This is a genomic window from Ideonella paludis (assembly GCF_018069865.1).
Taxonomy (GTDB): Bacteria; Pseudomonadota; Gammaproteobacteria; order Burkholderiales; family Burkholderiaceae_C; genus Ideonella; species Ideonella paludis.
Window position 1 is genome coordinate 1 of the sequence record NZ_JAGQDG010000007.1, and the last position, 57671, is coordinate 57671.

General features: G+C 64.7%; 41 protein-coding genes, 1 tRNA gene and 1 pseudogene (1 of these 43 running past the window's edge). 32 read left to right on the forward strand and 11 right to left on the reverse strand.

Annotated features, from left to right (window positions below; translation table 11 throughout):
• Positions 1 to 1283 (forward strand): annotated as a pseudogene (locus KAK11_RS17075) (DUF6701 domain-containing protein); the annotation flags it as partial.
• Between the two features lie 7 nt (positions 1284 to 1290).
• On the opposite strand, the gene KAK11_RS17080 reads toward KAK11_RS17075, so the two are convergent.
• A complete protein-coding gene (locus KAK11_RS17080) occupies positions 1291 to 3636 on the reverse strand; it encodes an EAL domain-containing protein (RefSeq protein WP_210810484.1) in 2346 nt (781 codons plus the stop codon).
• A 200-nt stretch (positions 3637 to 3836) separates the two neighbouring features.
• Here KAK11_RS17080 and KAK11_RS17085 point away from each other — a divergent pair, with 200 nt between their 5' ends.
• Positions 3837 to 11561, forward strand: coding sequence for a DUF6701 domain-containing protein (locus KAK11_RS17085; protein WP_210810486.1), 7725 nt, complete (start codon positions 3837 to 3839; stop codon positions 11559 to 11561).
• A 119-nt stretch (positions 11562 to 11680) separates the two neighbouring features.
• The gene (locus tag KAK11_RS17090; RefSeq protein ID WP_210810487.1) at positions 11681 to 19441 is read left to right on the forward strand and encodes a DUF6701 domain-containing protein; all 7761 of its coding nucleotides are present in this window, start codon (positions 11681 to 11683) and stop codon (positions 19439 to 19441) included.
• A gap of 4 nt (positions 19442 to 19445) precedes the next feature.
• On the opposite strand, the gene KAK11_RS17095 is transcribed toward KAK11_RS17090, so the two are convergent.
• Complete coding sequence (locus KAK11_RS17095; RefSeq protein ID WP_210810488.1) at positions 19446 to 20615, reverse strand: pyridoxal-phosphate dependent enzyme; 1170 nt, start codon at positions 20613 to 20615, stop codon at positions 19446 to 19448.
• On the reverse strand, positions 20608 to 21897 hold the full coding sequence (locus KAK11_RS17100; protein WP_210810489.1) for an FAD-dependent oxidoreductase: 1290 nt from the start codon (positions 21895 to 21897) through the stop codon (positions 20608 to 20610). The genes KAK11_RS17095 and KAK11_RS17100 overlap by 8 nt, the downstream gene beginning before the upstream one ends.
• 517 nt (positions 21898 to 22414) lie before the next feature.
• On the opposite strand from KAK11_RS17100, the gene KAK11_RS17105 reads away from it, so the two are divergent.
• The 8 genes from KAK11_RS17105 to KAK11_RS17140 all read left to right on the forward strand — a co-directional run bounded on the left by KAK11_RS17105 (position 22415) and on the right by KAK11_RS17140 (position 27209).
• Positions 22415 to 22936 carry a pilus assembly FimT family protein gene (locus KAK11_RS17105; protein ID WP_259373569.1) on the forward strand — a complete coding sequence of 174 codons (522 nt, stop codon included), beginning with the start codon at positions 22415 to 22417 and terminating at the stop codon, positions 22934 to 22936.
• Positions 22933 to 23397: a type IV pilus modification PilV family protein gene (locus tag KAK11_RS17110; RefSeq protein ID WP_210810492.1), complete on the forward strand. Its 465-nt coding sequence runs from the start codon at positions 22933 to 22935 to the stop codon at positions 23395 to 23397. Before KAK11_RS17105 ends, KAK11_RS17110 begins: the two co-directional genes overlap by 4 nt.
• Positions 23394 to 24275 carry a type II secretion system protein gene (locus KAK11_RS17115; RefSeq protein ID WP_210810494.1) on the forward strand — a complete coding sequence of 294 codons (882 nt, stop codon included), beginning with the start codon at positions 23394 to 23396 and terminating at the stop codon, positions 24273 to 24275. Before KAK11_RS17110 ends, KAK11_RS17115 begins: the two co-directional genes overlap by 4 nt.
• Positions 24272 to 24739, forward strand: a complete 468-nt coding sequence (locus KAK11_RS17120; RefSeq protein WP_210810495.1) for an MSHA biogenesis protein MshP — start codon at positions 24272 to 24274, stop codon at positions 24737 to 24739. Before KAK11_RS17115 ends, KAK11_RS17120 begins: the two co-directional genes overlap by 4 nt.
• A gap of 62 nt (positions 24740 to 24801) precedes the next feature.
• A complete protein-coding gene (dcd, locus tag KAK11_RS17125) occupies positions 24802 to 25371 on the forward strand; it encodes a dCTP deaminase (RefSeq protein WP_210810496.1) in 570 nt (189 codons plus the stop codon).
• 131 nt (positions 25372 to 25502) lie between these two features.
• Positions 25503 to 25811 carry a hypothetical protein gene (locus tag KAK11_RS17130; RefSeq protein ID WP_210810497.1) on the forward strand — a complete coding sequence of 103 codons (309 nt, stop codon included), beginning with the start codon at positions 25503 to 25505 and terminating at the stop codon, positions 25809 to 25811.
• Between the two features lie 104 nt (positions 25812 to 25915).
• Positions 25916 to 26785: a KPN_02809 family neutral zinc metallopeptidase gene (gene ypfJ, locus KAK11_RS17135; RefSeq protein WP_210810499.1), complete on the forward strand. Its 870-nt coding sequence runs from the start codon at positions 25916 to 25918 to the stop codon at positions 26783 to 26785.
• A 19-nt stretch (positions 26786 to 26804) separates the two neighbouring features.
• On the forward strand, positions 26805 to 27209 hold the full coding sequence (locus tag KAK11_RS17140) for a DUF1801 domain-containing protein (RefSeq protein ID WP_210810500.1): 405 nt from the start codon (positions 26805 to 26807) through the stop codon (positions 27207 to 27209).
• Positions 27210 to 27731: 522 nt separating this feature from the next.
• Here KAK11_RS17140 and KAK11_RS17145 read toward each other — a convergent pair.
• From KAK11_RS17145 to KAK11_RS17160, 4 genes are all read right to left on the reverse strand, one after another.
• A complete protein-coding gene (locus KAK11_RS17145; protein ID WP_210810501.1) occupies positions 27732 to 28883 on the reverse strand; it encodes an alpha-hydroxy acid oxidase in 1152 nt (383 codons plus the stop codon).
• Between the two features lie 148 nt (positions 28884 to 29031).
• A complete protein-coding gene (locus tag KAK11_RS22245) occupies positions 29032 to 29550 on the reverse strand; it encodes a type II secretion system protein (RefSeq protein ID WP_310737822.1) in 519 nt (172 codons plus the stop codon).
• A gap of 78 nt (positions 29551 to 29628) precedes the next feature.
• On the reverse strand, positions 29629 to 30567 hold the full coding sequence (locus tag KAK11_RS17155; RefSeq protein ID WP_210810503.1) for a LysR substrate-binding domain-containing protein: 939 nt from the start codon (positions 30565 to 30567) through the stop codon (positions 29629 to 29631).
• Between the two features lie 24 nt (positions 30568 to 30591).
• Positions 30592 to 31101 carry a hemerythrin domain-containing protein gene (locus KAK11_RS17160; RefSeq protein WP_210810504.1) on the reverse strand — a complete coding sequence of 170 codons (510 nt, stop codon included), beginning with the start codon at positions 31099 to 31101 and terminating at the stop codon, positions 30592 to 30594.
• A 113-nt stretch (positions 31102 to 31214) separates the two neighbouring features.
• On the opposite strand from KAK11_RS17160, the gene KAK11_RS17165 reads away from it, so the two are divergent.
• Positions 31215 to 31643 (forward strand): YbaN family protein, encoded by a 429-nt coding sequence (locus KAK11_RS17165; RefSeq protein WP_210810505.1) that lies wholly within the window; start codon positions 31215 to 31217, stop codon positions 31641 to 31643.
• Between the two features lie 6 nt (positions 31644 to 31649).
• On the opposite strand, the gene dinB is transcribed toward KAK11_RS17165, so the two are convergent.
• On the reverse strand, positions 31650 to 32996 hold the full coding sequence (dinB, locus tag KAK11_RS17170; protein ID WP_210810507.1) for a DNA polymerase IV: 1347 nt from the start codon (positions 32994 to 32996) through the stop codon (positions 31650 to 31652).
• A 155-nt stretch (positions 32997 to 33151) separates the two neighbouring features.
• On the opposite strand from dinB, the gene KAK11_RS17175 reads away from it, so the two are divergent.
• The 3 genes from KAK11_RS17175 (at position 33152) to KAK11_RS17185 (ending at position 36552) form a co-directional block, all read left to right on the forward strand.
• Positions 33152 to 34366, forward strand: coding sequence for a DUF5666 domain-containing protein (locus KAK11_RS17175; protein ID WP_210810508.1), 1215 nt, complete (start codon positions 33152 to 33154; stop codon positions 34364 to 34366).
• 78 nt (positions 34367 to 34444) lie between these two features.
• Entirely contained in the window at positions 34445 to 35305 is an 861-nt protein-coding gene (locus KAK11_RS17180; RefSeq protein ID WP_210810509.1) for a DUF6502 family protein, read from the forward strand.
• 14 nt (positions 35306 to 35319) lie between these two features.
• Positions 35320 to 36552 (forward strand): DUF5666 domain-containing protein, encoded by a 1233-nt coding sequence (locus KAK11_RS17185; RefSeq protein ID WP_210810510.1) that lies wholly within the window; start codon positions 35320 to 35322, stop codon positions 36550 to 36552.
• An 86-nt stretch (positions 36553 to 36638) separates the two neighbouring features.
• Here the strand turns inward: KAK11_RS17185 and argH are convergent, their stop codons facing one another.
• On the reverse strand, positions 36639 to 38069 hold the full coding sequence (gene argH / locus KAK11_RS17190; protein WP_210810511.1) for an argininosuccinate lyase: 1431 nt from the start codon (positions 38067 to 38069) through the stop codon (positions 36639 to 36641).
• 163 nt (positions 38070 to 38232) lie between these two features.
• On the opposite strand from argH, the gene KAK11_RS17195 reads away from it, so the two are divergent.
• From KAK11_RS17195 to KAK11_RS17210, 4 genes are all read left to right on the forward strand, one after another.
• On the forward strand, positions 38233 to 39306 hold the full coding sequence (locus KAK11_RS17195; protein ID WP_210810512.1) for a sensor histidine kinase: 1074 nt from the start codon (positions 38233 to 38235) through the stop codon (positions 39304 to 39306).
• 23 nt (positions 39307 to 39329) lie between these two features.
• Positions 39330 to 40139, forward strand: coding sequence for a LytR/AlgR family response regulator transcription factor (locus KAK11_RS17200; RefSeq protein WP_310737824.1), 810 nt, complete (start codon positions 39330 to 39332; stop codon positions 40137 to 40139).
• A 149-nt stretch (positions 40140 to 40288) separates the two neighbouring features.
• Complete coding sequence (locus KAK11_RS17205) at positions 40289 to 41404, forward strand: hypothetical protein (protein WP_210810514.1); 1116 nt, start codon at positions 40289 to 40291, stop codon at positions 41402 to 41404.
• 56 nt (positions 41405 to 41460) lie between these two features.
• Positions 41461 to 42717 carry a hypothetical protein gene (locus KAK11_RS17210; RefSeq protein ID WP_210810515.1) on the forward strand — a complete coding sequence of 419 codons (1257 nt, stop codon included), beginning with the start codon at positions 41461 to 41463 and terminating at the stop codon, positions 42715 to 42717.
• Between the two features lie 6 nt (positions 42718 to 42723).
• Here KAK11_RS17210 and KAK11_RS17215 read toward each other — a convergent pair whose 3' ends face one another.
• Positions 42724 to 43998 (reverse strand): alanine racemase, encoded by a 1275-nt coding sequence (locus KAK11_RS17215; RefSeq protein ID WP_210810516.1) that lies wholly within the window; start codon positions 43996 to 43998, stop codon positions 42724 to 42726.
• Positions 43999 to 44050: 52 nt separating this feature from the next.
• Entirely contained in the window at positions 44051 to 46915 is a 2865-nt protein-coding gene (gene ppc, locus KAK11_RS17220) for a phosphoenolpyruvate carboxylase (protein WP_210810517.1), read from the reverse strand.
• A 134-nt stretch (positions 46916 to 47049) separates the two neighbouring features.
• Between ppc and hemC the strand changes: the two genes are divergently transcribed.
• The 13 genes from hemC to KAK11_RS17285 all read left to right on the forward strand — a co-directional run.
• Complete coding sequence (gene hemC / locus KAK11_RS17225; protein ID WP_210810519.1) at positions 47050 to 48000, forward strand: hydroxymethylbilane synthase; 951 nt, start codon at positions 47050 to 47052, stop codon at positions 47998 to 48000.
• Complete coding sequence (locus KAK11_RS17230) at positions 47997 to 48770, forward strand: uroporphyrinogen-III synthase (RefSeq protein WP_310737825.1); 774 nt, start codon at positions 47997 to 47999, stop codon at positions 48768 to 48770. The genes hemC and KAK11_RS17230 overlap by 4 nt, the downstream gene beginning before the upstream one ends.
• 57 nt (positions 48771 to 48827) lie before the next feature.
• Positions 48828 to 49964 carry a uroporphyrinogen-III C-methyltransferase gene (locus KAK11_RS17235; RefSeq protein WP_210810520.1) on the forward strand — a complete coding sequence of 379 codons (1137 nt, stop codon included), beginning with the start codon at positions 48828 to 48830 and terminating at the stop codon, positions 49962 to 49964.
• Between the two features lie 14 nt (positions 49965 to 49978).
• Positions 49979 to 51220 (forward strand): heme biosynthesis HemY N-terminal domain-containing protein, encoded by a 1242-nt coding sequence (locus KAK11_RS17240; RefSeq protein ID WP_210810521.1) that lies wholly within the window; start codon positions 49979 to 49981, stop codon positions 51218 to 51220.
• A gap of 55 nt (positions 51221 to 51275) precedes the next feature.
• Positions 51276 to 51352: transfer RNA gene (locus KAK11_RS17245), tRNA-Arg, on the forward strand.
• 76 nt (positions 51353 to 51428) lie between these two features.
• On the forward strand, positions 51429 to 51746 hold the full coding sequence (locus KAK11_RS17250) for a hypothetical protein (protein ID WP_210810522.1): 318 nt from the start codon (positions 51429 to 51431) through the stop codon (positions 51744 to 51746).
• Positions 51747 to 51969: 223 nt separating this feature from the next.
• Positions 51970 to 53049: a hydrogenase small subunit gene (locus KAK11_RS17255; RefSeq protein WP_210810524.1), complete on the forward strand. Its 1080-nt coding sequence runs from the start codon at positions 51970 to 51972 to the stop codon at positions 53047 to 53049.
• Positions 53050 to 53120: 71 nt separating this feature from the next.
• Entirely contained in the window at positions 53121 to 54980 is a 1860-nt protein-coding gene (locus KAK11_RS17260) for a nickel-dependent hydrogenase large subunit (protein ID WP_210810527.1), read from the forward strand.
• A gap of 37 nt (positions 54981 to 55017) precedes the next feature.
• The gene (locus KAK11_RS17265) at positions 55018 to 55593 is read left to right on the forward strand and encodes a HupE/UreJ family protein (protein WP_246499109.1); all 576 of its coding nucleotides are present in this window, start codon (positions 55018 to 55020) and stop codon (positions 55591 to 55593) included.
• Between the two features lie 35 nt (positions 55594 to 55628).
• A complete protein-coding gene (gene cybH, locus KAK11_RS17270) occupies positions 55629 to 56360 on the forward strand; it encodes a Ni/Fe-hydrogenase, b-type cytochrome subunit (protein WP_210810528.1) in 732 nt (243 codons plus the stop codon).
• Entirely contained in the window at positions 56357 to 56797 is a 441-nt protein-coding gene (locus KAK11_RS17275) for a HigA family addiction module antitoxin (protein ID WP_210810529.1), read from the forward strand. The genes cybH and KAK11_RS17275 overlap by 4 nt, the downstream gene beginning before the upstream one ends.
• A gap of 41 nt (positions 56798 to 56838) precedes the next feature.
• A complete protein-coding gene (locus tag KAK11_RS17280) occupies positions 56839 to 57498 on the forward strand; it encodes a HyaD/HybD family hydrogenase maturation endopeptidase (protein ID WP_210810531.1) in 660 nt (219 codons plus the stop codon).
• Positions 57499 to 57508: 10 nt separating this feature from the next.
• Positions 57509 to 57671, forward strand: the start of a protein-coding gene (locus KAK11_RS17285; RefSeq protein WP_210810532.1) for a HypC/HybG/HupF family hydrogenase formation chaperone. 173 nt of this gene lie beyond the right edge of the window; only the first 163 of its 336 coding nucleotides appear in the window; the start codon lies at positions 57509 to 57511; the stop codon falls past the right edge of the window.

Here is a 57671-nt window from a genome sequence, read left to right on the forward strand (position 1 = left end):
ACTGGGTGCGCTCGGAGCCGCTGGGGGCCGGGGCGCAAAGCGGCAGCTTTGCGGGCACGGTGGGGCTCTTCAATGCGGGAGTGGCGGACGTCAGCAACGCCAGTTGGAGTGAGGTGGGTCGCATCTCACCCACGGTGCGCTTGGCCAGCGGCAGCTACTTGGGCAGCAGCCTGACCAGTGCGGGCAACCCGATTGGCGTCATGGGCTGGACGCATTGTGCGAGCGAGAGTGGTGGCAGTGCCAACGCCTGCGTGGTCCCGAGTGGCGTGACAGCGGCCGTCTTTTTTGGGGTGTCCGCCTATGGTGTGATGCGCACCGGGCAAACTGGCAGCGTGCCCTGCAGCATTGCCTACTTTGGCGACCCTGCGGTGGGCCAAAGCAAGGCCTGCTACTACACCGCCCTGTCGGGGGCGGGCAGCGTGACCACCCACATCCAAGTCAGGCCGGCGCGCCTAGAGGTGGCGGCCGCTGCTGCCTGCGGCAGCTTCAGCTATGCCGGCCAGCCCTTTGGGGCCACGGTGACAGCGAAGAACGCCCTGAATGCGGTCACCCAAAACTACGCGGGCGCGGTGGCGCGCAGCGTCAACTTCAGCGACAGCAGTGGCAATGCCAATGGCAGCCTCAGCGGCAGCGTGCCCGCCAGCAGCTTCAGCGCCGGTGTGGCCACCCTGGCCAACACAGTGGCCACGGCCCCGGTGTTCAGCTTCAGCAACAAGCTCACTGCGCCGCAGACCATCAGCCTCAGGGCGACGGATACCGACGGTGTCAACTCCAGCGGCTATGACGGCAGCCAAACCCTGCGCAGCGGCCGACTGCAGATGAGCAATGCCTTTGGTGGCGACAAGAGCAGCCTGCAGATTCCCTTGCAACTGCAGTACTGGAGCGGCAAGAGCTGGGTCAAGAACAGTGACGACAGCTGCACGGTGATCCCCACCGCCTCGGTGGTGCGGGCCCAGACCTTGAACCACAACAACAGCACCGCAACCTGGAGCAGTGCCATCAGCAGCATCAGCCTGAGTGGGGGCAGCGGCTTCATCACCCTGGGCGCCCCCAGCCCCAGCGGCACGGGCACGGTGGACTTGTCCATCAACCTGGGCAGCAGCAGCACGGGCCAGAGCTGCTTGGCGGCCAACCCTGCCAGCACGGGCGCGGGCTTGCCCTGGCTGCGCTCGCGCCAGGGTAATTGCGCCAGCACGTTTGACCGCGACCCGTCAGCCCGGGCGAGTTTTGGGGTCTATACGCCAGAGATTCAGAAGTCGGTGCATGTTCGGGATGTTTTCTGAGCTGCCATCAACGAGCCCATGCCAGGTCGGCCTGAGCCATCTCGACCTCGTGCGCGGCGATGAGCCCAATGGGATGGGGCCGAGCATGCAAAAAGCCTTGCACCAGCTTGATGCCGGCCCGCTGCACGGCTGCCAGCTGCCGCACCGTGGCCACACCCTCTGCCACCAAGGACATATTGCGCTGTACCGCCATGCGGTGAATGGATTGCAGTGGCGCGTCGTCGCCCTGAGCTGCCGCTTGGATGACTGCAGCATCAATCTTCAGCACTGAAAAGGGCAGCTCTGAGAGCCGCTGCAAATTGGAGTAGCCGCTGCCGAAGTCGTCCATCGCCAGCCGGTAGCCTTGTTGTGCCAGCCAGGACATTGCGGCCCCAAGACTGGCGTCGTAGGTGACTTGCTTTTCCAGCACCTCCAGCGTGATGCGTTTGGCCTCCAGTCGGTTGGCCAAGACCTGGGTGTGCAGCCACTGCGCCGCCTCCACGCTGGTGAGCATGGCGGGGTCGATGTTGATGGACAGGTGCAGGCCCTTCAGCGCCTCGTGATGGGTGGCCAAGGTTTCCAAGATGCGGCGGCACAGCAGGCGGTGCAGGCCGTCGCTGTCGACCACGCCCAAGAAGGTGCCGGGCATCAGGCGCTGGCCGGGCGCTTCGGGGTGAGGCAGGCGCGCCAGGACTTCATAGGACTTGATCTCATGGGTCTCGGCGCAGACGATGGCTTGGAGGTCGAGCGGCAGCGGCATGCCGTCCAGCGCTTGGTGGGTCCATTGGCGAATTTGTTGCCGGTGCGGTGGGCGGTTCTCGGGCGGTGCACTGGTGGGAGGCTGGCTGGCCACCGGGCCGGTGTGGTTGCGCTTGGAGGCATACAAGGCCAAGTCGGCGCTGTGCAAAGCCGCTTGCCACTCTGAGGCAGGCTTGGTCTCGCAGCCCACGCTGGCTTTGCAAAAGACGGGATTGCCCAGGCCCAAATCCCACCACCGCGCCAAGCGGTGATAAAGCTCTTCCGCCATCTGCAGCATTTGCACCCGGCTCCAGGGGCCGGCGTGGCTGGTGATTAAGATCAAGAACTCATCGCCTCCTAAGCGAGCGAGCCGGTAATGGGCGGCTTGATGCTGGGTTTGCCATTCCTCCACTTGTCGGCGCAGGCTGTCTGCCACGGCGCGCAGCAGCCGGTCACCCGTGGGGTGGCCATACAGGTCATTGACAGACTTGAAGTCGTCCAGGTCAATGCAAAAGACCATCACATCAGAGGCCGGCTCCTCGGCGCTGGCTGGCGAAGGGGTGTCGATGGCATGGCGGTTGTCCAGCCCGGTGAGACTGTCTTGGAGCGCCAAACGCTGGTACTCCAGCTTCCAGCGCAAGGCCTCTTTGAGCAGAGGAATCAGCCGCATCGACAACACCGCCGTGCAGGCGGCCCCGCAAAACACCCACACCACCAAGGGGGTGCGTTCGGCCTGCTCGCCCAAGGCCAACCAAGTGGCCGGCAGTGCCAACACCAACAAGGTGGCGCCGACCAAGCTGGATGCTCCGAGGTGGTTGAGGGCTTGGCGGGGCTTGCTGGGCGGGGCGGGCATGCGCGTGTAGAGCATGACGATGGCGCCCGCAGCAGAGATGGCGATGTTGGACCACTGGCTGAGCGACAGCACGCTGTCTGGAGTGGCATAGCCCGCCAGCAAGCACAGGGCGAAATGGCTGAACAGAAGGACCGAGCCCACCATCAAGATCATCTCTGTGGGCTCCAGCTTCATCCGTGCCTTGCTGACCATCAGCCCGGTGCCGATCATCATGAACACCCCCGGCGTCAGGTAGCCCACCGTGATCAGCAGGCTGGGGCTGTGCATGAGCGTGGCGCCGTGTGCCGGACCCAGCAGCACCGGGAAGACGCAGGCCAGCAAGGCGGTGCTGATCATCAGGCTGTCAGCGCACATGCCGGGGGTGTTGAGCCTGTCTTCTAGCCGCCGCAGCTCGTGGATCGAGAAGCGACCGATGTAGAACGTGAAGCCCACCAAGCAAAGCACATCCACGACCAGATTGGCGCGGCCCATTGTTTCTGCGCCCAGCCAGCGGTTGAGTTCGATCAGCGGAAACACCACCAGCATCAGCACCAGCAAGTCGTGCCGATGCGGCTCGATGGCGACCGAGGGTCGGTAGTGCTTCAGGTAAAGCGCCGCGTTGACCCAGCCGCTGATGACCCAGAAGAAGTTGGACTCAGCCAGTGTTTGAGCGCTGAGGTGCAGGCTTGTCGCAAAGACGAGATAGTCCAATGGCAAACGCCAGCACAGGGGCGGGGCGCTTGCGGGGGGCGGAGGGGTGGGCGTGCTGGACATGGTGGAGCGGCGGATGTCTGGCAGATCCATCACTGCTCTCGCAGAGTGTGCAGCAGGGCGACGCGCTGAGAAACCTGACAGATGTCCCCGCAGACGCAGGGGTTCTCCGCAGAGTTGGTGGGTGTTCGGGCCGCTGTTCGGCGCTTTGGATGCACGGTGGACCGAAACAATGGACGGTGGTGGCTTTGCGACCTCAGCACGCGTGATGAGGGGCAGGGCACCGGTACTGCATGAGCCGAATGATTGATCTGGGAAGACACCGTTTTTGGCGTTGGCTCGGCCTGTGGCTGGCCTTGTGTGTGCTCGCGCCTGCCGCGCAGGCCGCGGCCTATGTGTTTCCGGGCAACTTACCGTCCACGTGCACGGGCTCAGGCCCCAGCTATACCTGCACGGGCCTCACCCTGTTGACGGGTGACACCGTCACCATCAACAGCCCCACGCCGGCCACCATCACGGTCAACGGTGCGCTCAATGCCACCGGAGCCAGCATCAACAGTGCCGGCAACACCGCCGACCTGACCTTGAACGTCACCGGCGCGGTGACGCTGACGACCAGCAGCATCAAGGGCAATGTCAACTCGGTGGGGGCCACGCTGAACACCGGCTCGTCCATCACGGGCAACTTGGCGGCAGGCGCTGCCACCATCACGCTGGCAGCCAGCACCACGGTGTCGGGGAACGTGAGCTGCACCGGCACCTGCTACTTGGGCATGCAGGGCAATGACATCACCATTGGCGGCACCACCACGGTCGGCCACCTTTACAACTGGGGGGCCTACCGCGCGCGCTTTGGCGGCACCATCACGGCGCACGATGCCTACATCTACCTGGGCTATGACGCGGTCGTGAACGGCGATGTGAAGCTGCTGGCCACCTATGCCAACTATGGCTATTACGTCTATCTGCAAGACCGTGCAGTGGTCAACGGCTCGGTGAGCAATGCGCAGTCCGGTGGCATCTATCTCTACAGCAGCAGTCGGGTGACGGGCGACGTCTCCATCGTTGGGGCCATGACCGGTGGCGTTTACATGTATACCAGTGCGACGGTGCAGGGCAATGTCACTTGCAGCGCCTGTCAACTCGATTTGCAGGGCAATAACACCGACATTGGTGGCACCACCAACGTGGCGCAGATCGGGAATACCGGCAACTACAGCAGCTACGCGGGTGCGAAGTTTGGTTCGCTGTTGGTGGCGCCCAGTGGCAACACCGTCATCGCCAGCAACGGACAAATCCTGCTGGGCAACACCACCACGGTCAAAGGTGGCATGAGTGCGACGCAGGCCATCACCATTGGGTCCGGCCTGACGATCACGGGCAATGTGTCGTCGGGCGCCGCTGTCAGCGTCGGGGCTTCGAGCTTGGTGACGGGCAGCATGACCGCGACGGGCAGTGTCACCTTTGCCAACTCTGTGACTGTGACGGGCAACCTCACCACCTCCAGCAGCTTGACTGCGGGCGTGTCCACGGCCGTCCAAGGCAACGTGAATGCCTCCGGCTCTGTCAGCCTGGGCAATTCGTCGGCGGTCACAGGCTCGATCACCGCGGGCTCGGGGGTGTCGTTGGGCACGGGCAGCACCGTGGGCCAGTTTTTGAATGGTGGCAATGGCACCGTGACCTTGACGGCCAACAACAGCATTGCGGGCAATGTGAGCTGTACCGGAACCTGCTACCTGAGCATGCAGGGCAACGACATCAGCATCGGCGGCACCACCACGGTGGGACACCTCTACAACTGGGGCTCGTACCGGGCCCGATTCGGCGGCTCCATCACCGCCCACTATGCCTACATCTACATTGGCTATGACGCCATCGTCAATGGCGATGTGAAGCTGCTGGCCACCTATGCCAACTACGGCTACTACGTCTACTTGCAAGACCGGACGGTCGTCAACGGCACGGTCAGCAATACGCAAACGGGTGGCATCTACCTGTACGCGAGTACGCAGGTCGGTGGCGATGTGGCCATCACCAACACCGCAGCCGGTGGCACGGGTGTTTCGAGCAACAACATCTACATGTATGTGGGCGCCAAGGTGCTGGGTAATGTGGCGTGCAGCAACTGCCAACTGGACATCCAAGGCAACAACATCGACATCGGTGGCACCACCAGCGTGGGCCTGATTGGCAACCCTCAGAACTACACCAGCTACAGCGGTGCCAAGTTTGCGAGCCTCCTGAGTGCGCCCAGCGGCAACACCGTCAATGCCAGCAATGGCCAGATCTTCCTGGGCAACACCACCACGGTCAAAGGCGGCATGTATGCCTCGCAGGCCATCACCGTGGCCAACAGCTTGAGCGTGACCGGCAGTGTCACGGCGGGCGGTGCCATCAGCCTGGGCTCCTCGGCCTTGGTCAGCGGCAGCTTGGTGTCAAGCGGCAGCATCACCACCACCACCAGCACCACGGTGCAAGGCAGCATCACAGCGGCGGGGTCCGTCAGCTTGGGCAACTCTGCGGCGATCACCGGATCGATCACCGCAGGGTCGGGGGTGTCGCTGGGCACCGCCAGCACAGTGGGTCAGTTCTTGAGCGGCGGCAGTGGCACGGTGACCTTGACGGCCAACAACAGCATTGCCGGCAATGTGAGTTGCACGGGAACCTGCTACCTGAGCATGCAGGGCAATGACATCAGCATCGGTGGCACCACCACGGTAGGCTACCTCTACAACTGGGGCTATTACCGCGCCCGCTTTGGCGGCACCATCACCGCCAGCTATGCCTACATCTACATTGGCTACAACGCGGTGGTCAATGGCGATGTGAACCTGTTGGCCACCTATGCCAACTATGGCTACTACATCTACATCCAAGACGGATCGGTGATCAATGGGTCCGTCAGCAATTCGCAGTCCGGAGGCACTTACCTCTACAGCAGCAGCCAGGTGACGGGCAATGTCTCCACCGTGGGCGCATTGGCCGGCAATATCTACATGTACGCCAATGCCAAGATCGATGGCAATGTGTCTTGCACCCACTGTCAACTCGACTTGCAAGGCAACAACACCGAGGTGGGTGGGACCACCAGCGTGGCGCTGATCGGCAATACCGGCAATTACAGCAGCTACACCGGCGCAAAGTTCGGCTCGCTGCTGGTGGCGCCCAGCGGCAACACGGTCAACGCCACCAATGGGCAGATCTTGCTGGGCAGTAACACCACGGTCAAAGGCGGCATGTATGCCTCGCAGGCCATCACCGTGATCAACAGCTTGAACGTGACCGGCAGTGTCACGGCGGGCGGCGCCATCAGCCTGGGCTCCTCGGCCTTGGTCAGCGGCAGCTTGGTGTCAAGCAGCAGCATCACCACCACCACCAGCACCACGGTGCAAGGCAGCATCACGGCGGCGGGGGCCGTCAGCTTGGGCAACTCTGCGGCGATCACCGGATCGATCACCGCAGGGTCGGGGGTGTCGCTGGGCACCGCCAGCACAGTGGGCCAGTTCTTGAGCGGCGGCAATGGCACGGTGACCTTGACGGCCAACAACAGCATTGCCGGCAATGTGAGTTGCACGGGAACCTGCTACCTGAACATGCAGGCCAATGACATCAGCATCGGCGGCACCACCACGGTAGGCTACCTCTACAACTGGGGCTACTACCGCGCGCGCTTTGGCGGCACCATCACCGCCAGCTATGCCTACATCTACATTGGCTACAACGCGGTGGTCAATGGCGATGTGAACCTGTTGGCCACCTATGCCAACTATGGCTACTACATCTACATCCAAGACGGATCGGTGGTCAATGGCACCGTCAGCAACGCCCAGAGTGGCGGTGTCTACCACTATGCCAACAGCACCTCCCAATGCACCCGTACCCTGACGTCAGGGCCTATCACCCTGTACACGGGGGCCCGCCCTGGCGGTGTGTGCTGCGGCAGTGCTGCCTTCGGCTCCTCCTGCAGCAGCAGTTGCGTCAGCAACAGCTCCGGCCTGACCATGCCGGTGGGCTGCCAGCCGCCTTATGGCTTGAATGGCAGCTACTACAACACCACCGACTTGACGGGCGCGGTGGCCTTGTCGCGCCGCGATGGCCCGGTGGACTTTGATTGGGGCGCAGGCAGCCCCGGCACGGGCGTGAATGCCGACTACTTCAGCGTGCGCTGGACGGGTAATGTGCTGGTGCCCTACACGGGCTGGTACACCTTCCAAACCCAAAGTGATGACGGCGTGCGTCTCTGGGTCAATGGGCAGCAGCTCATCAACAACTGGACGCTGCACGGGCCGACGGATGACACCTCGACGACGATTTACCTCAAAGCGGGCACGCGCTACCCCATTGAGATGAATATGTACGAGTGGGGCGGTGGCGCCGTGGCCCGCTTGCGCTGGAAGCGGCCGCTGGATTCTGCGTTCGCCGCCATTCCTTATGGCAATGGCACGCAGGGCCTGTATCCGGACACCGTGCCCGTCGTGCCTGATGCCGGGGTGTTCAGTGGTGCGGTGTGGTGGAGCCGGGCGAACAGCTTCTCAGGCAGCGATAGTGCTGCGATGAGCACCTGGGCCAATGAGGCAGACAGCTCGCGCAACTTGACGGGCAGCACGACCAAGCCGGTCTATCGCAACACCAATGCCTTGAACATCAACTTCAATCCGGTGGTCGAGTTCACCAGCATCAGCGGCACCGTTGCAGGGGCGCAGTTCTTCTCTGCACCGTCCTTCCTGGGAACCTCGACATGGCAGCAAGCCCACTATGTGATGGTGGGCTATGTGACCAGCACGCCCCAAAACAACTGGGTGTACTTTGAAGATGCGGTGGACCCCGGTGTGGGCTTTGACGGCCGCCTGTCCTTCCACATGGGCTGGACGCCGGGCATTGTGTACTGGGATGCGGGCGCCAGCGGCAATGGCAATCGCACCAACTACACAGACAGTACGTTGGTGAACAATCCGTCGGTCTGGATGTTCAATATGGACGCCGTGGCCACCACGCCCAATGGCGGCAAATTGGGCATTCGGCGGGACGGCGTGATCAAGGCCAACTCCGGCAGCCCTAATGCGTTCACGGGCAACAACTCCAATTTCCGTGTCGGCTGGCCTGGCATGGACAGCACCTTGCGTGGCGTGCTGGCAGAAGGGATGCTGTTCCTCGGCTCCTCGATGAGCAATGCGCAAGCGGCTCAGTTGGAGACGTATCTGGGTTTGAAGTACGGCAGCACGCTCGGGGGCAATGGCGCGACCACCTCCAGCTATCAAGACAGCGCCGCCACTACCACCTGGGCCGCAGCCTCGGGCTTCCACCACAACATCGCCGGCATCGGCCGTGATGACAAGCTGCTGCTCGACCAACGCATCTCGCGCTCGGTCAACACGGGGCAGCAGATCACCGCCACCAGCAAAGCCACCATGCCGGACGGCAGCAGCACGGTATCGGCCCAAGACGGTGCGCAACTGGCGGACCGATCCTTTGTGATCTGGGGTGATAACGGCCTGACCTCGACCAGCACCGTCAATATCGCAGCCGGAGGGCTGGCAGGCAGAAGCCGCAGCATGCGCTTGTGGCGCTTGCAGCAGACGGGCACGGCTGCCGCGCAATGGACGGTGTGTATCCCGGATGCCATGCTGCCCAGCAGCTTCTTGACGGGCAATTTGGCCGACCTGCAATTGAATGCATCCACGGCGTCGGACTTGAGTGCGAGCCCCGTGTCGGTGGTGATGAGTGCGGGCAACTGCCCAGGCTCGGGCGTGGGGGTGACCACCAGCGTGCCGGGCCGCGTCGCCACCTTGTCTGCAGCTCAGCTGGCCTCGCTGGGTAGCGTCAGCTACTTCAGCGTGACACGCCGTTTGCTGGACCATCTGGAGATCACGGCCAGCAGCGGCAATGGCGTGACCTGCGCCCCCACCACCTACACCATCAAGGCCTGCGCTGATGCGACCTGTACGTCGCTCTACACCGGCGGGGTCAGCGGCACGCTGACGCTCACGGGCAGCGGCCTGACGGTCAATTTCCCTGCAGGCGCAGGCTTCACCATCCCGAACGGCAGCTCGCAGGTCACCGTCACGGCACAGGTCACCACACCTGGCACCGCCACGGTGGGCGCCACCGGCCTGTCCATCACCCCCGGCAACAGCCAGAGCGTGTTCTGCGGGCTCGGGGCCTCCGCAGCGGCGGCCAACAGCTGCGCGATGACGGTGGCCGATGCGGGCTTCTTGCTAAATGTGCCGCACAGCCGGGCGGGCTACAGCCAGACCGTCACGCTCAGCGCGGTGAAGAAATCAGACAACAGCCTGGCCTGCGCGCCCGCCTTCACCGGCACCCAGACCGTGAATGTGGGCTGCAACTACCTCAACCCCACCACCGGCACCAAGCCCTTGCTGGTGGCGGGCAGCGCCGCCACCAACACCAGCACCAACCCGTCGGGCACCTGCAACGGCAGCACGGGCACGCGCAGCCTGTTGTTTGACAGCAATGGCCAAACCACCCTGACGGTGCAGTACGACGATGTGGGCCAGCTCAGGCTGAACGCATCGGCCAGTGGCTCGGGCAGCAGCGCCGGGCTGAGCCTCAGCGGCTCCTCCAGCTTTGTGATCGCGCCGTTCAAGACCATGTCCATCACCGGCACACCCGTGGCCAGCGTGGCTGCGGGCAGCCCGTTTGCTTACACCGTCACTGCGCTCAATGCGGCCGGGCAGCCAACGCCCAACTTCGGCAAAGAGACGCCACCGGAAGGCTTTGTGACGAACTGGGTGAGAAATCAACCCACCGGCGCCAGTGCCGTGGACGGCGTGTTCTCGACAGGCACGGCGGGCAGCGTCAGCAATGGGGCGGTGAGCTACAGCGCGGCCAGTTGGAGTGAGGTGGGCCGCCTGAGTGTCACGGCCCGCTTGGCCAGTGGCAACTACCTGGGCTCGGGCTTTACCTCGGTGGCCAGCACGGCCAGCGCATGGCAATGTGCGGTGGAGGGCGGCACCTGTACCGTACCCGCCGGCACCACGGCTGCGGTGTCCTTTGATGCAGGCGGCGCCAACCTGTTCTTCAAGCACGGCCAGTCCGGCAATGTGCCTTGCACAGCGGCCTACTTCGGCGACCCCAAGCCGGGCGCCAGCAAGAGCTGCTGGATCCAGATTGAGTCCGGCCACTATGCTTCGCAAACGGGAGCCTTGAGCTTCCAGCCCCACCACTTTGATGTGACGACGGCGGCCGCCTGTGGCAGCTTCAGCTATGCGGCCCAGCCCTTCACCACCACCGTGACGGCCCGCAATGCGCAGGGCGCGGTGACCCGCAACTACGATGGCAGCGCGGGCACCAGCCCCAACTTTGCCAAGACCGTGAACCTGAGCTTGGCCAGTGCCAATGCCACCGGAAGCTTGACGGGCAGCGTGGCGGCGACCTCGTTCCTGGCGGGTGTAGGGGCAGACATGAGCACCTTCAGCTTCACCAACAAGCTGACGCCCGAGCAAACCATCAGCCTGCGGGCCACCGACACGGACGGCGTCAGCTCCAGCACTTTTGCCGAGGGCAGCATGGTGCTGCGCAGCGGCCGTTTGGTATTGAGCAATGCCTTTGGCAGCGAGAAGAGCCCGCTGCAGGTTCCGATACAGCTGCAGTACTGGAGCGGCAAGAGTTGGGTGCTGAACAACGCCGACACCTGCACGGTGATCTCCCCCGCCTCGGTCGTGCGGGCGCAGACCCTGAACCACAACAACACCACGGCGACCTGGAGCAGCGCCATCAGCAGCGTGAGCCTGACGGGCGGCAGCGGCTTCATCACCCTGGGCGCACCCAGCCCAGCCGGCACCGGCAGTGTGGACTTGTCCATCAACTTGGGCAGCACCATCGCCGACCTGAGCTGCCACGCCAGCCATCCGGCCAGCACGGGCGCGGGGCTGCCTTGGTTGCGTTCACGCCAGGGCAGTTGCGCCAGCAGCTTTGACCGCGACCCAGCCGCCCGCGCGACCTTTGGCGTCTATGCACCGGAAACCAAGCGCTCGGTGCACGTGCGCGAGGTTTTCTAGGCGCCAAAGCAGGCACTTCACCGCTTTTCTTTCGAGATCAAGGCGGCCTCGGCCCCGCAAGAATGGCAGGGGCTGGCACTCCGCTGGCTCTTGGCACGGTTTGCTCCTTCGAGACGCCCTTGACACACGCATTTGGCTCGGTTTTGCGATGGCTGACCTTTTGGGTGGCCTTGATCGCGTTTGCACCCTCGGTGCAGGCGGCCGCCTATGTGTTCCCGGGCAGTTTGCCGTCGACCTGCACTGGCGCGGGGCCGAGCTACACCTGTACGGGCCTCACCCTGTTGAGTGGTGACACCGTCACCATCAACAGCCCCGTGCCGGCCACCATCACGGTCAACGGTGCGCTCAATGCCACCGGCGCCAGCATCAACAGCACCGGCAACACCGCCGACCTGACCTTGAACGTCACCGGCGCGGTGACACTGACGAGCAGCAGCATCAAGGGCAACGTCAACTCGGTGGGGGCGACGCTGAACACCGGCTCGTCCATCTCGGGCAACTTGGCGGCAGGCGCTGGCACCATCACGATGGGAGCCAGCACCACCATCAGCGGCAATGTGAGCTGCACCACCACCTGCTACTTGAACATGTCGGCCAACGACATCACCATCGGTGGCACCACCACGGTGGGTTACCTCTACAACTGGGGCTATTACCGCGCCCGCTTTGGCGGCACCATCACCGCGAGCTATGCCTATGTCTATCTGGGCTATGACGCTGCGGTGACGGGCAATATCCAGCTCAATGCCACCCATGCTTCGACCTACGGGGTGTTCTTGGGTGACCGCAGCACGGTCAGCGGCAACATCAGTTCGGCCCAGAGCGGCGGCATTTATCTCTACGGCAGCAGCCAAGTCAGCGGCAACGTCAGCATCACCAATGCGACGGCGGGCGGCACCGGGGCCTCCAACAACATCTACATGTACGCCTCTGCCAAGGTGATTGGCAATGTGAGCTGCAGCAACTGCCAGCTTGACCTGCAGGGCAACAACACCGATGTCGGCGGAACCGCCAGCGTGGGCTCGATAGGCAACACCAGTAACTACAGCAGCTACACCGGCGCCAAGTTCGGCAGTCTGCTGGTGTCGCCCAGTGGCAATACGGTCAACGCCAGCAACGGCCAAATCTTGCTGAGCGGCAGCACGACGGTCAAAGGCGGGATGGCGGCTTCGCAGGCCATCACTGCGGGCACGAGCCTGAATGTGGCGGGCAACCTGACGGCGGGCAGCTCGATTTCCGTCGGTGCGTCAGCCCTCATCACTGGAGGGGTGAGCGCCGGATCTGGGGTGACCTTGGGCGCCAGCAGCAGCGTGGCTCAAGACCTCAATGGTGGCAATGGCACCATCACGCTCGGCGCCAGCACCACCATCAGTGGCAATGTGAGCTGTACCGGCACCTGCTACTTGAACATGTCGGCCAACGACATCACCATCGGTGGCACCACCACGGTGGGTTACCTCTACAACTGGGGCTACTACCGGGCGCGCTTTGGCGGCACCATCACCGCGAGCTATGCCTATGTCTATCTGGGCTACGACGCCGCGGTGACAGGCAACATCCAGCTCAATGCCACCCATGCTTCGACCTACGGGGTGTTCCTGGGTGACCGCAGCACGGTCAGCGGCAACATCAGTTCGGCCCAGAGCGGCGGCATTTATCTCTACGGCAGCAGCCAAGTCAGCGGCAACGTCAGCATCACCAATGCGACAGCGGGCGGCACCGGGGCCTCCAACAACATCTACATGTACGCCTCTGCCAAGGTGCTGGGCAATGTGAGTTGCAGCAACTGCCAGCTGGACCTGCAGGGCAACAACACCGATGTGGGCGGCACCACCAGTGTGGGCTCGATAGGCAACACCAACACCTACAGCAGCTACACCGGCGCCAAGTTCGGCAGTCTGCTGGTGTCGCCCAGTGGCAATACGGTCAACGCCGGCAACGGCCAAATCTTGCTGGGCGGCAGCACGACGGTCAAAGGCGGGATGGCGGCTTCGCAGGGCATCACTGCGGGTACGAGCCTGAATGTGGCGGGCAACCTGACGGCGGGCAGCTCGATCTCCGTCGGTACGTCACTGAGCGTCACCGGCAATGTCTCTGCCGGCGGCAGCCTCACCACAGGCACCTCAGCCCTCATCACGGGGGGGGTGACCGCCGGATCTGGGGTGACCTTGGGCGCCAGCAGCAGCGTGACTCAAGACCTCAATGGTGGCAATGGCACCATCACGCTCGGCGCGAGCACCACCATCAGCGGCAATGTGAGCTGCACCACCACTTGCTACTTGAACATGTCGGCCAACGACATCACCATCGGTGGCACCACCACGGTGGGCTACCTCTACAACTGGGGCTATTACCGCGCCCGCTTTGGCGGCACCATCACCGCGAGCTATGCCTATGTCTATCTGGGCTATGACGCCGCGGTGACGGGCAACATCCAGCTCAATGCCACCCATGCTTCGACCTACGGGGTGTACCTGGGTGATCGCAGCACGGTCAGCGGCAACATCAGTTCGGCCCAGAGCGGCGGCATTTATCTCTACGGCAGCAGCCAGGTCAGCGGCAACGTCAGCATCACCAATGCGACGGCGGGCGGCACCGGGGCCTCCAACAACATCTACATGCACGCCGCGGCCAAGGTGCTGGGCAATGTGAGTTGCAGCGCGTGCCAATTGGACCTACAGGGCAGTAACACCGATGTGGGGGGCACCACCAGTGTGGGCTCGATTGGCAACACCAACACCTACAGCGGCTTCGTCGGGGCCAAGTTTGGCAGCTTGTTGGCCTCGCCCAGTGGCAACACCGTCAATGCGGTGAGTGGTCAGATTCTTCTGGGCGGAAGCACCACGGTCAAAGGCGGAGTTTATGCGTCGCAAAATGTCACCGTCCAAGCCGGCTTGAGTGTCACGGGCAGCGTGACGGCCGGTGCGGCGATCAACCTGGGGGCCACAGCCACGATCAATGGCGACCTCGTGTCTTCCAGTTCAATCACGACCGGCAACACCACCTCGGTGCTGGGCAGCGTGACGGCAGCCACCAGCGTGAACATGGGCACGACGGCTCTGATCACCGGTGGCATTTTGGCCGGCTCGGGCGTGACGCTGGGGGCCAGCAGCAGCGTGGGGCAGAGCCTGAGTGGCGGCAACGGCACCATCACGCTCAGTGCCAGCACGACCATCGGCGGCAATGTCAGTTGCAACAGCACCTGCTACTTGAACATGTCGGCCAACGACATCACCATCGGTGGCACCACCACGGTAGGCTACCTCTACAACTGGGCCTACTACCGGGCGAGGTTTGGTGGCACCATCACGGCGAGCTATGCCTACATCTACATCGGCTATGACGCGGTGGTCAATGGGGATGTGAAGCTCAACGCGACCTACGCATCGAGCTATGGCGTCTATATCGGCGACCGCAGTGTCGTGACCGGTACCGTCAGCACGGCCCAGACCGGTGGCATTCAGATGTACACCAGCAGCACGGCGCAGTGTGCGCGAACGCTGACCACGGGCACCATTACCCTGTCCTCCAACGCGCGCCCCGCTGGCGTGTGCTGCAACAGCGCTGGCTTTGGTTCTTCGTGCAGCAGCAGTTGCGTCAGCAACAGCTCAGGCCTCACCATGCCCTCGGGCTGCCGAGCCCAAGAGGCGTTCTTGGGCGAGGTGGCCCGCTACCAGTTTGAAGAATCGTCCTGGAGCACGGGAGGCTCGGTCCTGGATAGCAGTGGCTACGAGCGCCATGGCACCATCACCGGCAGCCCCACTCAGTCCAAGGTGGCGCCACCCACCTGCGGCAGCACCTATGGCGTGTTCGCTGCGGGTCAGCGCATCAAAGTGCCCTATGCCGCGGCCTTGAACCCGCAGAGCTTCAGCGTGGCGCACTGGGTCCGCGTAGATGGCGGGACGGGAACCTTTCGGGGCTCTCTGACCTCCCGAACCGGCGCAGGCACCGTCACCGGCTTTAACCTTTACGCCGCCAACAACAATATGTGGCAGTTCTGGACCGGCGCGGGCACATTCAGCCAGGTGCAGGGTTCGGCGGTGTCGCTCGGGACTTGGACCCATGTGGTGGCCACTTATCAAGTCACCAGCGGGCCGGATGCCAGCGGGGTCTATACCGGGACTGGCACGATCTACATCAACGGCGCAGCTGCGGGCTCTAACACCAGCATGCGCTACAAGCCCAACACCACCCAGCCCTTGGTCATCGGCAGCGGTGGCAATGAAGACGTGGACTTCTCGCAGTATCCCTTTGCGGGTGCCCTGGACGATGTGCGGGTGTTTGACTATGCGCTTCCGGCCTCGGAGGTCTTGGCCCTGAGTACCAGCACCACTTGCCCTGGGGGACTGCCGGGCAGTGTGTGGTGGTCCAGGTCAAACAGCCTGAGCCAAGCAGACGACACGGCCGTTGGCACGTGGGCCAATGAGTCCAATGCCGCGAAGCCGCTGACCGCCAGCTCGGTGGCCCCTAAATTCCGCAACAGCAATGCGCTGAACATCAACTTCAACCCCGTGGTGGAATTCACGTCCGCCACGGCCAGTGACGCCGCAGCGCAGTACTTCCGGGCCAATAGCTTGCTGGGCAGCAAGACGTGGGCGCGGGCGCACATGGTGTTTGTGGGCTATCCCAACAGCAACAGTCAGATGAACTTTCTCTACCGAGAAAGCACGGTTTTGCCTGCTGGATATGCCGACGCTCGCTTGTCTATCCACGTCCCTTGGCTCAGCAACCTGTATTGGGACTCGGGCAACTGCTGCACCACCAACCGCACTTCCGTCGCTGACACCACCATCGTGAACACGCCTTCGGTGTTCTTGTTCACCATGGACTCCACGGCTGCAACACCCGGCGGTGTCAAGCAGAGCATTCGCCGAGATGGGCGTGTTCTGACGTCTATCGCTTCCCCTATCGCCTTCACCGGCAATGCTTCGGAGTTTCGAGTCGGCTTTGGGGGCGGTGCGCAAACGACCTTTCAAGGGGTGATGTCCGAGGGCGTGCTGTTCTTGGGGCAAACGATGACCGATGGCTTGGCCACCCAACTGGAGAGCTATTTGGGCCTGAAGTACGGTGTGACTTTGGGCGGCAATGGGGCTGCCAGCACGAGCTACACCCACAGTGGTGGAGGCACCACCTGGGCCGCGGGCACCGGCTACCACCACAATGTGGTGGGCCTGGGCCGCGACGACGCCACCAAGCTCAACCAGTTGATTTCACGCAGCAGCAATTCGGGTGGGCAGATCACGCTCACCACGGGCGCCAGCATGCCTTCCAGCGCCACAGCCATTGCGCCCACCACCGGCGTGGCCTTCAGCGCCAACCGCTCCTTTGTGGTGGTGGGCGATAACGGCCAGACCGCCACCAGCACCACCACGATTGCCACGGGCCCGCAAGCCGGCCGCACGCGCAGCGCGCGGGTGTGGCGCGCGCAAGTCACCGGCACGGTGCCGACCCAGGTGGCGGTGTGCATTCCGGAGAGCATGATCCCCGCCGAGTTCTTGGGTGGCAATGCGGCCACCGACCTCTGGCTCACCACGGCCAGCAGCGCTGATTTCGCCACCGGTGCGGCCTCCGTCACCATGAGCTCAGCCAGTTGCGTGGCCAGTGGTGTGGGCGTGAGCACCAGCGCGGCGGGTCGTTTGGCAGTGCTGCCCGCGGCCACTTTGCAGGCCTGGGGCGGCGTGGGCTACTTCACGGTCAGCCGTCGCTTGCTCGACCACCTGGAGATCACCGCCAGCTCCAGCAGCGGCGTGACCTGCTCGCCCACGAGCTACACCATCAAGGCCTGTGCTGACGCAGCCTGCACCTCGCTCTACACCGGTGGGGTCAGTGGCACGCTCACGCTGTCAGGCAGTGGGCTGACAGTCAACTTCCCCGCCGGTGCGGGTTTCACCATTCCGAGTGGCAGCTCGCAAGTCACGGTCACTGCGCAGGTGACCACGCCGGGCACGGCCACGGTGGGCGTCACGGGCTTGTCCATCACGCCGGGCAATAGCCAGGGCGTGTTCTGTGGCTTCGCCACGCCGGCCGCAGCGGCCAACAGCTGCGCCATGACCGTGGCCGATGCGGGGCTGCTGTTTGATGTGCCTCACCACCGCAGCGGTGTGAGCCAAACCATCACGCTCAGCGCCGTCAAGAAGGCCGACAACAGCCTGGCCTGTAAGCCGGCGTTCACGGGGGCCAAGAGTGTTAACTTTAAATGTGAGTATTTGAACCCTGGCAGTGGCACGCGGCCGGTGCTGGTCAGTGGCGTGGGCTTGAACGCTGCGGCCGTGACGACCAGCGCCTGCGATGCAAGCGGCGCCAGCCGCACACTCACCTTTGATGCCAACGGCCAGGCCACCACCACCGTGCAATACCTGGATGTTGGCCAGGTCAAGCTCAGTGCGAGCTGGGTGGGCAGCAGCGGCAGCGAGAGCGGGCTGAGCCTGCGTGGGGACGACAACTTCATCGCAGCCCCCATGACCTTCACGGTTGTGCCGGCCTCCACGTCGCAAGTGGCCGGCACGGCCTTTGGTGTGACGGTGACCGCCCTCAATGCAGCCGGCGCGGCCGCGCCAAACTTTGGCTTGGAGTCCACGCCCGAGCGCCCAGCCTTGGTCTTGCACCGCGCCAAGCCTTCAGGCACGGCGGCGCAGGACGGTGTGTTCAACACAGGCACGGCCAGTGCGGCGAGCAATGGTGTGGTGAGCTTCTCGGGGCTGAGCTGGTCGGAGGTGGGGCGGGCAGAGGTCTTGGCCAAGCTCGACAGCGGCAGCTATCTGGGCAGCGGCTTCTCGGCCATGAAGACCACCGGCGGCTGGGCCTATTGCGCCAGCCAAGGCGGCACCTGCAACCTACCGGCTGGGGTGACGGCGACCGTGTCCTTTGACGCCGGCGGTGCGTCCATCAACTACAAGCATGGCGTGTCGGGCTCCATCAGCTGTGTGGCGGCGTCCTTCCCGGCCGACCCGGCCCCCAGCGCGGGCAAGACGTGCTGGTACACCGTGGAGACAGGGGCCCACACCAGCGACACCGGCACCTTGATCTTCAAGCCGCATCACTTTGATGTCACCACCGCTGCGGCCTGCGGCAGCTTCAGCTACGCGGCCCAGCCCTTCACCACCACGGTGACGGCCCGCAACGCTCAGGGCGATGTCACCCGCAACTACGACGGCAGCAGCGGCACCAGCCCCAGCTTTGCCAAGACGGTAAACCTGAGCTTGGCCAGCGCCAATGCGACGGGCACGCTCAGCGGCAGCGTGGCGCCCGGCTCGTTTGTGGCCGGCGTCGGAGCGGACGCGGTGAGCTTCAGCTTCCTCAACAAGCTGACGCCCGAGCAGACCATCAGCCTGCGAGCCACCGACACAGACGGCGTCAGCTCCAGCACTTTTGCCGAGGGCAGCATGGTGCTGCGCAGCGGCCGTTTGGTGTTGAGCAATGCCTTTGGCAGTGAAAAGGCCCCGCTGCAGATTCCCATGCAACTGCAGTACTGGAGCGGCAAGAGCTGGGTGCTCAATAGCGCCGACACCTGCACCGTGATCTCCCCCGCTTCGGTGGTGCGGGCCCGGACCCTGGCTCACAACAACGCACCTGCCACCTGGACCAGCACCATCAGCAGCGTCAGCCTCTTCGGCGGCAGCGGCTACATCACGCTGGGCGCACCCAGCGGCGGCGGCACTGGCAGTGTGGATCTCGCCGTGAACCTGGGCGTGGGGGTGAACACGGCTGATGAGAGCTGCCTTCCCGCCCACGGCAACGCCACGGGCGCGGGCTTGCCCTGGCTGCGCTCACGCCAGGGCAGTTGCGCCAGCAGCTATGACCGCGACCCGTCGGCCCGAGGCACCTTTGGCGTCTATGCACCGGAAACCAGACGCTCGGTGCATGTGCGCGAGGTCTTTTGACCGCTCAACTCAAGGCGCAGTCGCTCAGCCAGAAGACAACGTGCGGCGGGTTCTCCGGCAGGGCGCGCAAGTGCTCGGCCGCGGCGGCGAAGATCCCCACCGCATCGTCCGCCAACTGAGCCTGGGTGTGCTCGGGCAGTGGCAGGCGTGCCAAGCGGCGATGGCGGTCGTCAACCGTGATGATGGCGTCGACCATGCCCGTCAGCGCGGTACTGCCCATCTGCGAGGTCACGCTGCCGTGCGCCGCTTCGCCGTCTTGCGGCCAGCGGCACAGCGTCGGCAAGGCTTTGAGCTGATGGCTGTCTTCTACCAGCACGGCTTGCACACAGTGCCCAAACACGCTCTTGAGGCCCCGAACCAAGGCCGCAGCGCCCAGGCAATTGCTGCTGGCCACAAACACCAACACCGGTTGGCGCAGCGTGGGCTGGATGTCGTGGCTGAAGAGCTGTTGCTTCAGTTCTAGCGCTGCGCAGGCATAGCCTTGGAACGCTGCAAAAGATTCGGCGGTGTCCAGCCACCATGTGCTGCTGTTGAAGCCGCCGGCTTGCCGCTTGAGCTGTGCCAGCGCGCTGCTCGAGAGCGGCTCGCTGACCTGGGTGCCGCTGTCTTGCAGGGCCTCCAGCAGCGCTTGGGGGGTGGCGCCCTGCAAGATCACTCGGCTGGGCAGACCCAGGGCTTGGCAGATGCGGGCTGCAGCCAGCGCGTCGCGGCCGGGGCCATGGATCACCAACTGGTGTTCGCTGAGCCAGGTGCGGGTGCCAGGCGTGTCCACGCCCATCAGCGGCTGGCCAACATGGGCCATGCCTTCGGCAATCATGGCATCGCTGATCAGGCTCAGCACGGCATAGCTCATGCCGCGGTCCGAGAGGCTTTGCGACAGGGGCAACTCGTCATCGCACTTCAGCCATGCGCGGGTCAGGCCGGCGGGCAGCAGCGCTTGCGCCGGGTGATGGTTCAGGCTGCGCAGCGGTGAGGCGAGGGGGCCGGGATAAGGCGCGGCATAGGGGAGCAGGAGGGCGCTGTCTTTGGCCAGAGCGCGCCAAGCCCGCACGGTGAGGCTCAGGTCGTCCACATGCAAGGCAAAGCGCGCCAAAGCGCTGGCTTGGGCATGGGTGGGCGGCAGAGGGAACCAGGTGGTGGGGGCATCAACCACCATTTCAGCAACGTCAATCATGGTGAGAACCTTGTGCACTGGTCGCCAGCGAGGCGGCTTGCGGCGACCAGGGAGTGGAGGTGGCGGTGGCCCGGCGGGCGCTGGCGCGGGTGTCCATCAGCGTGCGCAGCAGCAGCGTCGCGCCAAAGGCCAGATGGGGCGTGGCGCTGTGGTGGCCGAGGTTGAGCAATAGGTTACGGGTCGAGGTGCGGCTCACCAGCGGCAGGCCATCCGGTGCCACCCAGCTGGTTTGCACCAGAGCCTGGTCGGCCACCAGAGACCAGGCCGGACCAAAGTAGCGCGTGACGGCAGCACTCAGGTGCGCCACCTCTTGGGTCAGAGGGCCCTCGGGCTCTCCGAGCCAGAGCGGCCCCTGGGCCCACAAACGCTGGCCTTGGCGCATGAGGCGCACACCGCTGGGCTGGTCATGGAGGCAGAGCGGTGGCCCGGCGGTCTCGGGCAATTGGATGTGCAAGCCGACCTGGGTCATCGGCGCCAGGTCAGGCTTCAGGCCCAAGGCCTTCAGCAGCGGCTGGGCGGCGGGCCAAGAGGTGGCAATGACCCAGTCGCAGTCGATCTCATCGGCTTGGTTCAAGGTGCCGCGCAAGGTCACGCTATGGAGGTGCTGGCCCGTGTGGACCGCACCATCGACCGTTTGGTCGTAAACAAAGCGCACGCCTTCCAAGGCGAGTTGTTGCCGCAGGTCAGCCAGCACAGCGGCGCTGTCGGCCAGCATCAGGCCTTCCGACTTCAGCGCGCAAGCAGTCTGGCCCCAAGCGGCGTCGTGAGCCGGCAAGGTGGCGGCTTCTGCGCTCAGCGGGGCCAATGTGGGCCGCGTGCCCAGGTGCCACATGGGGCCGCGGTGCTGGTGTTGTTGGGCGGGGCCTGCATGGCGGTGGACGCTGAGCATGGCCAGGGCTTGCGGCGTGGGCAGTCCGTGTTCACGGCCTTGCAACTCGTCCAGCGCCAGTTTGCTGCGGCGGGCCATGGCCAGCGCGCGCAAGGCCTGGCTGCGCGCGCCGCTGCCGCAGCGTTGGCCCAAGCAGCGCAGCAACCAGCCGAGGTGGCCCAGGCCATCAGGCCCGAGGCGCAAGTCGCCTTGGTCCCGCAACAGGGCACTCAGGGTGGCAAGCGCCCCTTGTGGCGCGCCCCAAGGGCCGGGGTCCGTGAAGACCATGGGCGGTGCGGCCTGGTGGGTGGCTTCAGTGCCATGCACCAACACGCACACCTCATGCCCTTGTCGGCGCATCTGCTGGGCGCTGAGCAAGCCCGCCAGGTTGGCGCCTAAGATGAGGATTCGCATACTTCCGTATCCTGTGTTTTATCGATGACGTCAGCCTCAGAGAAGCCGAGCCATCACTTATGTGGCTGAATGAGATCGGCCGCCAACGCTCAAGCCGGGCGTATCGGCAGCAGTAAAGCGGGAGGGGGTGTGGCGCTAGCGCCCGCGAGGGGGGCGCTGGAGGACTTTGTCCTGCTGGCAGGGGGGGCGCTCAGTGCGGTGGGCAGTGCTCATGGTGGGTGTGACAAAACAAGGATGCCCCTGATGGCCGTTCATGCCGCAGACCATCAGCAGAGGTGAGCTGCCTTCGGCCTGCGGTGTGGCGCTGTTCTGAGTGTCATCTTGGCATATAACGTTGCGCATAAGCAACCTTAAATCTCAAAAATGCGCGTTTATTTGGGGCTGCAGACATCAGGGCTTTCACGGGCTTGTCAGGGATCAAAGGGGCGTAGACCCGCCTTTTTGCGGTTTAGCTCTGCAGGCCGCGCGGCAACATGTGCTGTGCGCAGTCTTGGAGGACTGCGCCTTAATGAATACCATGCCGCTTGCCCCCACCTCTTCTTCAAGGCGCTGCCCCACCCCGGGGCGGGTGCGAGGCTTTACGCTGATGGAGATGATCGTGGTGATCGTGATCTCCGGCGCTTTGGCGGCGGTGGTGTTGCCCAAGTTCGATGTGGCCCTTCAGGCAGGCGACCGGGCCTATGCGGACACCGTCAAGGCGGGTCTGCGCTACGCCCGATCGATCGCAGTCGGGCATCGCCGATTGGTGTGTGCCGAGTTCGACGCCAGCTCGCGGCTGATCATCAAGATCGCAGCGACCAACCCGGCGACGGTCTGCACCGTGGGGATTGATGGCAATGAGGTGTTTGCCGCCCCGCCCGCCGGGGTGACAGTCAGCTGGTCCTCGGGCGGGACTGGCATGGTGTTCTTCCAGCCCAACGGTCGAGTCACCAGTGACGGGGCTGGCGCGACAGGCATCAACAGAACCCTCACCATCTCCGGTAAGTCGGTCCCTGCGGAAGCTCCCATCAACCTGGAATGGTTCGGGAGGGTGGAATGAGGCACGGACTGCGCCGATCCGCCCTGGGCATGACCATGATTGAGTTGGTCGTCGCCATTGTGATCTTGGGCGTGGGCATCTCCGGGATGATGCTGGCCTTCTCGACCGTGATGGGGGCCTCGTCCAACCCCATCGTGATGCGGCAAATGCAGGCCATTGCCGATGAAATGGTGGCAGAGATTGCGCTCAAGCCCTATGTGCCTGTGGCAAACAGCCCGGCGGTGGGATGTGCACGGGTCAACTTCAATGACGTCACCGATTACAACGGCTACACCACCACCGACCAAATCTGCACCATTGACGGCAACCCTATCCCGTCGCTGAATGGTTATTCGGTCAACGTCGCTATCCAAGAAGGCCCCTGGTATTCGGTGCCCGAGAACAAGCGCATCATGGTGACGGTCAGCAATGCTTCCCAATCCTATGTGCTGTATCGGCGCCGTACGGGGTACGCGCAATGAAGCCCAGCAGGCGCTATCGTCAACGAACGGCTGGCTTCACCTTGATCGAGCTGATTGTGGTGATGGTGATCACCGTGATCATGTCGGTGTCCTTGGTCGTGTTTTTTCGCCCGGCGATTGATGGCTACTTTCTGTCGCAGACGCGTGATGATTTGATGCAGGCGGCTGACAACGCCATCATGCACATGGCCAACGATGTGCGCGCGGCCGTTCCCAATTCGGTGCGAACCCCTAACAACCAGTGCTTCGAGTTAGTGCCGACGGTGGCCGGTGGCCGCTATCGGGCGGGGCCTGACACCGTGAATGACGCCGCGTGCACGGGCGCAGGGTGCTCTGCCTGGGTGGATACCAGCGCGGCCACCACCACCTTCGATGTCCTGCAACACAGCGGTCGGGACGCCCAGGTAGGGGATTGGGTGGTGATCAACAACCAGAATGCCAATGATGTTCATGCGGGCAGCAACCGCAGCCAGATCACGGCGGTCAGCACACCCGCAGCGGCCTTGGGGGTGAAGCGCTTCACCATCAACAGCCTTCAGGTGTCGCCCGGCTATGACGGCGCTCGCTACCAAGTGGTGAGCAACAACGAGCAATCGGTGACCTACAGTTGCTTGGGCGCAGATGGCACCCTGGATGCCAAGGGCAATGGCAAAGGGGAGCTGCGGCGCAAGATCAACACTTTTGCCACTGCGGTGCCCACGAGTTGCCCCTTGGACGGCTACATCGTGACTCGCAACGTGCTGCGCTGTAACTTCGTTTATGACCCCAACCAAGGCGCGACCCAACAAAGCGGCTTTGTGTGGATGGAGATTGAAGTTGCCCGCGCAGGGGAAAAGGCCAACCTCAGCATGGGGGCGCATGTCTCCAACGTACCATGACTGACCGTCTCGTTCGTGCAGCCCGGCGACGCCCGCGACGCGGCTTTGGTGTGATTGCCGCCATGGTGGTGTTGGTGATGATGGCGGTGCTGTCGGCCGCCATCATTCGCATCGGCATGAGCCAGCAAGTCACCTCAGCCCAAGCCATCAATGGCTCCAAGCTCTCAGCGGCAGCGGCGTCTGGCGTGGAGTATGGCCTGTACCTTGCGCTCAAGGGCTCATGGACGACCTGCGTGAATCAAACTTTCTCTACCCAAATGAGCCTCTTCAACGGCTGGGTCACCACCACCTGCAATTCGGTGGTCTACAACGAAGGTGAAACCGCGCCCGGTGTGCCCCGCACAGTGCGGGTCTTCACCATCACGGCGACGGCTTGCACCTCGTCGGTGAGCTGCCCCGACCCAGCGGCGGCCACCCAAAGCGGCTATGTCGAGCGCGTGCGCCAGGCTGTGGTGGTGAACTGAGGGCGCTTGGCGGCAGTGGCAAGCCAGTGCCGCCCTAGAATCAGGCTCCAAGGAGCCCCGCAATGAGCATCAAGAGCGATAAATGGATTCGGCGCATGGCCGAGCAGCACGGCATGATTGAGCCGTTTGAGCCCGGCCAGGTGCGGCAGTCGGCCGACGGCCAGCGCATCGTCAGCTATGGCACCTCCAGCTACGGCTACGACATCCGCTGCGCGCGCGAGTTCAAGGTCTTCACCAACATCCACTCCACGGTGGTGGACCCGAAGAACTTTGACGAAAAGAGCTTTGTGGACATCGAGGGCGATGTCTGCATCATCCCGCCCAACAGCTTTGTGTTGGCCCGCACGGTGGAGTACTTCCGCATCCCGCGCAGCGTGCTGACCGTCTGCTTGGGCAAGAGCACCTATGCCCGCTGCGGCATCATCGTCAATGTCACCCCCTTCGAGCCCGAATGGGAAGGTTATGTGACGCTGGAGTTCTCCAACACCACCCCGCTGCCGGCCAAGATTTATGCCGGCGAGGGCTGCGCCCAGGTGCTGTTCTTTGAGAGCGATGAGGTCTGCGAGACCAGCTACAAAGACCGGGGCGGCAAGTACCAGGGCCAACGCGGCGTGACCTTGCCCAAGACCTGAATCCGGCGCGCTAGGGGCGTGCGCAGGCCAAGACTAAGCGGCTTTTGCCTTGTTCTTGTGCGCTTTGCCGCCCTTAAGTCCGGGCGACCATGCAAGCCATACGGCAACTCTTCTGCGCCCAGGAGATCCTCATGGCACTGCACTCCTTCACATCCGCCCCGCAAAAGCGCCCCCTCAAGCACCGCCCGCTGCCGGTGGGTGTGTTGCAGGCCTTTGCGGCCGACGAGCTGGGCATGGGCGCCTTGCTGCGCTTTCGCTCGCTGATGGTCCAGCAGGGCCACAGCGTGCAGGTGGCGCGCATGTGTTTTGACAAGCTTTACGCCTACGAGCGCATTGCCAGTGCGCATGCCACCGAGTCTGAGCCCCTGCGTCGTCTTGCGCTGGAGTTGTTCCAGGCGTACCACCGGCGCGACGAAATGCGGCAGACCTTGGCGTCCTGAGCGGCCCCCCGGGGAAGCGCCCTCACGCAGCAGCGCCCTGCGCCCTCACAATCCCGCCCCAGTGGCCACAGTGTTGAGGCCCGTGGGCTGCGAGGGAGGCTGAGATGCGCTGGGAAAACCAACGTCAAAGTGACAACGTGGAAGACCGCCGAGGGGGCGGCAGCCGTGGCGGTGGCTTGGGAGGGCGCTCGCTAGGCTTGGGCAGCATCGTCATTGCATTGCTGGCGAGTTGGATCTTTGGGATCAACCCGATGACGGTGCTCGGATTGCTGGACGGCGCCGGCGTCCAAGCGCCAATTTCTGCACCTTCGGGCCAGAAACCACCGGCCAATGACCGCATGGCCGCTTTTGTTTCCACGGTTTTGGCCGATACAGAGGATGTCTGGACGGCGCAGTTCCGCCTCATGGGCAAGACCTACGCCAAGCCGACGCTGGTGCTCTTCAGTGGCCGCACGCCGACCGCTTGCGGCGCTGGTGAAGCGGCCATGGGGCCGTTTTACTGCCCGGGCGACCAGCAGGTGTATATCGATTTGAGTTTTTACGACACGCTGCAAAAGCGGCTGGGGGCGCCGGGCGACTTTGCCCAGGCCTATGTGATTGCCCATGAGGTGGGGCATCACGTGCAGCACTTGTTGGGCGTGTCGGACAAGGTAGACCGCATGCGGCGCCAGGTCTCGCAGGTTCAGGGCAATGCCTTGAGTGTGAAGCTGGAGTTGCAGGCAGATTGCTTGGCGGGGGTTTGGGCACACCATGCCCAGGCCGCGCGCCAGGTGTTGGAAGCCGGAGATATCGAGGAAGCCATGAATGCCGCCTCACGCATTGGTGACGACGCCCTGCAGCAGCAGGCGGGTGGCACCGTGCGCCCGGACAGTTTTACCCACGGGAGCAGCGCGCAGAGGGTGCGCTGGTTCCGCAAGGGGTTGGAGCAGGGCCAAATGGCCGGCTGCAACACCTTCGATAACAAAGCACTTTGATTGATCGGAGTCTCCCGTCATGCGTCGAACCATTCGCCCTAAAGCCTTGGCCGCAGCCTGGTTCGACTTTCTCACGCCTGAGCAGCGCAAGACTGCGCAAGAGTTGCAGGCGGTGGTGATGCGGGTCGAACCTGAGTTGGTCGAGATGGTGCAGTGGGGCCAGATCGTCTATCACCTGGACCGCGTCCCCACACTGGCCTTGGCCGCGCACAAGTCGCACGTCAGCCTGCAGTGTCTGCCGCGCATTGCCTTGCCGGCCGCCTTAGGCCCTCTGGAGATGGGCGGCCGCTCCGCCCGCAGCCTGAAGTTCCGCCTGCACTTGCCCGCCGACCCCGTGTTGGCCGAGATGCTGGCCTCTGCCGCCGTGGCCGCTGCCCGCCGCCAACTCGAAGAAGGCGCCCCGACGGGGGAAGCGGGCTTGTAGGCTTTGCTTGCGAGGGCGCGAGAGCGCTAGGGCGACGTTGCGCGAAAGGCTGTCGCTACCGCTTTTGCTTGGGGTTTGTGTTTTGAAGGCCTTGCCACCGTTGGCGCGCTGCCAAGGCGCTTGGCCGAGGGGCTCCGTTCATGTCCCCCGCCAACGCCTAGCGGCGTTGTCTCCTCCTAATACTTCACTTCGCCCCTCGGCCAACCCCCTTGGCGTCGGTGCGTCGGTGCATCACCACGAAGCGTTCGCTAGCGCGCGCGTTGAGCGTTTGGGAGAGCGATCTGGCTTTGCCTCGGTTCGCAGTCTATGAACGATCCGCCAGCCCTGGTGGGATGGTGAGTTGCTATAGCGAGGTAAAGGAGGAGCACTCAGCCAGTGGCTGAGTGCGGGGGACACGAGCGGTAGCGACTCACCGTGGCGCCAGGGCCGCTCCAAACCTCGAGCAGTGTCTGGCAGTTCCTCCCCCACTAGCCTGGATGCGCTACAGCCATCAACAGGCTTTCCTGTAACGGCCGATCCGAATCAAGCCGGATACGTCCCCGGCACAAAGATATGCGGCCCCACCTGCTCAATCCGTGTGTGGCCGCAGAAGGCCATGGTCAGGTCCAGCTCTTTGTGGATGATCTCCAGCGCCTTGGTCACGCCAGCCTCGCCCATGGCACCGAGGCCATAGAGGAAAGAGCGGCCGATGAGCGTGCCTCGCGCGCCCAAGGCCCAAGCCTTCAGCACATCTTGGCCGGAGCGAATGCCGCCATCCATCCAGACCTCAATGTCCTTGCCGACTTCTTGGGCCATGGCGGGCAGGGCTTCAATCGAGCTGAGCGCGCCGTCCAACTGGCGGCCACCGTGGTTGGAGACGATCATCGCGTCAGCACCGCTGTCGCGGGCCAAGCGGGCGTCCTCCACGTCCATGATGCCCTTGATGATCAGCTTGCCGCCCCAGCGCTTTTTGATCCACTCCACATCGGCCCAAGAGAGCGCGGGGTCAAACTGCTCGGCGGTCCAGGAGCTGAGCGAGGACAAATCGCCCACGCCCTTGGCATGGCCCACGATATTGCCAAACGAGTGACGCTTGGTGCCCAGCATGCCTAGGCACCAGCGCGGCTTGGTCATCAGGTTGAGGATGTTGGCGAGCGTGGGCTTGGGCGGGGCCGAGAGGCCGTTTTTGATGTCCTTGTGGCGCTGGCCCAGGATCTGCAAATCCAGCGTCAACATCAAGGCAGAGCAGTTGGCGGCTTTGGCCCGGTCAATCAGGCGCTCGATGAAGTCTCGGTCCTTCATCACATAGAGCTGGAACCAGAACGGGGCTTTGGAGTGGGCAGCGATGTCTTCGATGGAGCAAATGCTCATGGTCGACAGCGTGAAGGGGATGCCGAACTTTTCAGCGGCCCGCGCGGCCAAGATTTCGCCATCGGCATGCTGCATGCCGGTCAGGCCCGTGGGCGCAATCGCCACCGGCATCTTGGCGGCTTGCCCCACCATCTGGCAGGCCGTGCTGCGGTTTTCCATATTCACGGCCACGCGCTGGCGCAGCTTGATTTTCTGGAAGTCGGCTTCGTTGGCGCGGTAGGTGCTCTCCGTCCACGAGCCCGAATCGGCGTAGTCATAAAACATGCGCGGCACCCGTTTTTGGGCCAGAACACGCAGGTCTTCAATGCAGGTGATGGTGGGCATGGGCTTGTCTCCTCTGGGTGGTGGCCGATGCTAATCGCCCCACCAGAAACATCGCCGGAAAAAAATTCTGTTGAGGACGGAAACTCTGTCAACCGCACCCAACCCGCAGGTCGCGGTGAGTGCCTGCCGCAGCTAAGGCTTTGTCATATCAACAACCGGTCGTGACGGTTGTAACGGTGATCACTCGGCCGCCGAAAAACGCGTCCCGGTAATCTACCAAGCAAGTCCCCGGGTCTCTGGCACCTGCCAATGCGAACCTCGTTGTGCTGGCGCTGACCAAGATGACGTTCCAGCCGTCTGTGTTCACAAGCGTGTCTATCAGCCTGTCTCCAAGCATGTCACCGGCATCCGGATAGCCATAGTTGACCCTGATAGTCTGGCCCCAAAGCACTAGTTGCAGATTAGCTGTGCTCAGGCACTCTGGGTACCGAACGATGCATGCAGCCCGAACGGATTCAGCCACTGACTTCAATTCTCCAGCCATTGCTTGCACCCGAGCCGTGCGTGCATCAGACCGTAGGTCCATAAATCTAGGCAACGCGGTGGCTGCCAAGACGCCGAGAATGACCGTCACCACGATGAGCTCAATCAAGGTGAAGCCATGCTGATGCAATAGCCGCTGTTTGAGTCTCAGTGCAGGTGAATCAGCAGTCACTGGGTCGTTCATGGGCGAGCCATAGGCCAAATCTCGATGCCTGTGATTTCGGACGACTCTTGCTTCCCTTGAGGGTGCTTGCCCGGCTTCTTACCCCCCACCCGACACCAGGGCCAAGCCCAGCGCTGCAGCCCCTTCAGCCGCCTGCTTGAGCGCCAAGGCCAGGGCTACCACGCCCTCGGTGGGCTCATCTCTGCCGCTGTCGGGCAGGTGCAGGGTGTAGGCGGTGGCGGCCGGCGCGGTGGGCGTGGCACCAGCCCCCAACACGGGGGCCAGCAAGCCGGCGCGCAGGGCGCCCAGGGCCAGCGAGGGGCGGGCCAGGGCCACGCCTTGGCCCAGGATGGCAGCCTCCAGCACTAGGCCTAAATCCACCAAGCGCGGGCCTTCGTCGGGCTCGGGCAGGTCCAGTCCGGTGGCCGCAGCCCAAGGTGCCCACGGGTCGACCGGGGTGCGCAGCAGGGGCAGGCGGGCCAAATCGGCCAAGCTGCGAGGCTGGGCCTGGGCCAGCAGGCTGGGGGCGGCCAGGGGCAGCATGTGGTCGACCATCAGCAAGGCTGTGCCGGCCTGGGCCAGGGGGCTGAGGCGCACATGCAGGTCGGCCTCGGGTGCCGCGGCGTCCATGAAGGGCACGCTGAGCACCAGCTCCAGCTCGATCTGCGGGCAGGCTTGGTGGAGTTGTGGCAGCGCCGGCACCAAGATTTGCCGCGCAAAGGTGGGCGGGGCGGTCAGGCGCAGGCGCTGGCGACGTTGGTGGGCGCGACGGTGCTGGGGCAGGGCGGCGAGCTGGGCCAGCAGCGGGGCGATGCGGGCCAAGTACTCTTTGCCCTCGGCCGTCAGGGCCAAGGGCTTGCTGGCGCGCTGGAAGAGCGGGCCGCCCAGCAAGTCTTCCAGGGTGCCCACGCGCTTGGCCACGGCGCTGGCGGTGATGGCCAGCTCGTCGGCGGCACGCTCGTACTGGCCCAGGCGGGCGGCGGCCTCAAAGGCCCGCAGCGCGTCCAGCGAGGGCAGGCGCAGGGCGGGGTCGGCCATGGTGAGCTTGCCGTGGGCGAGGCGTCAGGCGTGGCTGCTGCAGGCCTTGCCCACGCCGTCGCCGCAGTGGCTCACGCCCGGCTCGGGCTCGGCGGCGGGCTGCGGCGGGCGGGTCATGGTTTCGGTGGCGAAATCAAAACCCACGGCGTCCAGGTGCGAGGCCAGGATGGCGTCCATGGTCTGCGCGTGGTTGGCAAACCAGGGGCCGAGTTCAGGCAGCACGCGGGTCAGCGGGCCATAGTCGCCTTTGTCTTTGGCATAGACGATCACTTCCTTGAGCAGCGACAGCACTTGGTGGTGCTGGCCGTTGTGGCAGTTCTCGGGGGCAAATCCCGTCTTGGCCATCCAGCGGTCTTCTTGGCCGAAATGGCCGACGGTGTGTTCGACCAAGGCTTCATAGGCGACCAGGCCTTCTTCGACGGAGCGTGCCACCGCCTCTTCAGCGGCCGTGAGCAGGGCCACGAATTCTTGGTGCGTGGCGTCGATTTGGGCGTGGTTGAGGGCCAGTTCGTCTGACCAGACAAGAGAGGGCATGGAGGGCTCGTGCTGTGGTGGGCTTGGGGGAGATTGTCTCAGCATGTGGCTGGCCGGCTTTGGGGGGTATTTCTGGCTTTAAGCCAGATCAATCCTGCATGCACAATCGGCCCATGTCGGAATCTGCCCCGCTTGGCCATGCCCTGCAGCCCAAGGCTTGCCCGTCCGTGACGGCGCGCCACCCGCTGCTGCGCGCCCTGTGGCTGCTGGGCGGCTGGCTCAGCTTGGTGCTGGGTTTCATCGGCATTTTCTTGCCCTTGCTGCCCACCACGCCTTTTGTGCTGCTGGCCGCGTTTTGCTTCTCGCGGGGCAGTGCGCGCTGGGAGCATTGGCTGGTGAACCACCCGCGCTTAGGGCCGATGGTGCGCGACTGGCGGGCCACCCGGGCCGTGCCCTTGCGGGCCAAGCAACTGGCCACGCTGATGATGACGGTGAGTAGCGTGTGGGCGTTTTTCGTCATCCCCTCGATGTGGCGGTTGATGCCGGCGTTGTGCTGCACGGCAGTGGCCATTTGGCTCTGGCGCTTGCCGACGCGGCGTTGATCACGCCTACTCCAGCGCCCTTGGACACTCCTGCGCGGGCAGGATTGATGTGTCAACAGACCCTAAACCACTGAACAAATCGGGCGTGGGTTCTTGCGCCAGCAGCGGGGTGTGCGACGCTGGAGGTAAAGCTTTGATTGCGCGTTCGGGCTTGCTGCCACGCCGCACCGTGCCGGGCCTGACCTTGGTGCTGTCGGTGCTGGTCTTGCCGCCCTCGGTGCGGGCCAAGCTGGCCACCCGCACCCCCAGCAAGCGCAGGCGACGGCTCAGGTCGGCGCGCTTGAGGCATTGGCCGGCAGCGCGGCGGATGGCGGTGGCGTCTGCGGTGGCTTGCGGCAGCGTGATGTCGCGGGTCTGGGCTTTGAAGTCATCAAAGCGCAGCTTGATGCCCACGGTGCGGCCTTGGTAGCCCTTGCGCTGAAGGTCGGCGGCGACTTGCTCGCACAGCTCGGTGAAGATGCGGCTCAAGGTGCTGCGGTCGCGTACGGCGTGCAGGTCGCGGTCAAAGGTGGTTTCGCGGCTCATGGAGACGGGCTCGCTTTCGGTCACCACCGGGCGGTCGTCGCGGCCGTGGGCGGCCTCGTGCAGCCAGGCACCGTAGCTGCGGCCAAAGCGCTCCATCAGCAGCAGGCGGTCAGCGGCGGCCAACTGGCCAATCGTTTCAATGCCCAGCGTGGCCAGCTTGGCCCCGGCCTTGGGGCCAATGCCATTGATGCGGCGCACCGGCAGGGGCCACAGCCGGGTGGGGATCTCATCGGCCATCAGCACCGTCAGGCCATTGGGTTTGTCCAGCTCTGAGGCGATTTTCGACAGCAGCTTGTTGGGCGTGATGCCGATAGAGCAGGTCAGGCCGGTGTGGGCAAAGACATTGTTTTTGATGTCGCGAGCCAGGGCACGCACGCCGCCCAGCGGGTCGTGCCCTACAGCTTCTTGGGCACCGGGCACCTGGGTCAGGTCGATGTAGATCTCGTCGATGCCGCGGTCTTCGATCACCGGGGCCAGCTCGGCCACTGCGGCCTTGAAGCGGCGGGAGTAGTGCCGGTAGCTGTCGAAATCCACTGGCAACAACACGGCATCGGGCGCCTTGGCGGCGGCTTTCATCATGCCCATGGCCGAGTGCACGCCCAGGGCCCGCGCCTCATAGGTCGAGGTGGTGATCACGCCACGGCCCACATAGTCGCCCAGGCGGGCGTAGCGCCGGGTGCCATCGGCCTGCAGCACGGGTTGGTGGTCTCGGCTGCCCCCAATCACCACTGCGCGGCCCCGCAGATCGGGGTAGCGCAGCAGCTCCACCGAGGCATAGAACGCGTCCATGTCCAGGTGAGCAATGAGCCTGCGGGGTGGGGTGGGCATGAGCGAAAAGGCGGTCGCGGCACAGGATACTGGATGAATTATCAGCCCTGTGGATTCATTTCCAAAGGTAAATCACTTGAAATGTGCAAAAAACACATTTAAACTGGCGCCGCTGCTTGCAACAGACCCTTGCTCACTGCTTCAGGAGAATGCTCATGTCCTCAACCTCTCGGCCTTCCTGTTCTTCGTCCCGCCTGTGGGCGGCTGCTCTCGGCGTGGTCTTCGCGGCGGCCTTGGTGGCCTGCGGCGGTGGCGGCGGCGCAGAGCCCGCTGGCGGCAGCACCCCCCCGGTCACCGCCACCGGCTCCTTCACCAGCGGTGCCATCAGCGGCTTTGGCTCCATCATCGTCAACGGGGTGCGCTTTGATGACAGCGGCGCCCAGGTCTATGACGACGACGGCAACCGCCGCGGCAGCGATGACCTGAAGCTCGGCGCCCATGTGGAAATCGAGGCCTCGCGCATCGATCGCACGGGGGGCAGCGGCACCGCCACGGTGATCCGCTATGGCAGCGAGATCGTCGGCCCGGTCACGGCCGTCAACAGCGCCGCCTCCACCTTCACCCTGCTGGGCCAGACCGTGGAAACCACCAGCACCACCGTGTTTGATGACAGCCTGGCCGGCGGCCTCAGCGCCTTGACGGCTGGCTTGGTGGTCGAGATCCATGCGCAATGGGATGCGGCACGCGGCGTCTATGTGGCCAGCCGCATTGAAGACAAGCTCAATGCCACCAGCTACAAGCTGCGCGGCACCGTGGCCAACCTGGACACCACCGCACGCACTTTCAGCATCGGCGGCGCGGTGTTGAACTACGGCACCGCCACCTCGGTGCCCACCACCTTGGCCAATGGCGCTTGGGTGCGGGTCAACCTGCAGACCACGCCCAGCAACGGCCAATGGGTGGTCAGCAACTTTGGCAATGAAAGCCGCAGCCGAGGTGACCACAGCGAAGCGGAGATCAAGGGCATCATCACCGCATGGACCAGCGCGACGCAGTTCAGCGTCGATGGCCTGGCCGTGGACGCCAGCAGCGCCACCTTCCGTGAAGGCACGGCCGGTGTGGTGCTGGGCGCTCGCGTGGAAGTCGAAGGCGCCATCGTCAATGGGGTGATGGTGGCCACCAAGGTGCACCTGGAAGACCACAGCAGCCGTGGACGCGGTGAGGACTACGAGCTGCACGGCACCGTCAGCGCCTTGAACACCACGGCCAAGACCTTCAGCCTGCGTGGCTTGACGGTCAGCTACAGCGCCAACACCACCTGGAAAGATGGCTCTGAGAGCCAACTGGCCAACGGCTCACGCGTCGAAGTCAAGGGTGATCTGTCCAGCGACGGAGCGACATTGACCGCCTCACGCATCGAGTTCGAGTAATCCACACGGCCCTCCGGGGCCAATTTGATGGGCGAATCACACATTTGAGCCAAAGAGGCTTACCATCCTGACCCATCCATGACGACCACTGCCCCTGATTCGCCCATGAGTGCTGAGCAGCAAGCCTTGCTGCAGGCACTCACCCACATCCTGCAGCCCTTGGCGACCCTGGCGGTGGCCAAGGGCCTCCACTACAGCGAAGTGGAAGAGCAGTTGAAGCAAGCGTTTGTCACGGCGGCGCGGGATGCCATTCTGCAGGCTTCGCCTGAGGCTTTAGAACATCGGCTGGTGTCGCGCATTTCGGCCGCGACCGGGATCAACCGGCGTGAGGTGACGAGGCTGAGCAGGCCCAGCGCAGGTGACGGTGCGCCACGCCGCTCCTACGCGACGGAAGCCTTTTTCCGCTGGCGCGGCATGCCAAGCTATCAGGATGGGAAAGGGCAGCCGGTGGTCCTCCCTCGGCTCGGGCCTGCGCCCAGCTTTGAGGCCTTGGCTCAAAGCGTGACAAAAGACCTTCACTTCAGAAGCATGTTGGATGACATGGTTCGGCTGGGCTTGGTCGTGCACAACACAGAGACAGACAACGTTGAGTTGATGGCCAAAACCTATGTGCCAGACCAAGACCTCGTCAAGATGCTCTCGTATCTGGGGTGGAACTGTGGCGACCACCTCCGTGCCGCCGTCGACAATGTCACTGGGCAAGAGCCCACGCATTTTGAGCAGGCGCTGAACGCCACCGAGATTGACGTGAGCCATGTCCCGGCCATCCGCGACCAAGTGCGGGAGGAGTGGCGGACCTTTCAGAAGTCCATCATTCCAGCGCTGCAAGATGGCGTAGACGCCGGTGAATTGGCTCAGGTCAAGGGCCGAGTCCGCCTAGGCATGTATATGTATACCGTCACGGAAGACAAGGCCGGACAGGCTCGTGGCGATCTCTAAGGAAAAAAGGGGAAATGGACATGATCTACCGCTTCAAGACTTCGACGCCCACCACCGTTGGCATCGCCGTGCTGACTGCACTGGCGATGCAGGCCTGCGGAGGGGGCGGGGTTGATGGTGGCGGCACTGGCGGCACCGAGCCTCCTGCCTACGCCAACGGCCCCATCAGCGGCTTTGGCTCCATCATCGTGGGCGGTGTGCGTTACGACGACAGCGCAGCCACGGTGCGTAACGACGATAACCAGAGCCTGAGCAGCAGTGATTTGCGCTTGGGCATGGTGGTGGCCATCGATGGCAAGAACCTGGATCGCAGCTTGGGCACGGGCGTGGCCAACAGCGTGGTGGTGAGCAGCGAGTTGGTCGGGCCCGTCACGGCCAGTGTGGTGGCGACCGGTGATTTGACGGTCTTGGGTCAGCCCGTCAAGGTCACCACTTCCACCGTGTTCGATGACCGTTTGGTGGGCGGCCATAGCGCCATCACCATCGGCTCGGTGGTCGAGGTCTATGCCGTCTATGACCCCACCACGGGCACCTACACGGCCAGCCGTGTCGAGCCCAAGAGCAGCGCCAGCACTTACAAAGTGCGCGGCGTCGTCAGTGCCAACAACACGACGCAGCGAACCTTCCGCATCGGCGCCGCCACCTTCACCTATGCGGCGGGCGCGGCGCCTGCGGGCCTGGCCGATGGGCTGCTGATCCGCGTCAAGGTGGGCACCAGCCCGGACAGCAATGGCTACTGGGTCATCGCCAGCAGCGACACCAGCCGGCCCAAGCCCAGTGATGGGGTGGAGGTCGAGGTCGAAGGGGTGATCGCCAACTACAGCAGCGCCGCCAGCTTCACGGTCAATGGCATCCCGGTGAACGCCAGCAGCGCCAGCCTCAGCCCCTCGGGCTCGGCGCTGGCCGCGGGCTTGCGGGTAGAGGCCGAAGGCAAAATGACTGCCGGCGTGTTGGTGGCCACCAAGGTCGAGGTCAAGAAGCCTGAGTCTTCGGGGGGCGACGACGATGACGGCGGCAGCGACGACTCCAGCAAAGAGTACGAGATCAAGAGCACCGTGCAGAGTGTGGACACCGCCGCCAAGACTTTTGTGGTCAAGGCGGGCGCGCAGAAGGTCAACTATGCTGGCGCCACCTTCAAAGACGGCACTGTGGCTGACCTGAAAGTGGGCGCCAAGGTGGAGGTCAAGGGCCGCATCTCCAGCGACGGCACGGTGGTCAACGCCACCGAGGTCAAGTTCGACGATTGATGAGGCACACCCCCTCTGCGGCAAAGCGGAGGGCGGTCACCAAAAAGGCGCTCACGAGGAGCGCCTTTTCTTTGCTGAATCGAGCCTCAGCTCAAGCGCGCCAGATGCCGCTCGATCTGCGCCTGCGCTTGCGCTGGCGCGGTGCCCCCCAGCACATTGCGGGCGTTAAGCGAGCCGCGCAGCGACAGCACCTCAAACACGTCTTGCTCGATGCGGGCGTCAAAGCCTTGCAAGGTGGCCAGCGGCAGGTCGGACAAGTCGACCCCCAGTTTCAAACCTTCTTTCACGGCATGGGCCACCACCTCGTGCGCATCGCGGAAGGGCAGGCCCTTCTTGACCAGGTAGTCGGCCAGGTCCGTGGCCGTGGCATAGCCGCGCAGGGCGGCCGCTTCCATGGCCTGGGCCTTGACCGTCAGGCCACCGCTGCGGGAGCCGTCGGCTGCCACCTCGCCGCCAATCATCTCGGCCATGATGCGCAGCGTGTCCTTGACCGTGTCCACGGTGTCGAACAGCGGCTCTTTGTCTTCCTGGTTGTCCTTGTTGTAGGCCAGGGGCTGGCCTTTCATCAAGGTGATCAGGCCCATCAAATGGCCCACCACGCGGCCGCTCTTGCCGCGGGCCAGCTCGGCCACGTCGGGGTTGCGCTTCTGCGGCATGATGGACGAGCCGGTGCAGTAGCGGTCCGACAGGTTGATGAAGCCAAAGTTTTGGCTCATCCAGATCACGATCTCCTCGGCCAAGCGCGAGACATGGATCATCACCAAGGTGCTGAAGCTGGTGAATTCGATCGCAAAGTCGCGGTCGCTCACGGCGTCCAGGCTGTTCTGGCTCACAGCTTCAAAGCCCAGGGTGCGGGCCACGCGCTCGCGGTCCAGGGGGTAGCTGGTGCCTGCCAGCGCTGCGGAGCCCAAAGGCAGGCGGTTGACGCGTTTGCGCAGGTCGGCCAGGCGCTCGGCGTCGCGGGCGAACATCTCCACATAGGCCAGCAAGTGGTGGGCAAAGCTCACCGGCTGCGCCACTTGCATGTGGGTGAAGCCGGGCATCACCGTCTCGGTATTCTGGGCGGCCACGGCCACCAGGGCGCGCTGCATGTCGGCCAGCAGCACGGCGATCTGGTCAATCTCGCTGCGCAGCCACAGGCGCACATCGGTGGCGACCTGGTCGTTGCGGCTGCGGCCGGTGTGCAGGCGCTTGCCCGCATCGCCCACCAGTTGGGTCAGGCGCGCCTCGATGTTGAGGTGCACGTCTTCCAGCTCCAGCTTCCACTCAAACGTGCCGGACTCGATCTCGCTGCGGATCTGCGCCATGCCGCGCTGGATGTCGGCCAAGTCTTGGGCGGCGATGATGCCTTGGGCTGCCAGCATGTCGGCATGGGCCAAGCTGCCGTCGATGTCGGCCTGCCACATGCGCTTGTCGAAGAACACGCTGGAGGTATAGCGCTTGACCAGCTCGCTCATGGGTTCAGAGAACAGGGCCGACCAGGCCTGGGACTTCTTATCGAGTTGATTGGTGCTCATGGGGAGGCGATCTGGAAGCGCAGGGCCGTGCGCCTGCAAAGAAGGGGCGAGCCACCACGGGGCCCGCGCCACTAGAGGGAAAGCCGTCATTGTAGGGGGGGACCTTGCCGGGGCTTGACGCGCACCGGCCGCAGCCCCCGGCCCTTTCCCTGAGAATGCAGGCATGAGCCAGCGCCCTGACTTTCAACACAGCACCTTGTTTGAAGACCTGCAACAGGTCTTGCAGGCGGCCGGTGCCAAAGGCGCAGGCCGCCATGCCGTGGTGCTGCCGCTGTGTGGGACGGGGCCGTTGATCCGCGCCTTGATGCTGGTGCTCAGCACGGTCTATATCGCGCTGCTGTTTGTGCAGCCCAGCACCGCCGCGTGGCTGCTGGCGCTGCCCACAGCGGCCTTGGTGGCCATTCCGGCGGTCTTGCTGTGGCTGCTGTTGGCCTGCAGCGCGCGCCGCTGGCTGGCGGCTTGGACACCGCTGCTGCAGTGGTTGGCTGTGGCCTTGGCGGGCGCGTTCACCGCCAGTGCGGCCCTGGGCTTCACGGCGTGGCTGGGGCTGTGGCAGCCCACCGCCTTGCAGCCTCTGGCGGTGGCCTTGACGGGCGCTGCCATGGCGGCTGCGGTCTATCAAGTGGAGCGCCTGCGCGAGCGGGCTCGCCTGCCCATGGTGGCCACAGCCCGCCTGGCTGATTTGCAAACCCGCATCCGCCCGCACTTTCTCTTCAATACCCTCAACACCGCCATTGCGCTGGTGCAGCTCGACCCGCAGCGCGCCGAAGAAGTGCTGGAGGACTTGGCCGAGCTCTTCCGCGCTGCCTTGGGCGCCCTGGACCAGGCCACCACGCTGGGCGCTGAGGTCAGCCTGACCCAGCGCTACATCGCGATTGAGCAACTGCGCTTTGGCAGCCGTTTGGAGGTGGACTGGCAGCTCGACCCGCAGGCTGCCGCCGCGCGCTTGCCGCCGCTGACCCTGCAGCCCTTGATCGAGAACGCGGTGCGCCATGGCGTGGAGCCCAGCGACAAAGGCGGGGTGATTGAAGTGCGCACCCTGCGCCGCCGCGACCGGGTGCTGATCTCCATCACCAACACCCGGCCGACGAATCCATCACGGCCCGGCCACGGCATTGGCCTGGCCAGCGTCAAAGAGCGGCTGCGCCTGATGCATGATCTGGACGCCGACTTTCGCAGCGGCGTGATTGAAGACGGCCGCTGGCGGGTCAGCATCAGCGTACCGGCCGCCGGCTGAGCGTGAAAGAAGGATGAGCAAGCGTGAGTGTTGAGCCCAAGCCCACCCGACTTCGGGTCCTGATCGTGGACGACGAGCCCTTGGCGCGCATGCGATTGCGCAGCCTCTTGGCCGACTGCGGCGTGGTGGGTGTGGAGGTGGTGGGCGAGGCCGGCAGCGCGCCGGAGGCGCTGCACGTGCTGAGCATCACCGGCGTGGACCTCTTGCTGCTGGACATCCACATGCCCGGCCTGAACGGGCTGGAAGTGGCCCGGCGGCTGCGCGAACAAGCGCAACGTGAGGGCAACCCCGCCGCACCGGCCGTGGTGTTTGTCACGGCCCATGCCGAGCACGCCTTGGACGCCTTCGAGCTGAACGCCTGCGACTACCTCACCAAGCCTGTACGCCGCCAGCGCTTGCAAGAAGCCTTGCAGCGCGTTGCGCAGCGCCTGGGCCACACCTTCATGGCGCCCCCAACCACGGCGGCCCCGCCTGACAAGGTCTTGGTGGTCAGCGACCGGGGCCGCATCCTGCGCATTCCCTTCTCGGAATTGGTCTCCCTGAAAGCCGAGATGAAGTATGTGACCCTGCGTACGCTGACGCACACCTATGTGCTGGACGACGCCCTGGTGGACCTGGAGCAGCGCTTGGGTGACGCGGCCGTGCGCATCCACCGCAGCGCGGTGGTCGCCAAGGCGGCCATCCGTGCCCTTGAGAAGCGCGCCCTGCCAGGCGCCGAAGACGGCGATGCCAACGAATCCTGGGCGGTCCATCTGGCACCCACCGACGAATGGCTGCCCGTGTCGCGCAGGCAATTGGCAGCGGTGCGGGAGGCCCTGGTGGCGCCGGCATGAGGCCTTGGCGGCGCCGGCCGGCGGCTTGGGCTGGTGGGGCGTGTGCCCTCCTGGTCGCACTGTGGGCGTGGGATCAATGGCGCCCGGGCACCGAGAGTCCGGCTGTGCTGGGCACCCGCACCGAACCTGCCACAGCAGCCTCGTCCTCAGTGCCTGCGACGCTCACCTGGTTTGAGCTCACGCCGGCTGCAGCCAGTGGCCCTGCGGCGTCTGCGCCGCAGGCCCTGCAGCCCACCGCTGCGGAGCCGGCTTTGTCGGCCGCAGCGCCACACTGGCTGCTGGAGGCCAGCCGCAAGCCGCCTTGTTCCGCGGCGCCTGAGCCACCGATGCTGAGCGGCTCTGCCGCTGAGGCGGCCGAGCAGGCGAGTTGGGAGCTTGTCGTGGCGCGTTTGTTGGGCAGCCCAAACACCGACATGCGGGCGGCCGGCCTGTATGTGACGGATCAGGCCGAGGCGCTGGTGCGGGAGGCCCAAGGCAGCCAATCGCCGCTGGTGATGGAGTGGGCGTGGTTGGCCTGCCAAAAGCACTCGACCTTGGCCCAGCCCGCCGCCTGCGCGAGCTTGACGGCACAGCAGTTGCTCGACGCAGGAGCCGGAGACCCGCACAGCCTGCTGATGGCGCTGTTGGACGAGGCGGTGGCGGCCCGCCAGGCTGATCGAGTGGATGAGCTCTTGTTGCGACTGGCCGCTGTTCAGCCCAAAGCGCAGGCGGTGGATCGCATCCCGGCCATGACGGTGGCCTTGTGGTCTGAGCCCTTGTCGAACACGACGAGGGCCGCCGTGATGGGGCATGCCACCGGGGTATGGGCAGCTGCTGTCCTGCCGCCCTACCAGCGCCTCTCCTTGGTGTGTCACCCGGAGGTGCTGGCGACCAGGCCTTCACGACGCCAAGCTTGCGAGGGCTTGGCCCGAACGATGTCGGAGAGGGGGCAACACCTCCTGCAGGTGTCTTTGGGCCTGCGCTTGGGTGAGACGCTGGGTTGGCCGCTGGAAGAGATTCGTGCCAAACGCTTGGCGGCGGATGCTGGCGTGCAGTCCTGGAGTCGCGCCCAGTTGGGCCACTTCAAGCGTGGAGGGGCTGAGTTCGATGCTTGCGGCTTTGTGAAAGAACAGGTGCAGCACGCCATGGCCTTGGCCGAACGGGGCGAACGCTGGTTTCTCGCCCAGCAGCTGCTGGCCTCCGGGCGCGACGTGGCTGCGTGGTCGGCAGAGATCAAGCCCTACGAGCCCAGACCTGTGCCGCCCGCGCCCAGCGACCCTTTGTGATGCCCACCTTCAGCTCCTTCACGGTTCCTTCGCGCAGCGCGCTGGCGGTTGGCCTTGTGGCACTTGTAGTCGTGTTGGGCTTTGTCTTTGGACCGGCATGGGACCCCGAACCAGCCATCAGCTCGCCGCAGTCCGCGAGTGCGCCGACTCTCCTGTCGGATGCGCCGAGTGCGGCACTCACGGCGGGCTCAGCGGCCTCGGGCCGGGCTGCTGACCCGGTGGCCGCCAAAGCGCTGTCGTCGCAGCCGCTGGAGCTGCCCGCCGGCACGCCCTTGTGGCTGCAGCAACTGGCCCGGCAGCCGGTGTGCACCACCCTTGAGAGGCAGCGCAAAGCAGCGGGGGGCGGCAGCATGGTGAGCGGCGGGCCGGCCTGGGCGGGAGAGGGACGCAAACGGGTGCAGGAGCGCATTCAGCAAGTCGCAGACCGGCTGGCGGCCAGCCCTGATGCTGAGTTGCATGTGCTGGGCTTGATGTTGTTGCGCCAACACGAAGCGCTTTCCCAAGAGGCGCTGCAGCAGCACTCGGCGGTCGCGGGTGATGGCCTGCTGCGTCTGTGCGAGGCGTGGGAGCAAGGCTTCAGCGAGAAGCCACCTCCAAGGCCCGCGGTGTGCGCGCACCTGACGCCTGAGCAAGCATGGGCCTTGAACACGGTGGACAGGTTCGGCTTGGCCTTGCAGGGCCTCGCAGCAGCGCGGGATGAAGCGGCAGCCGACCTTTGGCTAGAGCGCGCTACTCAAAACTCGCCGCGCATCACGCTGCTGGACCGGCTGGCCGCTGCCCTGCTGGCCCATGCGCCGCCAGAGTGGACGCCTGAAGACCGTGCTGATCTGGCGCTCCTGGGCGTGGCGCTCTGGTCCTCACAAGTGATGCCCAGCTTGCAAGGCTTGACGAGGGCCTGCCGTCCTGACAGTGCACCCGCCGGATCGCTGCGCCAACAGCGCTGTTTGGCCGTGGCCGAGGCGCTGGACCGCCCGCCCAACACCCATTTGGCCGCGATGATCGCCCAGCGTCTGGGGGAGTGGCACGGCTGGAGCCTAGAGCGGCTGCAGCGGCGTCATGTAGAACTCACAGCAGGCACCGTCGCTTCCATTGGCCTGATCCCGACCCCCGCAGCTCACCAAGAAGCTCCCGATGTCTGTACCTGGCTGCCCCGGCTGCGCGACCACACCGTGCTGCTGGCCACCCAAGGTGAGGTGGTGGCGCTGGCGGACGGGGTGCGGCGGTCTGGCAAGACCCTGCATCAATGGGCCCAGGAGCTGCCGCCCTTTCAAGCTCGGCCCTGGCAAGCGCCGGCCTCCAGCCCGTCTCAGTGACCCGCCCTAGAACAAGGTGCTGATCGCATCCACCACATTCAGCCCCTCATCCACCACCGGCATCCAGCGCCATTTGTCAAAGGTGGTGCAAGGGTGGGAGATGCCCAGGGCCACGCGGTCGCCAACCTGCAGCGTGGGGGCGCCGTCGGCCAAGCGCAAGTAGGCGTGTTGGTCGTTCATTGCGCTCAGGCTCCAGCCGGCGGGGGCCGCTTGGGCCACACGCGCACCCGCAGGCGCCCAGGCCACAGGCGTGGGCAGGCCCATGTCGGTGGAGGCGTCGCGTTTGCCCGCATTCAAGATCACGAGGCCGGGCTCGGGGCAGGACTGCACCAGGGTCCAAACGCGCAGCGCGGCGCGCAGGCCATCACCGTCGCTGCAGCCCATACGGCGGTTGGCCATATGCACCAAGCGCTGATAGTGGCCGTCGTCATGCGTCAGATAGCAACCAGAGCGCAGCAGGCCCAACACGGGGCGCGAGAGGGCGGGCTTGAGGGCGCCAGAGACTTGGTCGAACAGGGCCGAGCCCCCGGCGGTGATGATCACTTGCGCGTGCTCAAACAAGCCTTCGTCGTCGCAGCGCTGGGCCAAGCGGCGCACGGCATCGGTCAGCCCCTGGACCAGGGCTTGGTCGGCCGCAGAGTCGCCGCTGCCCCACAAGCCTTCGTAGGTGGACAAACCCACCAAGCTGACCGCCGGGCTGGCCCGGGCAGCGCGGGCCAGGGCCAGGGCTTCAACTTCGCTGCGGCAACCGGTGCGGCCCTGGGCCAAGCCCCATTCCAGCAGCACCTCAAACGGGGCGCTCAAGGCATGTGCGCTGAAGGTGGCCTCAATGGCTTGGAGCTGCGCCAGTGAGTCCAGCAAGAAGGGCGCGCGCAAGCCCGGGTGGGCGGCCTTCAGGCCGTGCAACTGCAGCAAGTCCGCCGCTTGCAGCACCTGGTTGGCAATCAAGGCCCTCGGCACGCCATGCAGCAGGCCCAGCGCCAACTGATGCACCGAGGCAAAGGTGATGCCCCAAGCACCCGCCTGCAGCTGCGCTTGAAACAGCTCGGGCGACAGCGTGGTCTTGCCGTGCGGGGCCAAGCCAATGCCAGCGTCGTCGACGTGCTTTTGCATCCAGCTCAGGTTGTGCTGTAGAGACTGGCGGTGCAGCACCGCCACGGGCAGCGGCAGGTCGCCGGCCAGCACATTCCAGCCTTGGGCGCCGACTTGGGCGCGGCTCAAGCCAGGGGCGGTCCAGGGGTAGCCCTTGAGGCCGGGGGCAAAGGAGGGTGTGGTGCTCATGGCTGAATTGCACCACAGCCCTGCTGGCCGAGGTCAGAGGGCTGGCGCTGCTTCAGCCTGTGTTGCGCAAGCCCGCGGCAATGCCGTTGATCGAGAGGTGAATGCCGCGCTGCACCCGCTCCAGCGTCGGGTCCAGTGCGGTGTCGTCGGCGCTGGCCTTGGGGCGCTTGCGGTAGCGGCGCATCAGCTCCACTTGCAGGTGGTTGATCGGGTCCAGGTAGGGGAAGCGGTGCTCGATGGAGCGTGCCAGACTGGGGTTGGACTGCAGGCGATCCGCCTCGCCGGTGATCAGGCTCAAGGCGGCCTGGGTGCGCTCCCACTCGTCCTTGATGGCGGTGAAGATCTTCTTGCCCAGGCGCTTGTCTTCGACCAACTCCACATAGCGCTGGGCAATGCGCAAATCGCTCTTGGCCAGCACCATGTCCAGGTTGGAGAGCAGGGTGCGGAAGAAGGGCCACTGCTTGAACATGCGCTGCAGCAACTCCAGGCGCTGAGCCCGCTGCTTTTTGTCGTCGCCCAAATAGGACTCGACCGCGGAGCCAAAACCGCACCAGCCCGGCAGTGCCACGCGGCACTGGCCCCAGGAGAAGCCCCAGGGGATGGCGCGCAGGTCTTCAATGCGGCGCGTGGCCTTGCGCGAGGCGGGGCGCGAGCCAATGTTCAGCTCGGCAATCTCGCGGATGGGCGTGGCCGCAAAGAAGTAATCGGTGAAGCCCGGGGTCTCGTAGACGATGTGGCGGTAGGCCGCCATGCTGGCCACGCTCAGTGCCTCAGCGGCCTCCAAGAAAGCCTTGGGGGCCTGCTTGGTGGGGTGCAGCAAGGTCGCTTCCAGCGTCGCGGCGACCAAGGTTTCCAGGTTGCGTCGGCCGATCTCTGGGTGGGCATATTTGGAGGCGATGACTTCGCCTTGCTCGGTCAGGCGGATCTGGCCCTTCACCGTGCCCGGGGGTTGGGCCAAGATAGCCTGATAGCTGGGGCCGCCGCCCCGGCCCACCGTGCCGCCGCGGCCATGGAAGAGACGCAGGCGGATGCCGTGGGCGGCTTCCAGCTCGTCGAACAAAGCCACCAGGGCGATCTCGGCGCGGTACAGCTCCCAGTTGCTGGTAAAGAAGCCGCCGTCCTTATTGCTGTCCGAATAACCCAGCATCACGTCCTGCTCGCCACCGCTGCGGGCCAGCAGGCCGGCGATGCCAGGCAGGGCGTAGAACTCGCGCATGATGCGGCCGGCTTGGCGCAGGTCTTCAATCGTCTCAAACAAAGGCGAGACGATCAGCGCGGCCACCGCCGCCTCGTCCAAGGTGCCCACCAGCAGGCCACTTTCCTTTTGCAGCAGCAGCACTTCCAGCAGGTCAGAGACCTCTTCGGTGTGCGAGATGATGGTGTGGCGGATCGCCTCTCGGCCAAAGCGCTTCAGGCTCTGCGCTGCCGTCTCAAAAATGGCCAGCTCGCCCACGGTCAGCGCCGAGTAGGCGGCCCCAGGCACGCGCAAGGGCCGGGCGTCGCAGAGCTGGCGCAGCAGCACCTCGCGCTTGGCGGCTTCATCCAGCCGCACATAGTCCGCTTCCAAGCGGGCATGGCGCAGCAACTCGGCCACCACCAGCTCGTGCTGGTCCGAGCTTTGGCGCAAATCCACGGTGGCCAGATGGAAGCCAAAGACTTGAACCCCGCGCATCAAGGGTGCCAAGCGCGGGGCCACCAGCGCCTGGGCGTGATGGCTCTTCAGCGAGGCCTCCACGGTGCGCAGGTCAGCCAAGAACTCTTCAGGGCTGGCGTAAGGGTCTTGCGGGGCGACCGCATGGCGCAGGGCTTCGGTGCCAGTCAGCGCCTGCAAGGTGGCGGCCAAGCGGGCATAAACGCCAATCAAAGCGCGGCGGTAGGGCTCGTCCTCACGGTGCGGGTTGGTGTCCGGCGAGCGCTCGGCCAAGGCTTGCATGGCGGGGGTGACGGGCGCCAGCATGGCCGACATGGACAGCTCGGCACCCAGGGCGTGGACTTCGGTGAGGTAGTGGCGCAGGGCCACTTCGCTCTGCCGGGTCAGGGCAATCTTCAGGGTGTCGGCGGTGACATTCGGGTTGCCGTCGCGGTCGCCGCCAATCCAGTGGCCCATGCGGAAGAACGAGGGCACGGCATGGCCGGGCAGGGCGCGTTCAATCTCTTGGTACATGCGCGGGATCTGGCGCAGGAAAGTGGCCGGGTAGTAGGTCAGCGCGTTGTCGATCTCGTCGGGCACCGTCAGCTTGGTGTAGCGCAGCATGCGCGTCTGCCAGAGCTGGGTGACCCGGGCGCGGATCAAGGCCTCGTTCTCGTGCAGGTCGCGCTCGGTGCGCAGCTCGTCGCGCTGGCCCACCAGTTCGGCCACGGCACGCTCGGCGTCCAAGATGCTTTTGCGCTGCACTTCGGTGGGGTGGGCCGTCAGCACCGGGCTGATGTAGGCCTGTTGCAGGGCTGCAGCAATGTCGGTGGCGCGGTGGTCGGCGCGGGCCAGCTTCTCAAAGCACATGGCCAGTGAGCCCTCGGCCAAAGTGCCTGCCGCCTCGTGGTGGGCGCGGCGCCGCACATGGTGGCGGTCTTCGGCAATATTGGCCAGATGAGAGAAGTAGCTGAAGGCCCGGATCACGCTGACCGTTTGCTCGGCCGAGAGGTTCTTCAGCAGCCGGTCCAGCACGCGCCCGGCGCTCGCGTCTTTCTTGATGCGGTACGCCACCGAGAGCTGGCGCACCCGCTCGATCAGCTCAAAAGCCTCTTTGCCCTCTTGCTCACGAATCACGTCACCCAGGATCCGACCGAGTAACCGAATATCCTCAACAAGTGGCTTGTTCTTGCTGGTGTCATCTTGGCGAGCCAAAGATTTATCAGCAGATTTGCTCGCTTTCGCGCTGGAGGGTCGGGCGGCGGGCTTGGCTTGAGCGCTGGGCATGAAAGGCTCCAAAAATTAGTAACCGAATTACCAATCGCAAATACTAACCGATCCGGGGCCGCTTGGCACCATGGCGCAGGCCTGCCTTGCGCTGGTGCAGACTGGCCTGTGGCCCAGACGCGATAATCCGTGGCATGAATGCAGCACCTTCCATCTCTGTGCCGGTGGTCATTGCCACCCGCGAAAGTCGCTTGGCGCTTTGGCAAGCGGAACATGTCCGTGACCGCTTGCGCGACGAATTGGGCCTGTCGGCCAGCCTTTTGGGTATGACGACCAAGGGCGATCAAATCCTTGACCGGGCGCTGTCCAAGGTGGGCGGCAAGGGCTTGTTCGTCAAAGAGTTGGAGACCGCCTTGGAGTCTGGCCAGGCCCACATGGCCGTGCATTCGCTCAAGGATGTGCCCATGGAGCTGCCCGAGGGCTTTGTGCTGGCTGCCGTGCTGGAGCGCGAGGACCCGCGCGACGCCTTTGTCTCGCCCCACTATGCGGACGTGGCCAGCTTGCCCCAGGGCGCCTGTGTGGGCACCTCCAGCCTGCGCCGTGTGGTGCAGTTACTGGCCTTGCGCCCGGACCTGCGCATTGAGCCGCTGCGCGGCAACTTGGACACCCGCTTGCGCAAGCTGGATGAAGGCCAGTTTGATGCCATCGTGCTGGCGGCTGCCGGCCTGAAGCGCCTGGGCCTGGGTGAACGCATTCGCAGTGTGTTCACACCCGAGCAAATGATCCCGGCGGCCGGGCAGGGCGCCTTGGGCCTGGAGGTGCGCAGCAGCAGTGCGGGCTTGCTGGCTGCCTTGCAGCGTCTGGCGCATCTGCCTTCTGCCCTGGCCACCCAGGCCGAGCGTGAGGTCTCCCGCCGCCTGGGCGGCAGTTGCAGCATGCCGCTGGCCGCGCACGCGGTGTGGCACAACGGGCAGATGACCCTGAATGCGGCGCTGGGCCATGCCACCCAGCCGCAGCAGCCCTTGGTCAAAGTGGCTTTGCAGGCCGCGGTGGCCGACGCCGATGCCGCGCTGGCCTTGGGGCGCCAGGCGGCGGAAGCGCTGTTGGCCCAAGGCGGCCAGGCTTATTTGCCCTGCAGCGCGTGAAGCATCGCTTAGCGCTCATCACCCGGCCGCAGCCGCAGGCCACCCAGTGGGTCGGCAAGCTGGCGGCCTTGGGCCTGCATGCGGTGGCGCTGCCTTTGCTGGAGATTGCGCCGGCGCCGCAGCCTGAGATGGTGAGGGCGGCTGCAGCGCAGTGGGTGGCGGGTGACTTGGTGATGTTTGTGAGCCCCAATGCGGCGGCGCAATGCATGGCCTGTTTAGGGGGCAACTGGCCCTGGCCTTCAGGGGTGCAGGCTGCGGCCACCGGGCCAGGCACGGTGGCGGTGCTGAAGGCGGCCGGTGTGCCGGCGGAGTGCATCGTGGCCCCTGATGCGGACGCCGCTCAGTTCGATTCTGAGCATCTGTGGCTCAAGCTCCAGGCGCAGGGCTGGCAAGGTCGTCGCGCTTGGGTGGTGCGGGGCGACGGCGGGCGAGACTGGTTGGCGCAGACGCTGCAGTCTGCCGGCGCTGAGGTGCAGTTTGTGCAGGCCTACAGCCGCGGCCGCCCTCAGTGGAGCCCGGCCCAGTTGGCCGTGCTGGCCCAGGCGGTGGCCAAGCCTGAAGCCCATGTCTGGCTGCTCAGCAGCAGCGAGGCGCTGGACCATTTGCTGGCGCTGGCCCCCGAGGTGGCCTGGTCGCGCAGCGTGGCCTTGGCTTCGCACCCGCGCATTGCCCAGCGCGCCCGAGACCTGGGTTTTGGCCGAGTGGATGAGATTCAACCCACCCCCGAGGCCGTAGCACAGTGGTTCCATCACGCCAGTGTGGCGCCATAGCTGCGCTGCGTCAGAGGCGTCATCACCGCTCTATACAATGGTTCGCACATGGTCAGCATGAACGAACCTACCGCACCAAGTCCTGTGGCCGCCCCGGAGCCGGCGGTGGCCAGCCCTGCTGTTCCAGCGCCTGCGCCGGGCCCTGTGCCAGCCGGCCCGAACTGGCGATGGGTGGGAGGCGTCGGCTTGCTCGTTTTGGTGGTGGGGTGCTTGGTCCTCGTCTGGAGCACCCAGCAGCGAGTGCGCAGCCTGGAGCAAGAGCTGGTGCGCCGCCAGCAAAGCAGCCAAGAACAATCCACCGAAGCGCGTTTGCTGGCCAAGCAGTCGCATGACTCCTCCACCCAGCTCGCGGCCAAGATGGCCTTGCTGGAAGCCCGTGTGGCGGAGACGGCTTTGCAGCGCAGCCAGGTCGAGGAGTTGATCCAAAGCCTGTCGCGTTCGCGCGATGAAAATGTCGTCGCCGATGTCGAGGCCGCCTTGCGCGTGGCCCAGCAGCAGTCAGCCATCACCGGCAGTTTGGAGCCCATGGTGGCGGTGTTGCGCCAGGCCGATGAGCGGCTGGCGCGCTATGAGCAGCCCCGCTTGGAGCGGGTGCGCCGCGCTGTGGCCAAAGACCTCGACAAGGTCCGTGCGGCCAATGTCGCGGACCTGCCTTCGCTGTCAGTCCGCCTTGATGAACTGATTCGCACTGTGGATGAGTTGCCCTTGCTCTCCGAGCCTATGCGCCGTGCGGCGCCTGAGCCAGCACGAGCGGCAGCCTCAGCCCCAGCGGTGGCCAAGGCCGCCAGCCCCGGTCCGGCCCCCGATCTGTCTTGGTGGGGAACGCTGGCCCTGGGCAGCCAACGTGTGATGGCCGACATCTGGCAAGAAGCCCGCTCGCTGGTGCGGGTGACGCGCATCGATCACCCCGAAGCCATGCTGCTGACGCCTGAGCAATCCTTTTTTGTTCGAGAGAACTTGAAGCTGCGCCTGCTCAATGCACGCTTGGCGCTCTTGTCGCGCCAGTTTGATGTGGTGCAGTCGGACTTGGCGCAGGCCAGAGCCTCACTGGACCGTTACTTTGACCGCAACACGCGGCGGGTGGCGGCAGCCTCTGAGCAGATGGCAGCGATTGCGGCACAGAGCCGCCAAGTGCCGCTGCCCCGCGCCGACGAGTCTCTGGCCGCCTTGGCCGCTGCGGCAGCGGGCCGCTGAGCGACGGAGCAGCCATGCGCGGCGTGATCTGGCTGATCTTGTTGTTCACGGTGGCCGTGGTGTCGGCGTCGGTGCTGGGGCCCAACGACGGCTTGGTGTCCATCTATCAAGGCGCGTGGCGGGTGGATCTCTCGCTCAACCTCTTCTTGCTCTTGCTGGTGGCGGCCGTGGTGCTGACCTTTGTCGCCTTCCAGGCCATCAGCGGTTTGCTGGCTCTGCCCACGCGCGCACAAGCGTGGCGCGAGCAAAAGCGCGAGCGTGCTGCCCACGCAGCACTGCGCGAGGCCTTAACGGAGTTGTTCGCAGCGCGCTATGCCCGTGCCCAGCGCGCCGCCGACCAAGCCCTGCTGCTGCAATCCCATGTGCCCGAACTGGCGCGTGAGCCGCAGTTCACGACCCTGGCGCAGCTGATTGCGGCCAGCAGCCTGCATCAATTGCAAGACCGGCTGGGCCGCGAGAGCCGCTTGGCCAGCGCCTTGGCCTCAGGACGCCAGGCTGGCGGCTCCAGTGCCGATGGCGCCCAGCTATTGGCCGCACAGTGGGCGCTGGACGACCGCGATGCCGAGCGCAGCCTGGCCCTGCTGAGTGCTCTGCCACCTGGTGTGGCTCGTCGCACCCAGGCCTTGCGGCTCAAGCTCAGTGCCACGCGCCAGCAGCGCAAGCCGCTGGACGCATTGCAGACGGCCCGTCTCTTGGCCAAGCACCAGGGCTTCTCCGCCTTGGCGGCCAAGGCTTTGTTGCGCTCTTTGGCCATTGAGGCCTTGGAGCAATCCTTGGATGAAGAGCAGTTGCGCCGCACCTGGGCGGCGCTGGATGCCGCCAATCGCAAAGATGCTTTTGTGGTGGCTCGTGCGGCACGGCGCGCCAAGGCCCTGGGCCAGGTGAGTTTGGGCCGGGACTGGCTGCAGCCGCTGTGGGAGCAGATGCCGCGCCAAGATGCCGAGTCGCGACACGAGCTGGCGCTGGCCTTGGTGGACTGCGCCCAGGGCCTGGGCAGCGATTGGCTGCCACGTGTCGAAGCGGCCTTGTCAGCGCATGGCCATGACGCTGCCTTGCTGGCGGCGGCGGGGGCCGCTTTTGAGCAGCGCCAACTTTGGGGCAAAGCCAAGCGCCCGCTGGAGCAAACCGCTGCCAGCGATGCCCTGCCCAAGTCTGTTCGCCGCCAAGCCTTGCGCAGCTTGGCCAGCATTGCCCGCAGCGAGGGCGATGAGGACAAGGCCGTCGCCCTGGAGCGCCGCGCGGCGTTTCTTGAATAATTTTTCAAAGAAAACTAGCCACATGAAAATAGCTGTGCTATAGTTCTATCTTTCAGCGGCTGTAGCTCAGTTGGATAGAGTACTTGGCTACGAACCAAGGGGTCGTGGGTTCGAATCCTGCCAGCCGCACCATACGAGAAAGCCAGCATGTGAAAGCATGCTGGCTTTTTTCTTGCCCGCTTCACAGTCAGCCCCAGCCGCTCTGCGCATGGACGATCAATCCGCCTTCATCCCCGACAGCTTTCTCAAGCTCTACGCGGGCCTGCGTGGGCGCCTCTTGCGGCCCTTGCCTGAGGTGCGGGCTCGCTATGAGCTCTGTGAGGACTTGGCGCATCACCTCATGGCCAGCGCCCAAGCCTTGCACCACGACCAAGGTCTGAGCGAGGACATGGTCTTAGCGCGGTGCCTGCGCGGCTTGCAGACGCCGGACGCCGGTATGAGCGAAGGCGAGCCCTGGTGGGTGGTGAGGCGCTTGGCGGAACTCTTGAATTGGCCTTGCGAGGGCCTCGCATCCGCAGACCAGTAACTGCAAACAGAGCTTCCGCTTCGAGGGATCAAGTGGAAGCTCAGTGATCAGCGCCTGCGCAGGCGCGCCCAGCGCGCGGCCAAGCTCCGCCAAAAATGTCAGTGCTGACAGTCACTTGTTTTCGGCGCTAGGTGCTTTCACCAGGGGGGCTGTTTCTGGCACGTCTCTTGAGACAAGACAAGTCACCGCGTGTCGCGGGCTTGATGTCTGGAGGAGACCCCACATGGAAACCTTTTACGAGGTGATGCGCCGGCAGGGCATTTCCCGCCGCAGCTTGATGAAGTACTGTTCGCTGACCGCCACCTCTTTGGGTTTGGGGCCGGCCTTTGTGCCGCAGATTGCGCACGCGATGGAGACCAAGCCGCGCACGCCGGTGCTCTGGCTGCATGGCTTGGAGTGCACGTGCTGCTCCGAGAGCTTCATCCGCTCAGCCCATCCGCTGGCCAAGGATGTGGTGCTCTCCATGATCTCGCTGGACTATGACGACACCTTGATGGCCGCCGCCGGCCATCAGGCCGAGGCCATCCTCGAAGAGATCATGACCAAGTACAAGGGCCAGTACATCTTGGCGGTGGAGGGCAACCCGCCACTGAATGAAGACGGGATGTTCTGCATCCAGTCAGGCAAGCCCTTCATCGAGAAACTTAAGCATGTGGCCAAAGACGCCAAGGCCGTGATCGCCTGGGGCTCCTGCGCTTCTTGGGGCTGTGTGCAAGCGGCCAAGCCCAACCCGACCCAGGCCACGCCCATCCACAAGGTCATCACCGACAAACCCATCATCAAGGTGCCGGGCTGCCCCCCGATCGCCGAGGTGATGACCGGCGTGATCACCTACATGCTGACCTTTGACAAGATCCCTGAGTTGGATCGCCAAGGTCGGCCCAAGATGTTCTATAGCCAGCGCATTCACGACAAGTGCTACCGCCGTCCCCACTTTGACGCGGGCCAGTTTGTCGAGGCTTGGGACGATGAGTCGGCCAAAAAGGGCTACTGCCTCTACAAAGTGGGTTGCAAGGGCCCGACCACCTACAACGCCTGCTCCACGGTGCAGTGGAACGAGGGCACCAGCTTCCCCATCAAGGCGGGCCACGGCTGCATTGGCTGCTCCGAAGATGGCTTCTGGGACAAGGGCTCCTTCTACGACCGCCTGACCACCATTCATCAGTTCGGCATTGAAGGCACGGCCGACCAGATCGGTGGCGCGGCCGCCGGCGTGGTGGGTGCGGCAGTGGTGGCGCATGCCGCCGCGTCGGCCATCAAGCGCGCAGGCGTCAAACCGGACACCACCCACACCAGCGGCTGAGCGCGCTCCCGCGGCGCCGCAAGCACCGTGCTTGGCACGGTCTCACCACCGATTCAGAAGGACCTCACATCATGGGTGTGATTGAAACTCAAGGCTTCAAGCTCGACAACACGGGCAAGCGCATCGTCGTTGACCCGGTGACCCGCATCGAGGGTCATATGCGATGCGAAGTCAACGTCGATAAAGACAACATCATCCGCAACGCCGTCTCCACCGGCACCATGTGGCGCGGGCTGGAGGTCATCCTCAAGGGCCGCGATCCGCGCGACGCCTGGGCCTTTGTGGAGCGCATCTGCGGTGTCTGCACCGGCTGCCATGCGCTGACCAGCGTGCGGGCGGTGGAAGATGCGCTGGGCATCAAGATCCCGCTCAACGCCCACCTGATCCGCGAGATGATGGCCAAGACCTTGCAGGTCCACGACCATGCGGTGCACTTCTACCACCTGCATGCGCTGGACTGGGTGGATGTGGTCTCAGCCCTCAAGGCCGACCCCAAAAAGACCTCGGAGCTGCAGCAACTGGTCTCGCCCAGCCATCCGCTGTCTTCGCCGGGCTATTTCCGCGATGTGCAGAACCGGCTCAAGAAGTTCGTTGAATCCGGTCAGCTCGGCCCCTTCATGAACGGCTACTGGGGCTCCAAGGCCTATGTGCTGCCCCCCGAGGCCAACTTGATGGCCGTGACCCACTATCTGGAGGCGCTGGACCTGCAGAAGGAATGGGTCAAGGTGCACACCATCTTTGGCGGCAAGAACCCCCACCCCAACTACCTGGTGGGTGGCGTGCCCTGCGCCATCAACATCGATGGCAATGGGGCCGCCGGTGCGCCCATCAATATGGAGCGTCTGAACTTTGTTGAGGCGCGCATCAAGGAGATGATCGAGTTCAACAACAACGTCTACATCCCGGACGTGTTGGCCATCGGCACCATCTACAAACAAGCCGGCTGGCTCTATGGCGGTGGGCTGTCTGCCACCAATGTGGCCGACTACGGCACCTATGAGAAAGTGCCTTACGACCACAGCACCCACCAACTGCCGGGCGGTGTGATCCTGAACGGCAATTGGGACGAGATCCTGCCCATTGACCCGCGCGACCCTGAGCAGGTGCAGGAGTTCGTCTCGCACAGTTGGTACAAGTACGCCGACGAGACCAAGGGCTTGCACCCCTGGGACGGCGAGACCGTGCCCAACTTCAACCCCACCGGCCCCAACTTCAAGGGCAGCAAGACCAAGATCGACCAGTTGGATGAGTCGGCCAAGTACTCTTGGATCAAGTCGCCGCGCTGGCGTGGCCATGCGGTTGAGGTAGGCCCCTTGTCGCGCTACATCTTGGCCTATGCCCATGCCAGCAAAGGCAACAAACATTGTCAGCGCGTCAAAGAGCAGGTCGACAGTGCCGCGCAGGCCATCAACAGCGCGATTCCTAAGGCCCTGGGCCTGCCCGAGACCCAGTACACGCTGAAGCAGATGCTGCCCAGCACCATCGGCCGCACCCTGGCGCGGGCGTTGGAAGGCCAGTACTGCGGCGAGATGATGATGGACGACTTCAAGCAGCTCGTCGCCAACATCAAAGCCGGCGACACCAGCACGGCCAATGTCGAGAAGTGGGACCCGGCCACTTGGCCCAAGGAGGCCAAGGGCGTGGGCACGGTGGCCGCGCCGCGCGGCATGCTGGGCCACTGGATCAAGATCAAAGACGGCAAGATCGAGAACTACCAGTGCGTGGTGCCCACCACCTGGAACGGCTCGCCGCGCGACCACAAGGGCCAGATCGGCGCCTTCGAGGCCTCGCTGATGAACACGCCCATGGTCAACCCCGAGCAGCCCGTCGAGATCCTGCGCACCCTGCACAGCTTCGACCCCTGCTTGGCTTGCTCCACCCATGTGATGAGCGAAGACGGTGCTGAGCTCAGCACCGTCAAGGTGCGCTGAGGCGCGCTTCCTCACCCCCGCTGTAAGGAGAACATTCATGATGAACAAACGAATCCTGCTGGCCTTGGCACTGGGTGCCAGCACCACCGTGGCCTCTGCTCACACTGGCCATGACACCAGCACCCTGATGCAGGGCCTCGTCCACCCCTTTGGCGCTGACCACCTGCTGGCCATGGTGGCGGTGGGCCTGTGGTCCGCCTCGGTCTTGAAGGGCGCCCAGCGGGCCTGGGGGCCGGTGGCCTTTTTGCTGGGCATGACGGCGGGCGCCTTGGCTGGCATCGGTGGCCTGGCGTGGGCCGGCACTGAGCTGGGCATTGCCCTGTCGGTGCTGATGTTCGGCCTGATGCTGCTGGCGGGGTCGAAGCTGTCGGCGCGCTGGGGTTTGGCCTTTGTCGCGGCGGCAGCCAGCCTGCATGGTTTGGCCCATGGCGCGGAGATGCCGGTGGGTGCCAGTGTGCTGGCCTATGCCGCAGGCTTCTTGGCCAGCACGGCGGCCTTGCACGTCGCCGGTCTGGGGCTGGGCCAGGCCTTGCGCCAAGCCCGGGCGGGCGTGTGGCGTTTGCTGGCTTTGAGCCTCAGCGGCGCAGGTGTGCTGCTGGTCAGCCGCCTCTGAGCCCCACCACCACCACGTTGACGAGGAGGCAGCGCATGACCGCCGCAAACGCAGACAAGCTGGCCGATGTCACCGGCATCGACCCAGGTGCCATCGAGCAAGGCGCGACCATCAAGTCGGTCTATGTGTATGAGGCGCCAGTGCGTCTCTGGCACTGGATCAATGCCTTGTCCATCACCGTGCTGGCCATCACGGGCTACTTCATCGGCTCGCCCCTGCCCACCATGCCGGGCGAGGCCAGCGACCACTATCTGATGGGCTATATCCGCTTCGCGCACTTTGCCGCGGGCTATGTGTTTGCGGTGGGCTTGCTGGGCCGTATCTACTGGGCCTTTGTTGGCAACCATCATGCGCGGGAGCTGTTCACCCTGCCCATTTTCCAGAGGGCCTATTGGGCGGAGGTGCTGACCATGCTCAAGTGGTATGCCTTTCTCATCCCCGCGCCCAGCCGCTATGTGGGCCACAACCCGCTGGCCCGGGCCGCCATGTTCTTTGGCTTCTTCTTCCTCTCGGTGTTCATGCTGGTGACAGGCTTTGCCTTGTATGGCGAAGGCACTCAGGCGGGCTCCTGGGCCGAGCGCTGCTTTGGCTGGGTCATTCCCTTGATGGGCCAATCGCAAGACGTGCACACCTGGCACCACATGGGCCTGTGGGGCATGGTGATGTTCGTGATGCTGCATGTCTATGCCGCCATCCGTGAAGACATCATGGGCCGCCAAAGCATTGTCAGCACCATGATTTCCGGCTATCGGACCTTCAAAAAATGAGCGCTTTGGCCTGGGATTCTGGAGGGGCGTCGCCCGTGCACCCTGCGGGTCGCCCCGAGGGCGTGCCCTTGCGTGCGCCCATTCACCCAGGCCGTTTTCTGGAGCGGCAGTATCTGCAGCCCTTGGCCCTGTCGCAAACCAAAGCCGCTGAGCTGCTGGGCGTATCGCGCCGCCGGGTCAATGAGCTGATCATGGGCCACCGCGCCATGTCCGCCGACACCGCCGTGCGCTGCGCCATGGTGTTTGGCACCTCCGCCACCTTCTGGCTGGGCTTGCAGGCCCGCTGGGACGCTTGGCAGGCTTGGCGCGACCTGCGCCTGCAAATGGCCACCCAGCCTGATGGCGTGCAGCACGCCAGCCGCCCCCCGCAGGCGCCGGCCTTGTCGCCGCGCTGCCCGCCCGCCACGCCGGCACAGCCTTCGGCGGCCTGGGCCTGAGCCCGGCCCAACGCCCCCCCTTGAACGAAGAGGATCACTGCATGAGCCCCACCACCGCCCCAAGTGCCTGTAACGCCCCTGGTGACAGCGCCGACCAGACCATCGTGGTGCTCGGCATCGGCAATGTGCTCTGGGCCGATGAAGGCTTTGGCGTGCGCTGCATCGAGGCCCTGGACCGCGACTGGCAGTTCGCGCCGCATGTCCGACTGATCGACGGCGGCACACAAGGCCTTTATCTCATCCAGCACGTGCAAGAGGCGCACAAGCTGCTCATCCTGGATGCCATTGACTATGGCCTCACGCCCGGCGCGCTCAAGGAAGTCGAAAACGAAGAGGTCCCGCGCTTCTTGGGCGCCAAGAAAATGAGCCTGCACCAGACCGGCTTTCAAGAGGTGCTGATGCTGGCGCTGCTGACCGAGCGCTACCCCTCTGAGGTGCTGCTCATTGGTTGCCAGCCTGAGGAGCTGGAAGACTACGGCGGCAGCCTGCGCCCTTGCGTCAAAGCCGCACTGGAAGACGCTGTGCACCGCGCCGTGGCCCGGCTGGCTGAGTGGGGCGCAGCACCCGTGCGCCGCGAGGCGCCACCGCCTGAGGCCGAGATGGTGACGGTGCCCACCTTGACCCTGAGCGCCTATGAAGCCGGCCGCCCCGATGCGCAGCTCGCCTGCCGGGTGGGCGACGAGCGCTTCTTGGTGCGTTGAGGGCCTCGCGATGTGCATCGGTATTCCCATGCAAGTGCTGAGCCTGGAGCCCGGCCATGCCCAGGTCTGGGGGCGGGGCGAGCAGCGGCGCATCAACACGGCCTTGGTCGGAGCGCTGCAGCCGGGGGACTGGGTGCTGGTGTTCCTAGAGGCGGCCCGCGAACACATCAGCC

Bases quoted from the DNA above. Each gene is read 5' to 3' on its own strand.
- KAK11_RS17130 (WP_210810497.1), top strand. From the start codon at position 25,503: ATGGCACTGCACTCCTTCACATCCGCCCCGCAAAAGCGCCCCCTCAAG.
- cybH (WP_210810528.1), top strand. From the start codon at position 55,629: ATGACCGCCGCAAACGCAGACAAGCTGGCCGATGTCACCGGCATCGAC.
- KAK11_RS17175 (WP_210810508.1), top strand. From the start codon at position 33,152: ATGTCCTCAACCTCTCGGCCTTCCTGTTCTTCGTCCCGCCTGTGGGCG.
- KAK11_RS17215 (WP_210810516.1), bottom strand. From the start codon at position 43,998: ATGAGCACCACACCCTCCTTTGCCCCCGGCCTCAAGGGCTACCCCTGG.
- KAK11_RS17255 (WP_210810524.1), top strand. From the start codon at position 51,970: ATGGAAACCTTTTACGAGGTGATGCGCCGGCAGGGCATTTCCCGCCGC.
- KAK11_RS17235 (WP_210810520.1), top strand. From the start codon at position 48,828: ATGAACGAACCTACCGCACCAAGTCCTGTGGCCGCCCCGGAGCCGGCG.
- dinB (WP_210810507.1), bottom strand. From the start codon at position 32,996: ATGCCCACCCCACCCCGCAGGCTCATTGCTCACCTGGACATGGACGCG.
- KAK11_RS17280 (WP_210810531.1), top strand. From the start codon at position 56,839: ATGAGCCCCACCACCGCCCCAAGTGCCTGTAACGCCCCTGGTGACAGC.
- KAK11_RS17140 (WP_210810500.1), top strand. From the start codon at position 26,805: ATGCGTCGAACCATTCGCCCTAAAGCCTTGGCCGCAGCCTGGTTCGAC.
- KAK11_RS17165 (WP_210810505.1), top strand. From the start codon at position 31,215: ATGTCGGAATCTGCCCCGCTTGGCCATGCCCTGCAGCCCAAGGCTTGC.
- KAK11_RS17240 (WP_210810521.1), top strand. From the start codon at position 49,979: ATGCGCGGCGTGATCTGGCTGATCTTGTTGTTCACGGTGGCCGTGGTG.
- KAK11_RS17195 (WP_210810512.1), top strand. From the start codon at position 38,233: ATGAGCCAGCGCCCTGACTTTCAACACAGCACCTTGTTTGAAGACCTG.
- argH (WP_210810511.1), bottom strand. From the start codon at position 38,069: ATGAGCACCAATCAACTCGATAAGAAGTCCCAGGCCTGGTCGGCCCTG.
- ypfJ (WP_210810499.1), top strand. From the start codon at position 25,916: ATGCGCTGGGAAAACCAACGTCAAAGTGACAACGTGGAAGACCGCCGA.
- ppc (WP_210810517.1), bottom strand. From the start codon at position 46,915: ATGCCCAGCGCTCAAGCCAAGCCCGCCGCCCGACCCTCCAGCGCGAAA.
- KAK11_RS17265 (WP_246499109.1), top strand. From the start codon at position 55,018: ATGATGAACAAACGAATCCTGCTGGCCTTGGCACTGGGTGCCAGCACC.
- KAK11_RS17250 (WP_210810522.1), top strand. From the start codon at position 51,429: ATGGACGATCAATCCGCCTTCATCCCCGACAGCTTTCTCAAGCTCTAC.
- KAK11_RS17160 (WP_210810504.1), bottom strand. From the start codon at position 31,101: ATGCCCTCTCTTGTCTGGTCAGACGAACTGGCCCTCAACCACGCCCAA.
- dcd (WP_210810496.1), top strand. From the start codon at position 24,802: ATGAGCATCAAGAGCGATAAATGGATTCGGCGCATGGCCGAGCAGCAC.
- KAK11_RS17080 (WP_210810484.1), bottom strand. From the start codon at position 3,636: ATGGATCTGCCAGACATCCGCCGCTCCACCATGTCCAGCACGCCCACC.
- KAK11_RS17155 (WP_210810503.1), bottom strand. From the start codon at position 30,567: ATGGCCGACCCCGCCCTGCGCCTGCCCTCGCTGGACGCGCTGCGGGCC.
- KAK11_RS17185 (WP_210810510.1), top strand. From the start codon at position 35,320: ATGGACATGATCTACCGCTTCAAGACTTCGACGCCCACCACCGTTGGC.
- KAK11_RS17110 (WP_210810492.1), top strand. From the start codon at position 22,933: ATGAGGCACGGACTGCGCCGATCCGCCCTGGGCATGACCATGATTGAG.
- KAK11_RS17100 (WP_210810489.1), bottom strand. From the start codon at position 21,897: ATGCGAATCCTCATCTTAGGCGCCAACCTGGCGGGCTTGCTCAGCGCC.
- KAK11_RS17095 (WP_210810488.1), bottom strand. From the start codon at position 20,615: ATGATTGACGTTGCTGAAATGGTGGTTGATGCCCCCACCACCTGGTTC.
- KAK11_RS22245 (WP_310737822.1), bottom strand. From the start codon at position 29,550: ATGAACGACCCAGTGACTGCTGATTCACCTGCACTGAGACTCAAACAG.
- hemC (WP_210810519.1), top strand. From the start codon at position 47,050: ATGAATGCAGCACCTTCCATCTCTGTGCCGGTGGTCATTGCCACCCGC.
- KAK11_RS17275 (WP_210810529.1), top strand. From the start codon at position 56,357: ATGAGCGCTTTGGCCTGGGATTCTGGAGGGGCGTCGCCCGTGCACCCT.
- KAK11_RS17120 (WP_210810495.1), top strand. From the start codon at position 24,272: ATGACTGACCGTCTCGTTCGTGCAGCCCGGCGACGCCCGCGACGCGGC.
- KAK11_RS17085 (WP_210810486.1), top strand. From the start codon at position 3,837: ATGAGCCGAATGATTGATCTGGGAAGACACCGTTTTTGGCGTTGGCTC.
- KAK11_RS17180 (WP_210810509.1), top strand. From the start codon at position 34,445: ATGACGACCACTGCCCCTGATTCGCCCATGAGTGCTGAGCAGCAAGCC.
- KAK11_RS17145 (WP_210810501.1), bottom strand. From the start codon at position 28,883: ATGCCCACCATCACCTGCATTGAAGACCTGCGTGTTCTGGCCCAAAAA.
- KAK11_RS17105 (WP_259373569.1), top strand. From the start codon at position 22,415: ATGCCGCTTGCCCCCACCTCTTCTTCAAGGCGCTGCCCCACCCCGGGG.
- KAK11_RS17115 (WP_210810494.1), top strand. From the start codon at position 23,394: ATGAAGCCCAGCAGGCGCTATCGTCAACGAACGGCTGGCTTCACCTTG.
- KAK11_RS17260 (WP_210810527.1), top strand. From the start codon at position 53,121: ATGGGTGTGATTGAAACTCAAGGCTTCAAGCTCGACAACACGGGCAAG.